The organism is Aeromonas sp. 11P (assembly GCF_051920165.1).
GTDB lineage: Bacteria > Pseudomonadota > Gammaproteobacteria > Enterobacterales > Aeromonadaceae > Aeromonas > Aeromonas veronii.
Map to the genome: position 1 here is coordinate 2,725,001 of NZ_JBQBDJ010000004.1, position 42,500 is coordinate 2,767,500.

41 protein-coding genes, 1 tRNA gene, 2 rRNA genes and 1 pseudogene (2 of these 45 running past the window's edge) are annotated in these 42,500 nt (G+C 60.7%); 17 read left to right on the forward strand and 28 right to left on the reverse strand.

The window, feature by feature from the left end; all coding sequences use genetic code 11:
- A protein-coding gene (polA, locus tag ACTG1P_RS12555) for a DNA polymerase I (protein ID WP_440001403.1) crosses the window boundary here: on the reverse strand, positions 1-2,520 show its 5' portion. 246 nt of this gene lie to the left of the window's left edge; the window shows 2,520 of its 2,766 coding nt (coding positions 1-2,520); it begins with the start codon at positions 2,518-2,520; its stop codon lies off the left edge, out of view.
- A gap of 400 nt (positions 2,521-2,920) precedes the next feature.
- Between polA and elbB the strand changes: the two genes are divergently transcribed.
- Positions 2,921-3,571, forward strand: a complete 651-nt coding sequence (gene elbB, locus ACTG1P_RS12560; RefSeq protein WP_440001404.1) for an isoprenoid biosynthesis glyoxalase ElbB — start codon at positions 2,921-2,923, stop codon at positions 3,569-3,571.
- A gap of 72 nt (positions 3,572-3,643) precedes the next feature.
- On the opposite strand, the gene ACTG1P_RS12565 is transcribed toward elbB, so the two are convergent.
- The 4 genes from ACTG1P_RS12565 to fieF all read right to left on the reverse strand — a co-directional run bounded on the left by ACTG1P_RS12565 (position 3,644) and on the right by fieF (position 7,100).
- Entirely contained in the window at positions 3,644-3,853 is a 210-nt protein-coding gene (locus ACTG1P_RS12565; RefSeq protein WP_005339554.1) for a cell division protein ZapB, read from the reverse strand.
- A gap of 246 nt (positions 3,854-4,099) precedes the next feature.
- Positions 4,100-5,380 (reverse strand): hypothetical protein, encoded by a 1,281-nt coding sequence (locus ACTG1P_RS12570; RefSeq protein ID WP_440001405.1) that lies wholly within the window; start codon positions 5,378-5,380, stop codon positions 4,100-4,102.
- Positions 5,381-5,400: 20 nt separating this feature from the next.
- Positions 5,401-6,180: a serine O-acetyltransferase gene (gene cysE / locus ACTG1P_RS12575; protein ID WP_005339552.1), complete on the reverse strand. Its 780-nt coding sequence runs from the start codon at positions 6,178-6,180 to the stop codon at positions 5,401-5,403.
- An 8-nt stretch (positions 6,181-6,188) separates the two neighbouring features.
- Entirely contained in the window at positions 6,189-7,100 is a 912-nt protein-coding gene (fieF, locus tag ACTG1P_RS12580; protein WP_005339551.1) for a cation efflux pump FieF, read from the reverse strand.
- Positions 7,101-7,185: 85 nt separating this feature from the next.
- Here fieF and ACTG1P_RS12585 point away from each other — a divergent pair, with 85 nt between their 5' ends.
- The 3 genes from ACTG1P_RS12585 to trmL all read left to right on the forward strand — a co-directional run bounded on the left by ACTG1P_RS12585 (position 7,186) and on the right by trmL (position 9,772).
- Entirely contained in the window at positions 7,186-7,881 is a 696-nt protein-coding gene (locus tag ACTG1P_RS12585; protein WP_042061153.1) for a response regulator, read from the forward strand.
- Entirely contained in the window at positions 7,863-9,233 is a 1,371-nt protein-coding gene (locus tag ACTG1P_RS12590; RefSeq protein WP_440001406.1) for an ATP-binding protein, read from the forward strand. The genes ACTG1P_RS12585 and ACTG1P_RS12590 overlap by 19 nt, the downstream gene beginning before the upstream one ends.
- 74 nt (positions 9,234-9,307) lie before the next feature.
- On the forward strand, positions 9,308-9,772 hold the full coding sequence (trmL, locus tag ACTG1P_RS12595; protein WP_005339545.1) for a tRNA (uridine(34)/cytosine(34)/5-carboxymethylaminomethyluridine(34)-2'-O)-methyltransferase TrmL: 465 nt from the start codon (positions 9,308-9,310) through the stop codon (positions 9,770-9,772).
- Between the two features lie 13 nt (positions 9,773-9,785).
- Here trmL and ACTG1P_RS12600 read toward each other — a convergent pair whose 3' ends face one another.
- The 4 genes from ACTG1P_RS12600 to lexA all read right to left on the reverse strand — a co-directional run bounded on the left by ACTG1P_RS12600 (position 9,786) and on the right by lexA (position 13,311).
- The gene (locus ACTG1P_RS12600; protein WP_440002304.1) at positions 9,786-11,075 is read right to left on the reverse strand and encodes an MATE family efflux transporter; all 1,290 of its coding nucleotides are present in this window, start codon (positions 11,073-11,075) and stop codon (positions 9,786-9,788) included.
- A gap of 74 nt (positions 11,076-11,149) precedes the next feature.
- Positions 11,150-11,776, reverse strand: a complete 627-nt coding sequence (locus ACTG1P_RS12605; RefSeq protein ID WP_005339543.1) for an SCO family protein — start codon at positions 11,774-11,776, stop codon at positions 11,150-11,152.
- 210 nt (positions 11,777-11,986) lie between these two features.
- Positions 11,987-12,202 carry a hypothetical protein gene (locus tag ACTG1P_RS12610; RefSeq protein WP_019446524.1) on the reverse strand — a complete coding sequence of 72 codons (216 nt, stop codon included), beginning with the start codon at positions 12,200-12,202 and terminating at the stop codon, positions 11,987-11,989.
- Positions 12,203-12,687: 485 nt separating this feature from the next.
- Positions 12,688-13,311, reverse strand: coding sequence for a transcriptional repressor LexA (lexA, locus tag ACTG1P_RS12615; protein ID WP_005339540.1), 624 nt, complete (start codon positions 13,309-13,311; stop codon positions 12,688-12,690).
- A 204-nt stretch (positions 13,312-13,515) separates the two neighbouring features.
- Here lexA and plsB point away from each other — a divergent pair, with 204 nt between their 5' ends.
- On the forward strand, positions 13,516-15,939 hold the full coding sequence (plsB, locus tag ACTG1P_RS12620; protein ID WP_440001407.1) for a glycerol-3-phosphate 1-O-acyltransferase PlsB: 2,424 nt from the start codon (positions 13,516-13,518) through the stop codon (positions 15,937-15,939).
- A 69-nt stretch (positions 15,940-16,008) separates the two neighbouring features.
- Here plsB and ubiA read toward each other — a convergent pair whose 3' ends face one another.
- Together ubiA and ACTG1P_RS12630 are read right to left on the reverse strand one after the other, a co-directional pair.
- Positions 16,009-16,878, reverse strand: a complete 870-nt coding sequence (gene ubiA / locus ACTG1P_RS12625; RefSeq protein WP_440001408.1) for a 4-hydroxybenzoate octaprenyltransferase — start codon at positions 16,876-16,878, stop codon at positions 16,009-16,011.
- The gene (locus tag ACTG1P_RS12630) at positions 16,875-17,411 is read right to left on the reverse strand and encodes a chorismate--pyruvate lyase family protein (protein WP_278170307.1); all 537 of its coding nucleotides are present in this window, start codon (positions 17,409-17,411) and stop codon (positions 16,875-16,877) included. Before ACTG1P_RS12630 ends, ubiA begins: the two co-directional genes overlap by 4 nt.
- A gap of 145 nt (positions 17,412-17,556) precedes the next feature.
- Here ACTG1P_RS12630 and ACTG1P_RS12635 point away from each other — a divergent pair, with 145 nt between their 5' ends.
- Positions 17,557-17,991: a flagellar basal body-associated protein FliL gene (locus tag ACTG1P_RS12635; RefSeq protein WP_040069400.1), complete on the forward strand. Its 435-nt coding sequence runs from the start codon at positions 17,557-17,559 to the stop codon at positions 17,989-17,991.
- Positions 17,992-18,103: 112 nt separating this feature from the next.
- Positions 18,104-18,268 carry a hypothetical protein gene (locus ACTG1P_RS12640; RefSeq protein WP_005339525.1) on the forward strand — a complete coding sequence of 55 codons (165 nt, stop codon included), beginning with the start codon at positions 18,104-18,106 and terminating at the stop codon, positions 18,266-18,268.
- A gap of 18 nt (positions 18,269-18,286) precedes the next feature.
- Here ACTG1P_RS12640 and ACTG1P_RS12645 read toward each other — a convergent pair whose 3' ends face one another.
- The 5 genes from ACTG1P_RS12645 to waaF all read right to left on the reverse strand — a co-directional run bounded on the left by ACTG1P_RS12645 (position 18,287) and on the right by waaF (position 22,332).
- Positions 18,287-18,619 (reverse strand): DUF2799 domain-containing protein, encoded by a 333-nt coding sequence (locus ACTG1P_RS12645; protein WP_005339523.1) that lies wholly within the window; start codon positions 18,617-18,619, stop codon positions 18,287-18,289.
- Between the two features lie 137 nt (positions 18,620-18,756).
- Positions 18,757-18,882, reverse strand: a complete 126-nt coding sequence (locus ACTG1P_RS12650) for a hypothetical protein (protein WP_005339521.1) — start codon at positions 18,880-18,882, stop codon at positions 18,757-18,759.
- Positions 18,883-18,956: 74 nt separating this feature from the next.
- Entirely contained in the window at positions 18,957-19,937 is a 981-nt protein-coding gene (gene acuI / locus ACTG1P_RS12655; protein ID WP_440001409.1) for an acrylyl-CoA reductase (NADPH), read from the reverse strand.
- 93 nt (positions 19,938-20,030) lie between these two features.
- A complete protein-coding gene (waaA, locus tag ACTG1P_RS12660) occupies positions 20,031-21,296 on the reverse strand; it encodes a lipid IV(A) 3-deoxy-D-manno-octulosonic acid transferase (protein ID WP_440001410.1) in 1,266 nt (421 codons plus the stop codon).
- Position 21,297: 1 nt separating this feature from the next.
- Positions 21,298-22,332 carry a lipopolysaccharide heptosyltransferase II gene (gene waaF, locus ACTG1P_RS12665; protein WP_309508266.1) on the reverse strand — a complete coding sequence of 345 codons (1,035 nt, stop codon included), beginning with the start codon at positions 22,330-22,332 and terminating at the stop codon, positions 21,298-21,300.
- A 276-nt stretch (positions 22,333-22,608) separates the two neighbouring features.
- Between waaF and ACTG1P_RS12670 the strand changes: the two genes are divergently transcribed.
- Positions 22,609-23,385, forward strand: a complete 777-nt coding sequence (locus ACTG1P_RS12670) for a glycosyltransferase family 2 protein (RefSeq protein ID WP_033136376.1) — start codon at positions 22,609-22,611, stop codon at positions 23,383-23,385.
- Positions 23,386-23,436: 51 nt separating this feature from the next.
- Here the strand turns inward: ACTG1P_RS12670 and ACTG1P_RS12675 are convergent, their stop codons facing one another.
- A complete protein-coding gene (locus ACTG1P_RS12675; RefSeq protein WP_440001411.1) occupies positions 23,437-24,474 on the reverse strand; it encodes a glycosyltransferase family 9 protein in 1,038 nt (345 codons plus the stop codon).
- A gap of 134 nt (positions 24,475-24,608) precedes the next feature.
- Here ACTG1P_RS12675 and coaD point away from each other — a divergent pair, with 134 nt between their 5' ends.
- A complete protein-coding gene (gene coaD / locus ACTG1P_RS12680; protein ID WP_005356008.1) occupies positions 24,609-25,091 on the forward strand; it encodes a pantetheine-phosphate adenylyltransferase in 483 nt (160 codons plus the stop codon).
- A gap of 106 nt (positions 25,092-25,197) precedes the next feature.
- On the opposite strand, the gene ACTG1P_RS12685 is transcribed toward coaD, so the two are convergent.
- The 6 genes and pseudogenes from ACTG1P_RS12685 to radC all read right to left on the reverse strand — a co-directional run bounded on the left by ACTG1P_RS12685 (position 25,198) and on the right by radC (position 28,859).
- Complete coding sequence (locus ACTG1P_RS12685) at positions 25,198-26,133, reverse strand: VirK/YbjX family protein (protein WP_440001412.1); 936 nt, start codon at positions 26,131-26,133, stop codon at positions 25,198-25,200.
- 114 nt (positions 26,134-26,247) lie between these two features.
- Positions 26,248-27,059 (reverse strand): annotated as a pseudogene (gene mutM / locus ACTG1P_RS12690) (bifunctional DNA-formamidopyrimidine glycosylase/DNA-(apurinic or apyrimidinic site) lyase).
- A gap of 24 nt (positions 27,060-27,083) precedes the next feature.
- Positions 27,084-27,539: a hypothetical protein gene (locus ACTG1P_RS12695; protein ID WP_440001413.1), complete on the reverse strand. Its 456-nt coding sequence runs from the start codon at positions 27,537-27,539 to the stop codon at positions 27,084-27,086.
- 93 nt (positions 27,540-27,632) lie between these two features.
- Entirely contained in the window at positions 27,633-27,800 is a 168-nt protein-coding gene (rpmG, locus tag ACTG1P_RS12700; RefSeq protein ID WP_005307500.1) for a 50S ribosomal protein L33, read from the reverse strand.
- Positions 27,801-27,811: 11 nt separating this feature from the next.
- Positions 27,812-28,048, reverse strand: coding sequence for a 50S ribosomal protein L28 (gene rpmB, locus ACTG1P_RS12705; protein WP_005307492.1), 237 nt, complete (start codon positions 28,046-28,048; stop codon positions 27,812-27,814).
- Between the two features lie 136 nt (positions 28,049-28,184).
- Positions 28,185-28,859, reverse strand: a complete 675-nt coding sequence (gene radC / locus ACTG1P_RS12710; RefSeq protein ID WP_440001414.1) for a RadC family protein — start codon at positions 28,857-28,859, stop codon at positions 28,185-28,187.
- Between the two features lie 147 nt (positions 28,860-29,006).
- Here radC and coaBC point away from each other — a divergent pair, with 147 nt between their 5' ends.
- The 5 genes from coaBC to pgi all read left to right on the forward strand — a co-directional run bounded on the left by coaBC (position 29,007) and on the right by pgi (position 34,451).
- Positions 29,007-30,209, forward strand: a complete 1,203-nt coding sequence (gene coaBC / locus ACTG1P_RS12715) for a bifunctional phosphopantothenoylcysteine decarboxylase/phosphopantothenate--cysteine ligase CoaBC (protein ID WP_005357385.1) — start codon at positions 29,007-29,009, stop codon at positions 30,207-30,209.
- A gap of 80 nt (positions 30,210-30,289) precedes the next feature.
- On the forward strand, positions 30,290-30,748 hold the full coding sequence (dut, locus tag ACTG1P_RS12720; RefSeq protein WP_005355985.1) for a dUTP diphosphatase: 459 nt from the start codon (positions 30,290-30,292) through the stop codon (positions 30,746-30,748).
- Between the two features lie 68 nt (positions 30,749-30,816).
- Positions 30,817-31,413: a nucleoid occlusion factor SlmA gene (slmA, locus tag ACTG1P_RS12725; protein WP_005339495.1), complete on the forward strand. Its 597-nt coding sequence runs from the start codon at positions 30,817-30,819 to the stop codon at positions 31,411-31,413.
- Between the two features lie 165 nt (positions 31,414-31,578).
- Positions 31,579-32,415, forward strand: a complete 837-nt coding sequence (locus tag ACTG1P_RS12730; protein WP_440001415.1) for a mechanosensitive ion channel domain-containing protein — start codon at positions 31,579-31,581, stop codon at positions 32,413-32,415.
- Positions 32,416-32,762: 347 nt separating this feature from the next.
- Entirely contained in the window at positions 32,763-34,451 is a 1,689-nt protein-coding gene (gene pgi, locus ACTG1P_RS12735; RefSeq protein ID WP_440001416.1) for a glucose-6-phosphate isomerase, read from the forward strand.
- Between the two features lie 129 nt (positions 34,452-34,580).
- Here pgi and ilvC read toward each other — a convergent pair whose 3' ends face one another.
- The gene (ilvC, locus tag ACTG1P_RS12740; RefSeq protein ID WP_236563705.1) at positions 34,581-36,062 is read right to left on the reverse strand and encodes a ketol-acid reductoisomerase; all 1,482 of its coding nucleotides are present in this window, start codon (positions 36,060-36,062) and stop codon (positions 34,581-34,583) included.
- 221 nt (positions 36,063-36,283) lie between these two features.
- Between ilvC and ilvY the strand changes: the two genes are divergently transcribed.
- Positions 36,284-37,177, forward strand: a complete 894-nt coding sequence (gene ilvY / locus ACTG1P_RS12745) for an HTH-type transcriptional activator IlvY (RefSeq protein WP_005339488.1) — start codon at positions 36,284-36,286, stop codon at positions 37,175-37,177.
- On the opposite strand, the gene ACTG1P_RS12750 is transcribed toward ilvY, so the two are convergent.
- Positions 37,166-38,032, reverse strand: coding sequence for a hypothetical protein (locus tag ACTG1P_RS12750; RefSeq protein WP_421220440.1), 867 nt, complete (start codon positions 38,030-38,032; stop codon positions 37,166-37,168). The genes ilvY and ACTG1P_RS12750 overlap by 12 nt on opposite strands.
- A 191-nt stretch (positions 38,033-38,223) precedes the next feature.
- Here ACTG1P_RS12750 and ACTG1P_RS12755 point away from each other — a divergent pair, with 191 nt between their 5' ends.
- Both ACTG1P_RS12755 and ACTG1P_RS12760 read left to right on the forward strand, forming a co-directional pair.
- Positions 38,224-38,415: a hypothetical protein gene (locus ACTG1P_RS12755; protein ID WP_019446537.1), complete on the forward strand. Its 192-nt coding sequence runs from the start codon at positions 38,224-38,226 to the stop codon at positions 38,413-38,415.
- 73 nt (positions 38,416-38,488) lie between these two features.
- Entirely contained in the window at positions 38,489-41,065 is a 2,577-nt protein-coding gene (locus tag ACTG1P_RS12760) for a bifunctional acetate--CoA ligase family protein/GNAT family N-acetyltransferase (RefSeq protein WP_440001417.1), read from the forward strand.
- Positions 41,066-41,337: 272 nt separating this feature from the next.
- Here the strand turns inward: ACTG1P_RS12760 and ACTG1P_RS12765 are convergent.
- The 3 genes from ACTG1P_RS12765 to ACTG1P_RS12775 form a co-directional block, all read right to left on the reverse strand.
- Positions 41,338-41,414 (reverse strand) — tRNA-Asp (locus ACTG1P_RS12765).
- A gap of 29 nt (positions 41,415-41,443) precedes the next feature.
- Positions 41,444-41,558, reverse strand: a 5S ribosomal RNA gene (gene rrf, locus ACTG1P_RS12770).
- Between the two features lie 82 nt (positions 41,559-41,640).
- Positions 41,641-42,500, reverse strand: a 23S ribosomal RNA gene (locus tag ACTG1P_RS12775); it runs 2,030 nt beyond the window's last position.

Here is a 42,500-nt window from a genome sequence, read left to right on the forward strand (position 1 = left end):
CATGGGGGCGTTGATGGCGGCCCGCTCAGCTGCCTTGCGCAGACCGGCGTTGCGGGACTTGATATCCGGCAGATAGAGGCGACGGCCAAACAGGGTCTCGACATACCCCTGGGCTTCCGCCTGCTGACGGGTGCGCTCCATATACTCCAGCACGCCCGGGTAGCGTTCGAAGTAGAGATCCATGTACTTCTGTGCTTCGGCGCGGCCGATCCCCAGCTGCTTGGCCAGACCGAAGGCACTCATGCCGTAGATAAGGCCGAAGTTGATCGCCTTAGCGCTGCGGCGCATGTCGGTGGTGACCGCATCGAGCGCTACACCGAATACCTCGGCGGCGGTCGCCTTGTGGATGTCCTTGCCCTCGGCAAAGGCAGTCAGCAACCCCTTGTCACCGGAGAGGTGCGCCATGATGCGCAACTCGATCTGGGAGTAGTCCGCCGCCACCAGCTTGTAGCCAGCGCTAGGAATGAAGGCCTGACGGATCCGGCGCCCCTGCTCGTTGCGCACCGGGATGTTCTGCAGGTTGGGATCAGATGATGACAAACGGCCCGTAGCCGCCACCGCCTGATGATAGGAGGTGTGTACCCGCCCGGTCCGGGGCTTGATCATCAGCGGCAGCTTGTCGGTGTAGGTGGACTTGAGTTTGGCCAGCCCACGATGCTCCATCAGCAGTTGCGGCAGCTCATAGGTCTCCGCCAGCTCGGCCAGCACCTCTTCTGCGGTAGACGGCGCACCCTTCGGAGTCTTTTTGATGATCGGCAGGCCCAGCTTGGTGAAGAGGATCTCCCCCAGCTGCTTGGGCGAGGAGAGGTTGAACTCCTGTCCAGCCAGCTCGTGAGCCTGCTTCTCCAGCTCCGCCAAGCGCAGCTCGATCTCCTGACTCTGCTGGTGCAGCAACTTGGGATCGATGGTGGTGCCGAGCAACTCCATCCGCGCCAGCACTGGCAGCAAGGGCAGTTCGATCTCGCTGAATACCCTGGCAAGGCCCGGCACGGCCTCCAGCTGACCCCACAGCGCCTGATGAAGACGCAGGGTGATGTCGGCATCTTCTGCCGCATAGGGAGCGGCCTGCTCCAGCTCGATCTGGTTGAAGGTGAGCTGTTTCACCCCTTTGCCCGCGATATCTTCAAACGAGATGGTCTCGACTCCGAGATAACGCTTGGCCAGCGAATCCATATCGTGGCGGCTGGCGGTGGAATTGAGCACGTAGGACTCGAGCATGGTGTCGTAAGCGATGCCCTGCAGATCGATGTCGTGGTTGAGCAGCACGTTACGATCGTACTTGAGATTCTGCCCCACCTTGAGACGGGTCGGATCTTCCAGCAGCGGCTTGAGCTTGCCCAACACCACGGCCTCGCTCAGCTGTACCGGTGCCCCAAGATAGTCGTGGCCAAACGGCACATAAGCAGCCTTGCCCGGCTCAACCGCGAAGGAGACGCCAACAATCCGTGCCTCCATATAGTCGAGACTGGTGGTTTCGGTATCGAAGGCAAACAACGGTGCCGCTTTCAGCTGTTCCAGCCAACCGTCAAGCTCGGCTTCGTCCAGAATGCAACGGTAATCGGTTTCGATGGCGGCAACCGGAGCAGTGCTCTCATCGCCAGCTTCATCCTGTCCGGCGCTCTCGCTGCCCTCTTCACCACCGGACTCCAGCTCCTTGATCAGGTTGCGCAGCTCGTATTCGCGATAGACCGCCAGCAGGGACTCCCTGTCGACCGGCTTGAGCAACAGCTCTTCCAGACTCTGTTCCAGCTCGACATCGGTCTTGATGGTCGCCAGTCGATAGGAGAGACGAACCTGCTCCTCCTGCTCGCGGAACTTGTCGGCGAACGCCTTGGAGCCACGGAAGCCGAGCGCAGCTACCTTGTCGAGGTTGGCGGCAATCTCGTCGATACTGCCAATCCCCTGCAGCAGGGCCAGTGCAGTCTTTTCACCGACGCCGGTCATGCCGGGAATGTTGTCGACCTTGTCCCCCATCAGAGCCAGATAGTCGATGATGAGCTCGGGCGGTACGCCAAACTTCTCGATCACCCCTTCCCGATCGGTCTTCACATCTTTCATGGTGTCGATCAGGGTGACATGGTCGGAAACCAGCTGCGCCATATCCTTGTCACCGGTGCTGATCAGGACCGGCAGTTGCTTCTCGGTCGCCTGGCGGGCCAGGGTGCCGATCACATCGTCTGCCTCCACCCCCTCTACCATCAGGAAGGGGAAACCCATCGCCTTGATCATCTGGTGGATAGGGGCAACCTGGCTGCGCAGATCGTCCGGCATGCTGGCGCGGGTCGCCTTGTACTCGGGATAGATGTCATCGCGGAAGGTCTTGCCCTTGGCATCAAACACCACGGCCACATGACAGTCAGGATATTGCTTGCGCAGGCTGCGCATCATGTTGGCCATGACACGGACGGCGCCGCTCGGCAAACCGGTCGATGTGCGCAGATCAGCCTGCTGGGAGGCGAAGAAGGCGCGGTAAAGATAAGAGGAGCCGTCGACCAGAATAAGGGGGTTGCTAGGGGCCATGAAATCGTCCTGCCAGAGATAAACAGCCGCTAGGATGCCACAGGGCCCCCCTCACACCAAGGGGCGCAGCAACAGTACACAGCGCCTGATAAAGGGACTCAGTCTGTGGATAACTCTGTGTTCAAAAATGGGGCGCATCAGAGCACACAGTGATAAAACTGTGCATAAGAATACAAAAAGCCATTAAAAACAATGCATTGAGATCGTAAAAACCGATCGTGAGACAGTTAGAATGATCTCGATCAATGTGGAAAAAGATTTAAGGGAGTAGGTACGGCAGGATCCAAAACGAAACAATCCTAGCACAGCAAGATGACTTGACCAGCGGAGGGCGAGCGATAACCATACAAAAGTACAACAATCCATCCTGGCTCACATTTTCAACAACGAGGAGTTTGCCATGAAAAAAGTGGCCGTGATTTTGAGTGGCTGCGGTGTCTTTGACGGGGCCGAAATCCACGAGGCCGTCATCAGCCTGCTGGCGTTGGCCCGTCAGGGAGCCGCCGTCCAGTGCTTCGCCCCGAACGTGGCGCAGCTCCATGTCATCAACCACCTGACCGGTGAAGTGAGCGAGGGAGAGAGCCGCAACGTGTTGGTCGAAGCGGCCCGTATCTGCCGTGGCCAGATCAAGAATGTGGCCGAGCTGGATGCGGCCGATTACGACGCGCTGCTGGTGCCCGGCGGCTTTGGCGCGGCCAAGAACCTGTGTGACTTCGCTATCAAAGGGGCCGAGTGCCAGATCCAGCCCGATGTGCTGAAAGCGTGCCAGAGCTTTGCCAACGCCAACAAACCGGCCGCCTATATCTGCATCGCGCCCGCCATGATCCCGCAGATCTATGGTGCCGGGACGCTGGCGACCATCGGCCATGACGAAGGCACCGCCAACGCCATCGAGGCGATGGGTGGCAGCCATCTCAACTGCCCGGTCAACGAGTTTGTGGTGGATCAAGAGCGCAAGGTGATCTCCACCCCCGCCTACATGCTGGCCAACAATATTGTTGAGGCGGCGGACGGCATCGAGAAGACAGTCAAGCAGCTGCTGGCGCTATAATCCTCAGCCAGCCAAAAACAGACGGGCCGCTCATGGAGCGGCCCGTTTTCAATTCTGCCTGAAGGCGATGAATTAGATGGTTTCGCCCATCTGATCCATTTTGCCCAGCAGGGCACGCAGACGCTCCTGCCATGCAGTGTGCTCGTTGCGCAGCTGATGGTTCTCGTCTTGCAGCTTGCTGTTCTGCTCTTTCAGCTCGTCCAGCTCCATCTTCAGCAGGGAGATGTTGTCGACGGCGGATTGTACTTTGGATTCGAGTTGCTCAAGGACTTCTAGTGACATATGCATACCTGTTTGTTCAATTGCGATGCCCCACAGAGGGCGATTCAAGCGCGTGAAGCCAGCATACCCCGAGCGCATCGGCACAAACAAGCCAGTGCGCTGTAAAATGCGCCTTCCATAGATGTATTGTCTAAATATGCGTCTATTTTTCTCGCATCCTGCGCCCGAGCCGCGAGAACACACTGAAGCGTGCGTAAAAGGCCCCGCCACCCGCGCATCATTTGCACCCTTCCAACGGAACCGCCGTTATCCATGCAAGGCGATATAAGCCCCCAGCAACAGACAGGCGACGACATACATCAGCAGGCCATAAAGCAGGTTCCAGCGCAGGATCAGCCCGGCACTGAGGTTGTATCGGGAGGCCAGCGCCAGATTGGATCCGGAGAGCGGACTGGTGCCGGTGGCAAGCCCCCACCCCAGCAGGAAACACATGCCGAGCAGGCTGGGATCCGGCGCCAGCGGCCAGAGCAGCGGCGCCAGCCCGGAGATACTGATGAGCGGATGCACCCCGACGATGGCCACCAGCAGAATCAATAGCAGGGTGACGGATGCCTCAAGCCAGCCAAAGTGGTTGAACAGCGGCAGTCCGTGACCGGAGCCGAAATCGATTACCGACAGCGCACTGTTGATGCCCGCCGCCAGCAAACCGGCCCCCAGAAACAGCACCAGCTGACCGCCGATGGCGGGAAAGCGCTCCACCACCTGCCGCTTGAGGGCTGCCTTGCGCCCGGCCCTCGGCATAAAGAGCAGCGCCAGCAGCGGGGCCACCAGCGCAATCACCGCCAGAATGCCAAGCTGGGGCCAGATCTGCTTGATGAAGAGCACCAGCAGCGCCAGCGTGACCGGCAACCCCAGGGTCTGCAGCCGCAGCGGATAACCGGCAAAGTCAGCCACCCCGATCCGCTCCACCTGCCAGGCGGTCAGCCCCATCGCCAGCAAGGCGGCGAGGATCCCGAACGGCAGAATATGGGAGAGCTGCAAACCCGGCGCATAGGTGAGCGCCACCGCCATGGCGACAAAGAAGGGTGACCAGAAGGCGGCGGCGCAGAAGATCCGGCTCAGCACCATCACCTGACGCCGCTCCAGGGTGCCGTTGCGCTCCAGCCGATCGCCGATGATGAACAGCACCGAGAGGTTGATGACCGCCCCCAGCAGATTGAGGCTGGCCATGGTGCTCCACAGCCCTTTACGCCCGGTCCAGGAGGTGGTGCCGGTCAGCAAGCCGGAGGTGGCGAGGTTGAGAGTGCTCACCGCGGCAAACATGGTGAGCATATTGATGTTGGGCAGCAGCCAGTCACCGGCGGTGAGGGTCGCCCCCCGCCACCAGGAGAAGATCAGCAGCAACAGAGCGGCACCATAAAGAGCCAGCGCCTGCCGCTTGGCGGCACCCACCAGCCAGGGCCAGGTGAGCAGTGACGCCCCCCAGGCCGCCATGGCCGCTGGCCAGGGGGATAGTCCCAGATAGAGATGCAGCAAGTTGAGCAGCCACATCCCCAAAATCAGATAACCCGACCAGCGTTTGGCCATCGACTACTCCGGCCGGGAGATCAGAGACACTGATCCATATCCAGTGAAGGCTTGTCGCACTCCGGACGGCCGACGATCTTGGCGGGTACGCCAGCGACCGTGGTATGAGGCGGCACCGGGTTGATCACCACGCTGCCCGCGCCAATTTTGGCACCCACGCCCACTTCGATATTGCCGAGCACCTTGGCGCCCGCCCCTATCATCACCCCTTCGCGGATCTTGGGATGGCGATCGCCGCTCTCCTTGCCGGTACCACCGAGGGTCACGCTCTGCAGGATGGAGACATCATCTTCAATCACCGCCGTCTCGCCCACCACTATGCCGGTGGCGTGGTCGAACATGATCCCCTTGCCGATGCGGGCGGCCGGGTGCACATCCACCCCGAACACCACCGAGATCTGGTTTTGCAGATAAAGGGCCAGCGAGCGGCGCCCCTGACGCCACAGCCAGTTGGCGACCCGATAACCCTGCAGGGCATGGAACCCCTTGAGATAGAGCAGCGGGGTGGAGAAGAGATCGACCGCAGGATCGCGCTCCTGCACGGCGCAGATGTCGGCCGCCACTACCGTCAGCAGCTCGGGCTCGCTGCGCAGGGCCAGCTCGATCACCTCGCGCAGGGCGATGGCGGGCATGGTGGCGCTGTCGAGCTTGTTGGCCAGCTGGAAGCTGAGGGCCGAACGCAGATTCTTGTGATTGAGAATGGTGGAGTGGAAGAAGCTGGCCAGCATCGGCTCCTGGGCCGCCATGCACTCCGCTTCTTGCTGAATTTTGTGCCAGGTTTTGGCAACCAGTTCATCCATGTTGCAGCCTACTGTTGTTCTGGGTGAGGGCTCTGTTGTTCTTTTGTCAGCACCGAGATGGGGTCCATGTGGATGATGACATCCATCCGCTCGAATGCCTGGCGTACCGCCAGCTCGGCTTCATCGGCGATCTGATGGGCCTTGACCAGGGGGATCTGATCATCCAGTTCAAGATGCAACTGTACGAATCGGGTCGGCCCGGATTGACGGGTGCGCAGGTCATGTACGCCGTGTACACCTTCTACGGCACAGCAGAGCGCCATTATTCTCGCTTGTTCTTCCGCTGGCAACTGACGATCGAGCAGGGCCTGCACCGACTCGTAGCCGATGTGTCCCGCCCCCCACAGCAGGAATAGCCCGATCAGGATGGCAAACAGGCCGTCGGCCCAGTACCACCCCTGCCCCGCCAGCACCAGCGCCAACAAGACACCGGCATTGAGCAGCAGATCGGAACGGTAGTGCAGCATGTCAGCCTTGATGGCCACGCTGTTGGTCTTGCGAATAACGAAACTCTGGAAGCTGACCAGCAGCAGGGTCAGCACGATGGAGCCGCCACTGACCCAGAGACCCGCCTCCAGCCGCAGAATAGGCGCCTGATTGAGCAGGGATGAAATGCCGTGCATCACCAGCAGCAAGGCGGAGCCGGAGATAAAGGCCGACTGGATGAGGCCCGCCAGCGACTCCGCCTTGCCGTGACCGAAACGGTGCTCGTCATCGGCGGGGGCCAGCGCATAGCGAATGGCCAGCAGGTTGATGATGGAGGCACTCACATCCATGAAGGAGTCGGTAAGCGACGCCAGCAGGGTCGACGAGTCGGTCATCAGCCAGGCGATCAGTTTGCCGATGATCAGCAAGGTAGCGGTGGTGACCGCCGCTATGCTGGCAAAGGTCACCCAACGGGAATATTGTTGATGGCTCAAAACCGGCTTTCCTCTGGCGATGAAAAACTTATTATACCCTGACCCCGGCGTCAGTTTGGCGCGAAAATCTGCGGAATAACACCAGATGAACAGAATACTCCTGGTCGACGACGATCTTGAATTGACCCAACTGCTCACCGAAATTCTGACCCTGGAGGGATTTCAGGTCACGGTCGCCGAGGATGGTGAAGAGGGGCTGCAACGGCTGGCGGAGCAGAGCTTCGATCTGGTGTTGCTGGATGTGATGATGCCCAGGCTCAACGGCTTTGCCATGCTGACCAAGCTGCGCAAGACCCACGACACCCCGGTGCTGATGCTGACCGCGCGCGGTGACAGCCAGGATCGGGTCAACGGTCTGGAGGCTGGCGCCGACGACTATCTGGCCAAGCCGTTCGATGATCGGGAGCTGCTGGCCCGCGTGCGCGCCATCCTGCGCCGCACCCAGAGCGCCCCGCCCCAGCGCGGCAACTCCTCCGACGAAGTGCACTTCATGGATATCGTGCTGCAACCCGGCCTGCAGCAGGCCCGCTGCGGCGAACAACTGCTGGAGCTGACCGCCACCGAGTTTGGCCTGCTGGAGTGTCTGCTGCGTAATCCCGGCCAGATCGTCAGCAAGAGCCACCTTTCCGAGCAGGTGCTGGGCAAGAAGCTGGAACCCTTCGATCGGGCCATCGACATGCACCTGAGCAACCTGCGCAAGAAACTGCCGGATCGCACCGATGGCCAGCCCCGCTTCAAAACCGTACGGGGGCGCGGTTACCTGTGGCTAGAGCAAGAATAGAGCGCATCAGCTCCCTCAACGGGATCTCGACCCACATCTTCCTCTGGTTCTGGTTCATGCTGCTGGTGATGCTGGCCGCCGTGATCAGCCTGCCGACCCTGGATCCCCGCAACCAAATCCCGCTGCCGACCCACGAAGTGGCGCGGATGCAGAACAACGTGCGGGCCCTGCTCAACGCCGCCGAGCCGAATCAGGATTTCGATCTGGCCAAGGCGATGGACAAGATCGCCATGCTGCCGGTGGACAACGTCTACCTGCGCGACGAGAAGGGGCAGATCCAGTCCACCACCCATCCGCGCAAGTTCGTGGTGCGCTTTATGGTGGATGCTGACGACCCGGCCAATCCCATGCTGGGCAACGAGGATCGCAAGGCGATCGCCGGCCCCTTCCTGATGGAGCACCACGGCCATCGCTATCACGTCTATTTCGGCCTCAATGCCGAGAATCCCTACCTGTTCCTGTTCATTCAGGTACTGGATCACCCGATCCGCATTCTGGGCATCTCGATGCTGGTCAGCACCCCGCTCTGCCTGCTGCTCGCCTGGCGGCTGACCCGCCCCATCCTGCAACTGCAGAAGTCGGTCTCCCAGTTGGCGGCTGGCAATCTGGAGGTGCAGATCCCCAATCTGGGACGGGGCGACGAGATCGGCCAGCTGGCGGATAACGTCAGCCGCATGGTGGAGACGCTCAAGAGCATGATCCAGAAGCAGAAACAGCTGCTTTCCGATATCTCCCACGAGCTGCGCAGTCCTCTCACCCGGATGCAACTGGCGCAGGCGCTGATCCGCCGCAAGCAGGGTGACAGCGCCGAGCTGGCGCGGATCGAATCGGAGATTGGACGGCTGGACAAGCTGATCGGCGATCTGCTGGATCTGTCGCGGGTGCAGCAGCATGTGGAGGCGCCGGTGGTACATCCGCTGGCCGACCTGCTGGAACCCATCCTCGAAGATGCCATGTTCGAAGCGAATCAGAGCGGCAAACAGCTCAGACTGCCGCCGCTGCCCGCAGAGTCGATCCAGATGTGGCCCGAGCTGCTGGCCCGGGCCGTGGAGAACCCCCTGCGCAATGCCCTCAAATATGCCCGCGAGTTCATCAAGGTGGACTGGTATCGGGAGGGGCAGGAGTGGGTGATGACCATTCGGGATGACGGCCCCGGCGTGCCTGACGAGCAACAGGCGCTGCTGTTCCAGCCCTTCTTCCGGGTCGATGATGCCCGCAACGCCAAGACTGGCGGCACCGGGCTGGGGCTTGCCATCGCCTCGGAGGCAATACAGCGCCACGGCGGCACCATTGCGGCCAGCAACAATCACCCGACCGGGCTGACCATCACCATCCGCTTGCCCATCGCCTGATCCTTTCCATCCGGACGGGCGCTGGGTATGCTGGCGCCCCTTCTTGGCTTTACACCTCTTTGCAGGAGCTCGTCATGCTCGATATCGTCCTCTACCAGCCGGAAATTCCGCCCAACACCGGCAATATCATCCGGCTCTGCGCCAATACCGGTTACCGGCTCCATCTGATCGAGCCGCTGGGGTTTGAGTGGGATGACAAGCGGGTAAAGCGGGCGGGACTCGACTATCACGAATTTGCCGAGGTGAAGCGCTGGCCGAGCTATGAGGCTTTTCTGGCTGCCGTGGCACCCAAGCGGGTGTTTGCCTGCACCACCAAGGGGCGCACCGCGCACTCGGCAGCACAATATGCCCTTGGCGATGCCCTGCTGTTTGGCCCGGAGAGTCGCGGCCTGCCCATCGAGATCATCGAGAGCCTGCCATTCGAGCAGCGGCTGCGCATCCCTATGGTGCCCCAGAGCCGCAGCATGAACCTCTCCAACGCGGTGTCTGTCTTTGTCTACGAGAGCTGGCGCCAGCTCGGCTACGACGGTGCCATGTAAGCGCCACCGATGATCAGTGGCGGGCGTCGAGCAGATGCCCGCTGCGCTCCAGCCGCCAGCAAGTGACCCCCAGCGACAGACCGCGCCCCACCATCAGCGCCGCCATCGCCGCCCATAGCGCGGCCACGCCCCACGACTGACAGAGCCACCAGATCGGGAAGAAGCCGCCAAACGCGGCCAGCAACATGCTGTTGCGCATCTCCCGCGCCCGGGTCGCTCCGATGAACACACCATCCAGCAGAAAGCACCAGACCGCCAGCAAGGGCATGGCGATCAGCCAGGGAAGCTGACGATTTGCCTCCGCCACCACGGCCGGAATATCGGTGATCTGCCCCACCAGCCAACTGCCCAGCAGGGCAAACCCCAAGGTAAATGCGGTCGCAATCAGGGCGGCCCAGCCGAGATTGAGCACGATGGCCTCCCGCAGTGTCTGCCGATCCCGCTGACCGATGGCTCGTCCTACCATGGCCTCCACCGCATAGGCAAAACCATCGAGTCCGTAGGAGATGAGCATCAGGAAGTTGAGCAGCACCGCATTGGCGGCCACCGCCACATCCCCCAGCCGTGCCCCTTGCAGAGTCATGAAGGCGAAACAGAGCTGCAAACAGAGGGAGCGCAGGAAGATATCGCGGTTGAGGCCGAGCAACCGCACCATGGGCGCAAGCTGCCGCCAGCGCTGCCAGCCATCCTGCCACACCGTCGGCGCCAGTTGCCGCAGCTGACGGCGTACCAGCCAGATACCGACCGCCAGCGCGCAGTAGTCCGCCATGACCGAGGCCGCCGCCACACCCCGCACCTGCCAGCCGAGCCCGAGCACAAACAGGGCATCGAGCGCCATATTGACCAGATTGGTGAGGATCAGCATCACCATGGGGCTGCGGGCATCCTGCATCCCCAACAGCCAGCCCATGACCACCAGATTGCAAAGCGCCGCCGGGGCGCTCCAGATCCGCACCGCCACATATTGGCCCGCATAGAGCTGCACCTCGGGCGAGCCGCCACTTAGAGCGATCAGTCGTGGCAACAGAGGGAAAAGCAACAACAGCAGCGCTAGGCCAAGAGCAATGGCCAGCCCCAGCGCCCGCAGCAGAGTATCGAGCTGGGCACGACCGTCGGCGGCGCCGTGCGCCTGCGCCGTCAGGCCGGTGGTCGACATCCGCAAAAAGCCGAGCAGCCAGAAGATGAGGTTGATCAGGGTCGCGCCGACCGAAACGCCCCCCAGAAACCAGGCCTGACCGAGATGACCGATCACCCAGGTGTCCACCAGCCCCAGCAAGGGGGTGGTGATATTGGAGAAAACCATGGGCAGGGCGAGCGCAAAGACAGCGCGGTGGCGAGAGGGATCTCGCCACCAGGGGGCAACAGCTGGGGTCACGCTCAGTGGCCTGCCAGCTTCAGGATGCGGGCGAAGTCAGAGAGCATGGTGGCCATCTGCACCCGTGGTACCTGACCCGGCGCCACCTGCGGGCGGAATACCGCCTGTAGCTTGCCCTTGGGATTGATGAGCACGATGGAGGCGGAGTGATCGATCAGGTAATCCTTCTCCCCCTGATTGGCGATGGAGTAGATCAGCCCCAGATTGCGCACGAACGGGAACAGCTTGTCGTGGGGGGCGGTGGCCGCCTTGAACTCGGGATTGAAGAAGGCGGTATAGGTCTTGAGACGGGGAATATCGTCACGCTGGGGGTCCGCCGAGATAAACACTACCTGACTGTCGGGCGCCATCTTCTTCAGCTGGTCATAGACGGAGCGCATATCTGCCAGCGTGGTGGGGCAGATATCGGGGCAGAAGGTGTAACCGACAAACAGGAAAGTCCAGTGCCCCTTCAGGTTGGCAGGAGTGAACGGCTGGTTGTCCGCATCGGTAAAGGCGAAATCGTTGATGTCCCGCCCCGCCGGATAATAATCGGCCTGTTCCGGCTGCTCTGGCTGCGTGGCGTAGAACACCAGGATCAGGCAGGCTGTCAGCAGCAGAAAGAGCAGGGGATAGCGGAGCTTCATCATAACAAGAGACCCTTTCAGTTCGAGGCAGATGGCCAGCAGTGACCGGACAAGAGGGGGGCATTGTACCCCAGCGAGCCGCCAAGGTGGTTCAACCTTGTGCAACGCCCTGTCAGGAGTCGACCATTTGGCATAATTAATCGCCAGTTGCGGCCATAAAAAAACCGGCCCCCTTGGGTGCCGGTTATGGGTGGATTTGTTTGTCTCTTCTGCTCAGGGGCGAGCGTTACGCCCCTGCTGCAACATCTTGCCGATGGCCCGCACGCCGATGGGAATCACGGGGGCCAGCCAGCCCTCTTCCCCCTGGCGATCGCCATGGCCCCGCTTGAACAGCAACACCAGACGCACCACCTTCTCTTTCGGACATCCCAGCCAGAGCGTCCAGTGCGAACCACGATGGTGCAGCCAAAGACCGTAAAACCAGGTCATCCGGCTACCTTTGACGAAACGGGTGATTGACGATTCCGCTGGCGCAGCCCCAGCCTCTGAATCCCATGGCGATCTTGATGCCATACCAGTCCTCCTTGACCGACAGGTCATGTTGCTTCGTCGGCCTGAACTGGGAACAGGCCCGTCACGACTATCTGCAACGACTACAGAGTGGTCCCCTTTGCCTGACAAGGCTAGGGATCTCCCCACTCCCCCTTCATATCCCGTGAAGGTGTACTGCCCGATTCTCGTTGTTACCGGCCCTCCCGTACCGACGCATTGTGATGGTCAGAGGGAGGTGCCAAGCCCTGTCTCGGCGACAGGGCACTGATCTGAGCATATATCTGAAATGGATGATTGGTAGCCGGTCGCGCAGGACAAAAATGCCGCCACCGATGATCTGTTTGATATGACAGGGAAAGTGCGCCAGAAACAGCACGGCCTCCCGAAGGAGGCCGTGTGGCAAACGCCGTTGGCGGAGATGATTACATCCAGTCGGCGTTGCGGATCACCCCGACAGCCAGCCCCTCGATGGTGAGCTGCTGGCAGGAGAGGTCCACCTCGATGGGGGAGAGCTCTTCATTCTCCGGCAGCAGCCATACCTGGCTGCCCTTGCGCTGGAAGCGCTTGACGGTGACATCCTCATCGAGACGGGCGACCACTACCTGACCGTTGCGCACCTCCTGGGTCTTGTGCACTGCCAGCAGATCGCCATCCAGAATGCCGATGTTCTTCATGCTCATCCCCTGTACCCGCAGCAGAAAATCTGCGCGCGGATGGAACAGAGCGGGATCAACCTGATAGTGGCTCTCGATATGCTCCTGAGCCAGGATGGGTTCACCGGCGGCCACCTTGCCGATGAGCGGCAGGCCGCTCTCTTCCAGCACCTCTTCCTCTTCGAGCAACAGGCGAATGCCGCGGGACGTGCCCGGCATGATCTCGATGACCCCTTTTTTGGCCAGGGCCTTCAGATGTTCTTCGGCCGCATTGGCCGACTTGAAACCAAGCTTCTGGGCAATCTCGGCACGAGTCGGCGGCATACCGGTCTCGCTCATGTTCACCTTGATCAGCTCCAGCACTTCGGCCTGGCGGGGGGTAAGGGGTTTCATAGAATTGGCACCTGTTTTTTTATACAGCACACTGGCAGTATATACAGTGCAGTGGCCAAGGCAAGGCGCAGCTGACATTTGTCGCAACCAACCTCTCATTTACTGCTGTTTTGATCCTGCGCAGCCGACTCATCGTACCTCTCGGCGACAAGGGGCTGTCGATTTGCTATGCTCACGCCGCATTTTTTTGGAGAGCAGACGCACATGTCCCTAGGACAGAAGATTTCCAGAGCCATCTTGCAATGGCCGGTCAGCGGCTTGGTCAATCACAAGAGCCTGCCGGAAAATCCCATCACAGAACTCAATCTGGATCCGGCCAGACCCATCGTCTATGCCCTGAAAACCAGTTCGATCACCGACCTGATGACCCTGCAGCAGTGCTGCGAGGATCTCGGTCTGCCCGGTCCCTTCACGCCGCTGGAACTGAACGGCCAGCTGCTGCCGCGCTATGTCTGTCTGGATCGTCCGCCTCCCCTGTTTGGCAAACGCAGCAAACCGCTCCCCTTCCTGCAGGAGTTCCACCAGCTGCTGGATCTGCACAAGCAGGATTCCGCACTGGATATCCAGGTGGTGCCCGTCACCCTGTTCTGGGGTCGAGCTCCGGGTCGGGAAGGGGAAGAAGCCTCCGGCCTCAACATCATCAGCAGCCTGGCGCCGAACCGGCTGAAGAAGGCACTTATCGTGATCCTCAAGGGGCGCGAGAATCTGGTGCGCTTCTCGCCGCCGCTCTCCCTGCGCTACATGGCGGACAAACACGGCACCGACGAGGCGATCGCCCACAAGCTGGCGCGAGTGGCCCGTACCCACTTCAGCCGTCAGCAGCTGGCCGCCACCGGCCCGAAACTGCCGAACCGCAACCTGCTGTTCAAGCAGCTGCTCGACTCCGCGGTGATCCAGCAGGCGATTGAAGAAGAGGCCCAGCGTGAGGGGATCAGCCTCGAGAAGGCGCAAAAGCGCGCCCATAGCTACATGGACGAGATCGCCTCCAACTTCTCTTACCGGCTGATCCGCCTTGGCGAGAGCTTCCTCGGCTGGCTGTGGAACAAGCTCTACCGCGGTTTGTCGGTCAATGGCGCCGAGAAGGTACGCCAGCTGGCGCAGGAAGGACACGAGATCGTCTACGTTCCCTGCCACCGCAGCCACATGGACTACCTGCTGCTCTCCTACGTCATCTACCACCAGGGGATGGTGCCGCCCCATATCGCGGCAGGCATCAACCTCAACTTCTGGCCAGCGGGCCCGATTTTCCGCCACGGCGGCGCCTTCTTCATTCGCCGCACCTTCAAGGGCAACCCGCTCTACAGCACGGTATTCCGGGAATACCTCAACCTGCTGTTTGCCAAGGGGTACTCGGTAGAGTTCTTCACCGAGGGTGGTCGCTCCCGTACTGGTCGCCTGCTGCCGCCCAAGACCGGCATGCTGGCGATGACCCTGCAGGCGATGATGCGCGGACTGGACAGGCCGGTGACTCTGGTGCCGGTCTATCTGGGTTACGAGCACGTGATGGAGGTGAACACCTACCACAACGAGCTCAAGGGGAGCCGCAAGGAGAAGGAGAGCTTCCTGCAGGTGCTCGGCATCCTGCGCAAGCTGCGCAACTACGGCCGTGGTTTCGTCAACTTCGGCGAGCCGCTGACTCTCAACAGTTACCTGAGCGAGCATATCCCCGACTGGAAAAAGCACATCGGGGAAGAGGAGCGTCCGGAGTGGATGGCGGGCACTGTCAACAATCTGGCCGAACTGCTGATGACCCGCATCAACGGCGCGGCCGCGGTCAACGGCCTGACCCTGAGCGCGCTGGCGCTGCTGGCCGCCGAGCGCCACGCCCTGACCCGCGACGAGTTGCAGGCCCAGCTCAACACCTATCTGGATCTGCTCAAAGCGGTGCCTTACAGCCCGCAGAGCACCATTCCGGATGAAGATGCCAAGACCCTGCTGGATCAGGCGATGGAGCTCAACAAGTTCGAGGTGAGCGAGGACAAACTGGGGCAGATCATCAGTCTGGACCGCTATCAGGCGATCCTGCTGACCTACTACCGCAACAACATCCTCCACCTGTTCGCCATGCCCTCTCTGGTGGCGGCACTGATCGAACGGTGCGAGGGGATCTCCCGCAGCGAGATCATGGCCCGCTGCATCGACATCTATCCGCTGCTCAAGACCGAGCTGTTCCTGCGTTATGAAGAGGAGGAGCTGCCGGCGCTGGTCGACAGCCTGCTCGACGCGCTGCAGACCCAGCAGCTGATCGAGACCCGCGATGACGGCTACTGGGTCAATCCGGCCAACCAGATGCGCCTGCTGCTGCTGGCTGAGAGCATTCAGGAGACCCTGCAACGCTACGCCATCGTGCTGACCCGGGTGCTGGCCCAGCCCCATATCGAGGCGGAGCAGCTGGAGGCGGACGGCCTGATGATGGCAGAGCGCCTCGGCACCCTGCACGGCATCAACGCCCCCGAGTTCTTCGACCAGAAGCTGTTCAGCACCCTGATCCACACCTTGCGCAAGGAGGGTTACCTCTCTCCCGAGTGCAAGCCGGATCTCGGCCGCTTCCAGGCACTGGCCGACAACATAGTGCCGCTGCTGAGCAACAAGATCCGCCGCACCATTCAGGCAGGCAATCAGCTCTAATCTGCAACGCAAACAAAGAAGGCCGCATCATGCGGCCTTCTTTTTTATCGGAGTTTGCGCGGGAACAGGTCACACCAGCAGGTAATCGAGCACCAGACCGGCAAACACCAGCGCCCCCACATAGTTGTTGTTGAGAAACGCCTGGAAGCAGGCTTCCCGCTGCCGCTCGCGAATGAGCCGCTGCTGATAGACAAACAGCACCGCAGCTCCCAGCAATCCCCAGTAATACCAGCCCCCCAGCGTCATCAGCTGCCCGACCGCCAGCAGCAGCAGCAGCGTCGAGAGTTGCAGTACGCCGATGATCCGTTTGTCGTAACGACCAAACAGGATGGCGCTGGATTTGAGGCCGATCTTGAGGTCATCATCCCGATCCACCATGGCGTACTGGGTGTCGTAAGCCACCGTCCAGAGCAGGTTGGCGAAGAAGAGTAGCCAAGCCACCAGCGGCAGGGCATCCGCCTGGGCCGCATAGGCCATCGGGATCGACCAGGAGAAGGCCATCCCGAGCACCAGCTGGGGGTTGGAGATAAAGCGCTTCATGAAGGGGTAGCTCACCGCCAGCAGCAGGCCGACAAACGACAGACCGATGGTGAGCGGATTCATGGTCAGCACCAGACCAAACGAGATGAGCGCCAGCACGAAGAAGAGCGCCAGCACCTCCCACGGTTTGACTCTGCCCGTGGGCAAGGGGCGACCAGCGGTGCGTTTGACGTGGCCATCGAAGTTCCGATCCGCATAGTCGTTGATGACGCACCCGGCCGAGCGCATCAGAAAGACCCCGACCACAAATACGGTCAGCACCCAGAGATTGGGCAGGCCACCGGCGGCTAGCCAGAGCGCCCACAGGGTTGGCCACAGCAGCAGCAGAGTACCTATGGGTTTGTCGACGCGGGCCAACTGCATATAGGCAAGTCCCCGCTCCTTGGTTAACAGATTCACTCCAGCTCCTTGTCACAGACGAGAGAGGGCAGAAACAGCTCGTGCACCAGCAGTGGCCACTGCCCCAGAAACAGACGGGAACGACGCCCCCAGACAGTGGCGGCCGGGCAACGAGGATTGGCGGCAATATCGAAACGGGCCAACTGCAGATGATCGCGGCGGGCAGGCTCATGGCCAAATACCCGCTCACCCAACGGCTGCTCGCCAAGCTCGGCAATGCCGCTCCCTTGCAGTGCGTCATCGGCAAACAGAGTCCAGCCCAGCACGGCGGGCCCACGATCCCCATGCAGGATCACCTCGCGGCAGGTACCGGCCTGCGAGGCCGAATCCACCAGCCACTGCTCATCGGCAGTAAGGGCGACCGGGTGATTGCCCAGCCACTCCACCGAAAAGTGGCGATTGTGCTGACGCAGCCGCCGGGTCATGGAGCCGGGCTCCAGCAGCCAGGGGCGCAAGCTGGCGGGCAATTCGCAACATTCGGGGGCCAGCCACCCGCTTAACGGCGTGAGGGGAACAGTCAACTCGGACTTCACAGCTTCACCATCCAGAGATTTCCGTGTTCAGGTTAAAATCCGGTTTATTATCCGTAAATCAATAGCGAAATGTAAGAACATCCGTGCTTGACGGCCCCGATGGCAACATCAAAAATGGGTTATCTCTTGCTGATGAGCCATCTATATGAAGATCTTCAAAATTCTGCTGGTGTTGTTACTGAGCTGTGGCGCCCTGCAGCAGCAAGCTCTGGCTGAAGATGAGCCGCCCGCCGAGGGCACGGAGGGGGCTGCCAAGCCCGGTTTCTCCTACCACGCGCTCGATCCCGACATCATCACCAACTACCTGAGTGATAGCAAAACCCTCGGTTATATCCGGGTCACGGTAGAGCTGATGGCGGAAAACGAAGCCGACCTCAAACTGCTGGAGCAGCATGACCCGCTGATCCGCGATGCCATCATCCGCCTGATTGGCAGCAAAAATGCCGATCAAGTGAAGTCCCTGACCAACCGAGAAGAGCTGCGCAAGGAGTGCGAGACAACCGTCAACGAACTGCTGGTGAAAGAGACTGGCAAGAAAGCGGTGCGCGAGCTCATCTTCACCAAGTTCCTCTACCAGTAATCCCTCCCGAAACAATCGCTTATTGGCATATCGGCCAATAAGTGAGCTTTGCCGGTTTATTCGAAATGAAAATCGATTACAATACGGCCGTCAAGTCGTAGAGGTAGTCGTTATGGGCAGCAAAACCCTGTGTGAATGGCGCCGTCACGAGATCCCCACCGATCTCAAGGCGCTGAGAAAAATCGTGCGCAAACCCAAGTTTGTCTGCAGCAAGTGCGCCCGCAGTGCCAATGACAAGGGTTACCTCTGCCAACCGCTGCGCTTGAAAGAGGAGTAGCCCCTCCCTGTCAGGGCGTTATTGATCGGTCCACCCCTGACGCCCCTGCTCGAACAATCTGCGCGCCTGGGTATCATTCGGGCAGACACCGCGATACTCCTCGCCTGAGCGGCCAGCCAGATAGAGATGCTCGGGGCGGCAATACCATGCCAATCCCTTCTGATGTCCCTGCTTCCACAGTTCGGCATCTACCTTCTTGCCACATTGGCCCTGATGGAACTCGATCCGCTCGGTGGTGAAGCCCAGCTTGCCATCCGCCTCCCCCACCTCACTCCACACCTTCTCGCAGGGATCATCGTTGGAGACACAGCCACCCAGCAGGGCAGCCAACAATATGATGGTGAGTCGCATAGTCATCCTTGAGCGTCATTTGGGCAGTCCATTCTACCCAGCGCCCCGCCCCTGACCAAGGGCGAACACTCAGCCATGTGAGCGCGGCAAAAAAATCAGGCGGGCCCAAAGCCCGCCTGTTCGTTCAATACCGTGGTTCACTGGTCATCGAAAGTGTCATCATCTTGCCAGCTTTCATCTTCCCACTGATCCAGCTCTTCTTCCCAGGAATCCGGCTCCCAATCATCATCAGAGGAGTCGTAATCCGGCTTGTGTCCACCCATCTTCACTCTCCTTGGATAGTTCACCCGCACTCCAATTTTATCCGGAATTGTCGGGCTCGCCAGTCAGAGAGAGTTCAAAGTTTGACCAGAGTCCGGCCGGCGATCTGGCCTTGCGTGATGGCCTCGGCGGCCTCCACTACCTGCTCCAGCCCAATCTCGGTGACCGCCTGCTCAAAGAAGCTGGCGGGAAGATCCCGTGCCAGTCGCTGCCACGCCAGTTGACGACGTTCAAACGGGCACATCACCGAATCGACCCCCTGCAACCGCACGTTGCGCAGGATGAAGGGCATCACACTGGTAGGAAGATCAAAGCCGCCCGCCAACCCGCAGGCCGCCACAGCGCCGCCATAGTTCATCTGAGCCAGCAGCTTGGCCAGCACCTGACTGCCGACGGTATCGATGGCAGCGGCCCACAGCTGCTTCTCCAGCGGCTTGGCAGGCACTAGCAGCTCGCTGCGCGGCACGATGCGGCTGGCCCCCAGTGCGGTCAGCATGGCGCCCTGCTCTTCGGGGCGACCGGTCAGCGCCGCCACCTGATAGCCAAAGGCCGCCAGCAGAGCGACTGAGATGGAGCCCACGCCGCCTGCCGCGCCGGTGACCAGCACCTCGCCGCTTTCGGGAGTAATGCCCGCCTCTTCCAGCGCCAGCACGCAGAGCATGGCGGTGAGACCGGCGGTACCGATGCACATGGCCTGCCGCTCATCCAGCCCGGCGGGCAACGGCACCAGCCAGTCCCCCTTGACCCGCGCCTGTTCGGCCATGCCGCCCCAGTGCCCTTCGCCCACACCCCAACCGGTCAGCACCACCTTGTCGCCGGGCTGATAGCGGCTGTCGGCAGATTCGAGCACGGTACCGGCGAAGTCGATGCCGGGCACCAGCGGCCACTGACGCACAATCTTGCCCTTGCCGGTGATGGCCAGCCCGTCCTTGTAGTTGATGGAGCTGTAGGCAACGGCCACCCGAACCTCACCTTCCGGCAACTGGCTCTCGGTCAGTCGGGTCAGGGTTGGAACAGTCTTGCCGTCTTGGTTTTCCAGTAACAGAGCCTTGAACATGGTTGCCTCTTTGATGACGTGTGGAACGGGGATCAGCTGCTTTGGCGCTTTTGCAGTTGAAAATCGAGGGCCAGCGCGGTGCCCATCATGGGTTCAGTCGTTCTCCAGCGCAGTGAGGCAGTGCGAGAGGGTGTGCGCCAGCGCCCCCTGATTGCGCAGCACCACGGCGCGGGCCTGCTCCCCCATCTCGCGGCGGGCGTTGCCGTCGGCAAACAGCTGGCTCACCTGCTCGCCCAGCTCGGCGGCATCGGCCACGATGGCGGCGCCCCCCTGAGCCACCAGCTGACGAGTGATATCGCTGAAGTTGAAGTAGGCGGGCCCCGTCAGGCAGGGCTTGCCGAGGGCTGCCGGCTCCAGCAGGTTGTGACCGCCAATCTTCACCAGACTGCCGCCAACGAAGGCCACATCGGCCGCCGCCAGCATCAGCGGCAGCTCGCCCATGGTATCGCCGAGATAGACCTTATCCTCCGCACGCACCACAGCACCATTAGTGCGCCGCACGCAGCCATAAGGGGCACACAGCTCGGCCACCCGGTCGAACCGCTCGGGGTGGCGCGGTACCAGAATGAGCAGCGCGTCGGGATGGCGTTTGAGCAGCAGATCGAAAGCGGCCAGCACCTGCTCGTCCTCACCCAGATGGGTGCTGGCGGCGATCCAGACCGGCCGATCCGCCCCCAGCTGCTGACGCAGGGCGCGCCCCTTGGCCTGCACCTCGTCACCAAACTGGATATCGAACTTGATGGAGCCGGTCACCGCCAGCCGCGAACGATCGATGCCGAGGCGGGCGAAGCGGTCTGCGTCATCCTGATGCTGACAGAGCAGATGGGTCAACGGCCGGCTCAGGGCGTCGAAAGCGCCGTGGAAGCGGGCATAACGCTGGCAGGATCGCTCGGAAAGGCGGGCATTGATGATGGTCACCGGCAGATGGCGCGCCTCGCAGGCGGCCAGCCAGTTCGGCCACAGCTCGGTCTCCATCACCCAGAGCGCGCGCGGCTTGAAGTTGTCGAGAAAGGCGGCAATGGCCCAGGGGTAGTCGAGCGGCGCGTAGCGATGGATCACCAGATCCCCCAGCCTGGCAGCCTGATCGGCGCCGGTGCGGGTGGTAGTGGTGAGCAGGATCGGCAGATCGGGTCGCTCCGCCTTGAGGGCACGAATGAGCGGCGTGATGGCCAGCGTCTCTCCCACGCTCACCGCATGGATCCAGAGCGGCGCCTCCTGTCCGGTGGCGGGTAGCCGCCCGAGATGCTCGGCCCAGCGCTTGCCAAAGCCGGGTTTGCCTTTCTTAGGCTTGTAGAGGGCCAGCAGCGCCAGCGGCAATCCCAGATGGATCAGCAGGTTGTAGAGCAGACGGTAGGGCATCTTACTGACTCTGCTCCAGCTTCTTGCAGGCATCGACCACCTGCTCCGGCGCCAGGTCGATCAGACACTTGAGATGGCCGAACTTGCAGGTGCGCTTGAAGCAGGGGCGGCACTCGATGTCGGTGTGAACGATCTCGACCCGATCCGCCAGCGGCGGGGTATAGAGCGGCGAAGTGGAGCCATAGACGCCCACCAGCGGCCGGTTGAGAGCGGCGGCGATGTGCATCAGGCCGGAGTCGTTGGAGATGACCCGGCTGGCCAGCGCCATCAGGTCGATCGCCTCGTGCAGGCTGGTTTTGCCCGCCAGCACGTGGCAGTTGGGGCGAGTCAGCAGATTGACCCGATCCCGGATGGTATTGGCCACCGGCACATCCTTGTTGGAACCGAAGATCCACACCTGCCACCCCTCGTCCAGATGCTGTTGGGCCACCACGGCGTAGTGCCCCTCCGGCCAGCGCTTGGCCGGGCCAAACTCGGCACCGGGACAGAGCACCAGCACCGGGCGGGCGCGATCCAGTCCCAGCCGCTCCAGCGCCTTGCTCTGGTTGACCAGATCGACGTGCAGAGAGGGGTGGGGAATGGTCGGAATATCGGCCCGGCTCTTCATCTGCTCCTTGGAATAGGCGAGCGCCAGATAGCCCTCCACCATCAGTGGGAAGGCGGACTTGTTGCTGCGCATATCGTTGAGCAGGCCGAAGCGGTGCTCCCCCTTCCAGCCGGTACGCACCGGAATGCGGGCAAACCAGGGGATCAGCGCCGATTTCATGGAGTTGGGCTGGACGATGGCCTGATCGTACTTCTCGGCTGCCAGCTGCTTGCCGAGGCGGCGGCGCGCCACCAGCTTGAAGTCACCGTGGCCAAGGGGCATGGTGATCGCCTTGTCCACCTCCGGCATCCGCTCCAGCAGGGCGCAGCACCAAGCGGGGGCCATCACGTGCAGCTCGCACTCGGGATGGTTGGCCTTGATCGCCTTGTAGAGACTCTGGGACATCACCATATCGCCGACCCAGGAGGGGCCGATCACCAATATTTTCATTACGCGTCTTCTCTCGGGTCTGGCCCGGCGGTTAATCATCACTGGGCGAGATTATGCCCCAAGAATGAGTGGATAAATAACAGAAGATCCTCGCGCATCCCCCCATCCGCCTCATTTTTCCAGCGGTGACCCTCTTCCAACCGGGCGAGACGAGACAGGCAACCAGCAGGGAGAAACGAGCAATGGCGGCTCTCTCTTTGGCCCGTTTTTCCGTTAGAATGGCCCATCAATACGCATTCGCCCCGCCAGACGGGCAACAACCGAGAGCCCCATTTCGTGAAAAAACCGACTCTGGCTGCCGTTCTGATCGTCAAGAATGAAGCCGACAACCTGCGTAAGTGCCTCGCCTCCCTCGACGGACTGGTGGACGAGATCGTCATTCTGGACTCAGGCAGTCAGGACGAGACCCCGGCCATCGCCGCCGAATTTGGGGCCCGTTTCTTCGTCAACGCCAAGTGGCCGGGCTTTGGCAAACAGCGCCGACTGGCCCAGTCCCACGTGCAATCCGACTGGGTGTTGTGGCTGGATGCCGACGAGCGGCTCACCCCCGAGCTGAAAACCGCCATCGCCAACGTGATGGCCAATCCGGCCAGCGACACCATCTACTCGCTGCCGCGCCTCTCCTGGGTCTTTGGCCGCTTTATCCGCCACAGCGGCTGGTATCCGGATCGGGTGCTGCGCCTCTATCCCAAGGCACTCACCAGCTACAACGAGGCGCTGGTGCACGAAAAGGTGGAAGTGCGCGCCAACATGAAGATCGTCAATATTCATGGCGACCTGCTCCACTTCACCTATCGGGATCTGGAGCACTATCTGGTCAAATCCGCCGGTTATGCCCGCGCCTGGGCCGATCAGCGCACCGCTCGCGGCAAGAAGGGCTCCCTCAGTCAGGGGCTGATCCATGCTGTTGGCTGCTTCCTCAAGATGTACCTGCTCAAAGCGGGCTTCCTCGATGGCAAGCAGGGGTTGCTGCTGGCGATCCTCTCCGCCCACTCCACCTTCGTCAAATACGCCGACCTCTGGGTGCGCCAGCAGCCGCAGCAGCCGGAATAACCGTCATACGAAACAGGGCCCCACGGGGCCCTGTTTGCATTGCTGCATACGTTACTTGCGCCAGAAAGGCGCCGCCCAGCGGGCCATCACCGGCACCATGGTCTTGGGATCGAGCTGGCTCATATCCTCCGGGTGGTCGCTATCCTCCGGCGGGCTGAAGGCGAGGTGACGCCCTTCGCTGTTGAGGGGCTTCCAGCGCAGCGGAGTGGCGGAGCGGCGCATCGGGAAGAAGCCGATGGTCGGCACATCGAGCGCGCCAGCGATATGGAGCGGGCCAGTACTGCCTGCAACGAACAGGGCTGCGTTGGCCAGCACCTGACAGAACATCGGCAGACCATCGCTGGAGCGATAGATCCAGCCATTGCCACCGTGGGCCAGCAACTCGGCCGCCAGCTGTTCGGCCATCTTCTCCTCGCCCGGGCCTGCGGTCAGCACGCACTGCAGCTCGGGGCAGGCCTGATTGAGCTTGATGATGATGCGGGCATACTGCTCGATGGAGAGGTTGTTGGCAGACCCACCGCTACCGGCATGCACCATCAGCCAGGGGCGGCTGGCATCGAGCTTGAGCTTGAGTGCCAGCTGCTCGCGCACCTGTAGCAGGGTCTCGTCATCGAACTGCAGGAAGGGGGTCTTGGGCTCCACCACGGCCACCTGCTGATCGGCCAGGAAGCGGCGGATCAGCTCCAGGTTGTACTCGGACTCCGGCTTCTGGGAGCGGGAGCGACGCTGCACCAGTCGCTGGTTGTAGAGCACCTGCGCCAGCTTGGTCGCCGGGGCCAGCCGGTAAGGGATGTGCGCCTTCCACACCAGCATGGCGTTGCGGGAGTTGGAGAAGAGGCAGATGGACGCGTCGAACGCCGCCGCCTTGATCCGCGCCAGCAGCGCTCGCTGTTGCTCCTTGTCGGCCCGCACGCCCGGATCGATGATCACATCGTCAATCCAGGGGCAGAGCCGGGCCAGCGGCGCCGTGTAGGCCGGAACCAGGGCAGTCACATGACACTCCATGGAGCCTTTGAGCATGGCGAAGCTAGGCCACGCCAGCATGAAGTCACCAATCTTGTCATTGCGAACGACCAGAATACGTTTCATAAAAAATCCCTTTGCTCCCTGTCACCAATGCAAGGAGGCTTGATGCGCGATGGCGTATTCTTGCCTGATGCACTGCTATTCTCAAGCGACGACCTTATAATGCGACCAAATTTCCAGGTTGCAGGACCGCAAAGATGACTACCAGGGTAATTTATCCCGGGACTTTTGATCCCGTTACCAATGGCCACGCCGATCTGATCGGCCGCGCCGCCAAGCTGTTTGACGAGGTGGTGGTCGGGGTCGCCAACAGCCCGAGCAAGCGCCCGCTGTTCGATCTGGCAGAACGTGTCCAGCTTGTCCAGCAAGTGACCAGCCAGCTTCCCAACGTCAAGGTGGTGGGCTTCTCCGGCCTGCTGGTCGATTTCGCCAAAGAGCATCAGGCCAACGTGCTGATCCGCGGCCTGCGCGCCGTCTCCGACTTCGAGTACGAGTTCCAGCTGGCCAATATGAACCGCCGCCTGATGCCGGAGCTGGAAAGCGTCTTCCTCACCCCGGCGGAGGAGAACTCCTTTATCTCCTCCACTCTGGTGAAAGAGGTAGCGCTGCACGGTGGCGATATCCGCCAGTTTGTCGACCCGGTAGTGGCCCAGGCCATCGCAGCCAAACAGAAAGGGTGATCCCCTTCCACACTCGCCATTCCCAACGGCAACTACGAACAAGGGCTACCCGCGGGTAGCCCTTGTTGTATCTGTCTCGCTATGGAGAGGTCAGCCTGCTTGCCGGTTACTGACGGGCAAACCGCTCGCTCATCTCCTGCACCAGCAGATCGAGCCACTCGTAGCGGCGCCGGTACATGGCCCGCTTCTTGGAGGCGATCTCCTCCAGCGGCTTGCGCGGCTGGGCTTGCAGAGCGACGAAGTTGGCATCCACATCCCGGGCGTCGAACTCCTGCCACAGCTCGTCATAATCAGCCTGCAAATTGGCTTTCTGCTTGCTGCTGTAACGCTTGGCCTGAAACACGTGGGCCCGCTTGCGCACCGCCAGCACCTCCGCCGCCCCCATGCTCTGCGCCAGTTGCAGCACCAGTTGCACCAACAGGGATTTGGGCCGCAGGCCGTGTCCCTCTTTGGTCAGCTCGCGCACCCGATCCTGAGCATTGTCGACCGCAGGCTCCGGCCCCTGCATGGAGCCGATCATCAGAATCAAACGATCGACGCTACCCGCCAGCGAAAAGGCGCAGCTGTAGAGGCGCTGTCCCTCGCCGTTGACGATGGAGAGCGCCAGCTCGGCCTCGCGGCGGAAGGTGCCATCGTGACGCAACAGAATGCGGCTGCCGCTCTTGGGATAGTGCCCAAGTTCGATCCCCTCGCCCAGATAGAGGGGGTCGATCAGCTGCGGGTAGCACTCCAGCAGCAAACGGTAGTGATTTTCCAGCATCTCGGCCCGCTCACGGGCGCTGGCACAGGCGAAGCGATAGGGGCGCATCGGCTTGTCGAGCAACTCGGGATAGACCGCTGGCAGCGCCTTGAGCGAGTCGCACTGAAACAGGCTGAAGACCTGGCTCAGCGACTTGCGATAGAGCAGGCTGCGCAGCACAAACTTGCCGCGATTGAAGGTTTTCCGGTCACATCCCTCGGGGTAGAGGAAGCAGGCCATGGATTTTGCGCAATAGCGCTCCTGCCGGGATAAATATTCCCAGTCTATTGATTTAACTGTCATTTCTATATTCTCAAACCGCCTGAACGGTCGGGATACTAGTGACAGCTGTGCAAATCTTCAACAGAGTGGAAATACGCTGTTACAACTTCCCCCGGATCGGGGCAAAAAGTGCGCTCAGCGCTGGCAATGACTGCAAAAAACCGTGGTGCGCTGGCCCATTCTTGTCTCGGTCAGCAGGGTGTGACAGTGGAAACAGGGCTGACCGCCACGGCCGTAAACCTGCAGCTGCTGCACGAAATAGCCCGGCTTGCCATCGGCACTGGTGAAATCCTTGAGAGTGGTGCCGCCCTGGCGAATCGCCTCGGCCAACACGCGCTTGATCTCGGCCACCAGGGTTCCCAGCCGCTCGGCGCTGATATTGCCTGCCGCCCGCTTGGGGTGAATGCCGGCGGCATAGAGCGCCTCGTTGGCGTAGATGTTGCCCACCCCGACCACCACCTGATTGTCCATCAGGAACTGTTTGATGGCGGTGCTGCGACCCTTGGCACGCTCGCGTAGGTAATCAGCACTGAAGGCATCGGTGAGCGGCTCGGGCCCCAGCTTGGCGAGCAGCGCGTGGGCTTCGGCCGGTTCCCGAGTCCAGAGCAGGGCGCCGAAGCGGCGCGGATCGTTGAGCCGCAGCAACTTGCCATTCTCCAGCTCGATATCCACGTGGTCGTGCTTCTCGGCCGGGGTGCCGATATCCAGCACCCGCAGGCTGCCGGACATCCCCAGATGAAGGATGGCGGTGCCGAAATCGGTCTCCAGCAGCAGGTATTTGGCACGGCGACGCACCCGATGGATGGTGAGATCCACCAGCTCCTGAATTTCACCGGGGATCGGCCAGCGCAGGCGGCCATCCCGCACCACCACACGCGTCACCTTGATACCGGTGAGCCAGGGGAGATCCCCTGACGACTGACTTCAACTTCTGGTAATTCAGGCATGGGCACCTCGCAAGGAAAAGGAACTCAGGGGGCAGGACGCAGCATATCGCGATACTGCTCGGCAGTGAGGGTGAGCCAGAGACCGGAGGGCAGCTGAGCGCCATATTGGCCGCTGTTCTGATAGAGGCCGATCTCGACCGGATCGCTCTGGCCGGCAATCCACACCTTGATGGTCACCGGGGTGCCGCGCACCACCTCGCCGGGGGGCAGCAACCAGCCTTGCCAGCGCGCCAGACGAGCATCCAGCTGCGCCGTGTCGAGCCCCAGATCCGGCACGCTGCGCCAGCCCTGACCAATCCGCTCAATCTGCCAGCTCGGCCCCTGCCAGGTGAGCACCACGGCTGCATCCGGCAACAAGGGGCGAGCCCGCTTGGCGCTGTTCTCCTGCTGGGCAGTCTCCATACGATGCAACAGGGTGATCACGATCAGCACCACCACGATGATCACGTTATTCCAGCCTTTGCGGCTCAATTTGAACATGGCATGCCTCCCTTTGAACCGGCAGTGTACTGAATTCGGCGCATAAAAAAACCCGGCACGAAGCCGGGTTTTTGGGAATGCAGCATCAAGTAATTACTTGATTTTGCCTTCCTTGTAGATCACATGCTGACGAACAACGGGATCAAACTTTTTGATCTCCATTTTTTCGGGCATGGTGCGCTTGTTTTTGGTAGTGGTATAGAAGTGACCAGTACCGGCGCTGGAGTTCAGGCGAATTTTCTCGCGAATACCTTTAGCCATGATCTAATTCCTTATACCTTAACACCGCTGGCGCGCAGTTCAGCCAGAACCACTTCAACGCCACGCTTGTCGATGATACGCATGCCTTTTGCGGATACGCGCAGGCTTACGAAGCGTTTTTCACTCTCAACCCAGAAACGGTGAGTGTGCAGGTTCGGCAGGAAACGACGCTTGGTGGCGTTGTTAGCGTGCGAACGGTTGTTACCAACTGCCGGGCGCTTGCCGGTTACTTGGCATACTCTAGACATGTCAGTCTCTCCAAATCTTACTTCATTGCTCGAGCAAATATCTGCCCCGCTGGCCTTCGATTGCGGGGCAAACAGAAGGCGGCATTTTATACAGCATCCGTGATCAAAGATCAACTAATACGGTGCCAGAGCACAGTTATAGCCAACCGCGCTCGGCAAAAGAAACCGTGATGCCATCACCGATCACCAAGTGATCCAGCACTCTGATATCGATCAGGGCCAAAGCGGCCGTGATCCGATCCGTGATCTGGCGGTCGGCCCTACTGGGCTCGGCGACGCCGGACGGGTGATTATGCGCCAGAATCACCGCGGCTGCATTATGTTTGAGCGCGATCTGCACGATTTCTCTTGGCCAGACGCTTGCCGAATCGATGGTGCCGAAAAAAAGCTCAACAAATTGAATGACTCTGTGCTGATTATCGAGCAACAGCAGGGCAAACACTTCCCTCGGTCGATCCCGCAGCTGAGCCTGCAGGTAGTCCCGGGTCAACTGGGGCGAGGTGAGCGCATCGCCCCGGTGCAGCTGCTCGGCCAGATGGCGTCTGGCCATCTCCAGCACCGCCTGCAACTGGGCATATTTGGCCGGGCCAAGGCCGTGCGCCTCGCAGAATGCCCGTTGATCCGCCCCCAGCAAACTGCGTAAAGAGCCGAATTGATTCAATAGATTACGTGAAAGATCCACTGCACTCAGGCCATTGACGCCAGTGCGCAGAAAGATGGCGAGCAACTCGGCATCGGAGAGCGCCGCGGGCCCCTGACGCAGCAGCTTCTCTCTGGGGCGTTCATCTTCCGGCCACTCTTTGATGCTCATTTGTCTCTCCATCATCCCTGTTGAGAAAAAACATAGCAAAAAATTGCGCGCGCCTGACCACACCCCTTGATGCCAACCCCTGTCGTCATCCATTGCCTGTGGTATCTTAGCCGACCAGTCAGAATGAGCCGGATAGAGAAACAGCAGATGAGATTGGCCGATAAACGCATCCTGTTGGGTGTCAGTGGCGGGATCGCCGCCTACAAGAGTGCCGAGCTGGTACGCCGCCTGAAAGATCAGGGCGCCGAAGTGCGGGTGGTGATGACCCGCTCCGCCAAGGAGTTCATCACCCCGCTGACCCTGCAGGCGGTCTCCGGTCATCCGGTGGCCTACAGCCTGCTGGATCCCTCTGCCGAAGCGGGCATGGGCCATATCGAGCTGGCCAAGTGGGCCGATCTGGTACTGATCGCCCCCGCCAGCGCCAACCTGATGGCGCGGATGGCCGCCGGCATGGCCGACGAACTGCTCACCACCCTCTGTCTGGCCACTCCGGCGCCCATCGCGCTGGCGCCCGCCATGAACCAGCAGATGTATCTCAACGCTGCGACTCAGGCCAACCTCAAGACCCTGGCCAGCCGCGGCATTCTGCTGTGGGGGCCGGATGCCGGCAGCCAGGCCTGTGGCGATGTGGGCCCGGGCCGGATGTTGGATCCCCTCGAACTGGTGGATCGCTGCTGCCAGCAGCTGGCCGCCGAGCCCTTGCTGGCAGGCGTCAAGCTGCTGCTCACCGCAGGGCCAACCCGCGAGGCGCTCGATCCGGTGCGCTACATCAGCAACCACAGCTCCGGCAAGATGGGCTATGCCATCGCCCGCGCTGCCCGCGAAGCGGGCGCCGAAGTGACGCTGGTGAGCGGCCCGGTGACGCTGGCTACGCCTGCTGGCGTGACCCGTGTCGATGTGGAGAGCGCGGAGCAGATGCATCAGGCTGTGATGAGCCGGGTCGGCGAGTGCGACCTCTTCATCGGCTGCGCGGCGGTGGCCGACTACCGTCCTGAGCAGGTAGCCAGCCAGAAGATCAAGAAGACCGGCGACAACGACCAGATGGTGGTGAAGCTGGTGAAAAACCCCGACATCATCGCGGCCGTCGGTGCCCTTTCAGACAAACCCTTCACCGTCGGATTTGCCGCCGAAACCGTGGATGTGGAACAATACGCCCTCGACAAGTTGCAGCGTAAGCGGCTGGACATGATCGCCGCCAACGATGTGTCCCGCGAGGGGCAAGGCTTCAACGCCGATGACAACGCCCTGACCGTGTTCTGGCAAGGGGGCCAGGCCCCGCTGCCGCTGGCCGACAAGCTGACGCTGGCCCGTCACCTGATCGCCCTGATTGCACGCCACTACCGGCACTGAGCGTCCCGAAAGAACAAGACTCACGGCGCCCCGCCTGCCAAGAGGGGCGCCAATACAAGATCCAACTGAAAAAGCGATTCATGACTACACAAATTGAACTGAAGATTCTGGATGCCCGTATCGGTACCGAGTTCCCGCTGCCCGCCTACGCCACACCGGGCTCTGCCGGTATGGATCTGCGTGCCCTGCTGGATGCGCCGCTGACTCTGGCTCCGGGTGATACCACCCTGGTGCCGACCGGTCTGGCCATTCACATCCAGGATCCGGGTCTGTGTGCCACCATCCTGCCCCGCTCCGGCCTCGGCCATAAGCACGGCATCGTGCTGGGCAACCTGGTCGGTCTGATCGATTCCGATTACCAGGGTCAGCTGATGGTTTCGGTCTGGAACCGCGGCAAAGATGAGTTCACCATGCAACCCGGCGAGCGCATCGCCCAGCTGGTGATCATGCCGGTAGTTCAGGCCAGCTTCCAACTGGTCGATGAGTTCAATCAGAGCGAACGGGGTGAAGGCGGTTTTGGTTCTTCTGGTCGCCAATAACAGACCACACCAGCCCGATGGGCGGTGCTTAATAACAGAATCAAGCCATTGTTTTTTTAGGGGAATCCATGGCAAGCAGTAATCAGAAACAGAGTCGGCGCGATCAGATCCTGCAAGCGCTCGCCCATATGCTGGAAACCAGTCCGGGTCAGCGCATCACCACGGCCCGTCTGGCGGCCGAGGTCGGCGTCTCTGAAGCAGCCCTCTATCGACACTTTCCCAGCAAGGCGCGGATGTTCGAGGGGCTGATCGACTTTATCGAGGATTCCCTGCTGTCACGGGTCAATCTGATCATGGCGGAAGAGAAGGACACCATGGCGCGCTGCCACCACATCCTGCAGCTGCTGCTGGTGTTCGCCGAGCGCAATCCCGGCATCACCCGCATCCTCAACGGCGACGCCCTGCTGGGTGAGCACGATCGGCTGCGGGATCGCATCAGCATCCTGTTCGACAAGCTGGAGACCCAGATCAAACAGGTGCTGCGCGAGAAGCGGCTGCGCGAAGGTCAGGGCTTCCAGCTCGACGAGACCATGCTGGCCAATCTGCTGCTGGCCTACACCGAGGGCCGCATCAGCCAGTTCGTGCGTTCCGAGTTCAAGCTCAAGCCGACCGCCGGTTTCGAAGATCAGTGGCAATTTATCCGCAGCCAACTACTGCAGAGCTGATGGTTTTTTCGCATCATTCAGCAAAAAGAAGGGAGGCTTTGGCCTCCCTTCTTTTTTGTGTCAGGTTTTTATGGCAGAAAAGAAGTACCAGATGCGACCCGTACTGTCGCGCTGCGGTGTTAGATTTATCCACCATGAACCTTTTAGAACCTGACAGGACATCCTATGGAACCCGAAATCATTACCGAAGCGCAGACTTGGCTGGTCAATAACCAAGGCCTGCTGATCGAATATGGCGTCAATATCGCCGCCGCCCTGCTGACCCTGCTGGTCGGCTATATCGCCGCCAACCTCATCAGCGGTGGCGTGGTCAAGGTGATGCAGGCCCGCAAGCTGGACATCACCGTCACTCACTTCATCGGTAGCATTCTCAAATACGCCATTCTGGTGTTCGTGGTAATCGCCGCGCTGGGCCGGGTCGGCGTGCAGACCGCCTCCTTCGTCGCCATTATCGGTGCCGCCGGTCTGGCCATCGGTCTGGCGCTGCAAGGCTCGCTCTCCAACTTCGCAGCCGGCTTCCTGCTGATCATCTTCCGCCCCATCAAGGCGGGCGAGTTTATCGAAGTAGCGGGCACCAACGGCGTGGTGCAATCCGTTCAGCTCTTTACCACCACCCTCACCTCCGTTGACAACAAGATGGTGGTAGTCCCGAACTCCGCCATCCTCAACGGCACCATCGTCAACTACTCGCGCATGGATACCCGCCGCGTCGATATGACCTTTGGCATCGGCTACGGCTCTGACCTGCGCAAGGCCAAGCAGATCCTCGAGCGTCTGGTGAGCGAAGAGCAGCGCATCCTCAAGGATCCAGCAGCCACCATCGCCGTTGCCGCGCTGGCCGACTCCTCGGTCAATATCGTGGTGCGCCCGTGGGTGAAAACCGCTGACTACTGGGGTGTCTGGTTCGACTTCCACGAGAAGGTGAAACTCACCTTTGATGCCGAAGGGATCGAAATTCCCTTCCCGCAGATGGTGATGCACATGCAAAAACCGCAGGCGTGATCGCGGTTCTGCTGCAACAAACAATGCCAGCCTTCGGGCTGGCATTGTCGTTTCTGGCCCCAGCCCATGGCAATGTCGATGCATAACCACGCCAACCGGATGAAAACAATTTCAGGCCATCGGGGTGGCCCCAATCATGAGCAAGCGCAAGATCCGCCTTGCTTTCGTGACACATAATCCCAATGTTCTGGTTGTATGCTCCCGACAGTGACCCATTGCGGTAAAAGACAATCGGTAAAAATCTGTTACACGGGCCGCCCGATCGGCTCGCTATAATGCTCGGATAATAAGGTTTGGCGGGACCTTGCCTGCAAGGTTCAAACACAACTTGGCATTTCAGGAATCCTATGAAAAACATCAATCCAACCCAAACCCAGGCCTGGCAGGCACTGGAAGCCCACTTTGCAGCAAACAAAGAGACCCGACTCAAGGATCTGTTCGCGCAGGACCCGAAGCGCTTTGACAAGTTTTCCCTTACCTTCGGCGGCGACATCCTGGTTGATTACTCGAAGAACCTGATCACCGAAGAAACCCTCAAGTTGCTGGTTGATCTGGCCAAAGAGACCGATCTTCGCAGCGCGATCGATGCCATGTTCAATGGCGACAAGATCAACATGACCGAAGGGCGCTCCGTACTGCACGTGGCCCTGCGCAACCGCTCCGACCGCCCCATCGAGTGCGACGGCAAGGATGTGATGCCGGAAGTGAACGCCGTACTGGCCAAGATGAAGGGCTTCTGCGAGAAGATCATCTCCGGCGAGTGGAAAGGCTACACCGGTAAAGCGATCCAGCACGTGGTCAACATCGGTATCGGTGGCTCAGATCTGGGCCCGGTGATGATCACCGAGGCACTGCGACCCTACAAAAACCACCTGCAGATGCACTTCGTCTCCAACGTCGATGGCACCCACATCGCCGAAACCCTGAAGAAGATCGATCCGGAAACCACCCTGTTCCTGGTGGCCTCCAAGACCTTCACCACCCAGGAGACAATGACCAACGCCCTGACCGCTCGCGACTGGTTCATCAACATCGCCGGTGACAAGGCCCACGTTGCCAAACACTTCGCTGCCCTCTCCACCAACGGCAAGGCCGTGGCCGAGTTCGGTATCGATACCAACAACATGTTCGAGTTCTGGGACTGGGTTGGCGGCCGCTACTCCTCCTGGTCAGCCATCGGCATGCCCATCGCCCTCTCTGTCGGTTTCGAGAACTTCGAAGCGCTGCTGCAAGGCGCCTTCGAGATGGACATGCACTTCGCCACTGCCTCCTATGAGCAGAACGTGCCGGTGCTACTGGCCCTGATTGGCCTGTGGTACAACAACTTCTACGGTGCCGAGTCCGAAGCCATTCTGCCGTACGACCAGTACATGCACCGCTTCCCAGCCTACTTCCAGCAGGGCAACATGGAGTCCAACGGCAAGTACGTGGATCGCAACGGCAAGCCGGTTGACTACCAGACTGGCCCCATCATCTGGGGTGAGCCGGGCACCAACGGCCAGCACGCCTTCTACCAGCTGATCCATCAGGGCACCAAGCTGATCCCCTGTGACTTCCTGGCGCCGGCCATCAGCCACAACCCGATCGGTGACCACCATCCGAAACTGCTGGCCAACTTCTTCGCCCAGACCGAGGCACTGGCCTTCGGCAAGAGCAAGGAAGAGGTCGAAGCCGAGTTCCTGGCTGCAGGCAAAACCCTGGAGCAGGTCAAGGATCTGGTGCCGTTCAAGGTGTTCGAAGGCAACCGCCCGACCAACTCCATCCTGTTCAAGAGCCTGACCCCGAAAACCCTGGGTGCCCTGATCGCCATGTACGAGCACAAGATCTTCGTACAGGGCGCAATCTGGAACATCTTCTCCTTCGACCAGTGGGGCGTGGAGCTGGGCAAACAGCTGGCCAACAAGATCCTGCCTGAGCTGGGCAACAACGAGGCTGTCACCAGCCACGACTGCTCCACCAACGGTCTGATCAACACCTGGAAAGCGTGGAAAGCCGATTTATCCGGCCTTTCTGAATGCAAAAGCCCCGCTCGATGAGCGGGGCTTTTTTATGACCATCTTTTATGACTGTCAGGCTGATTTTTCTGGCTGGCCGATCGGGTGTCCAGTCCGACCGGCGACGGAGATCGTCATCCCCGCCCCTTCATCATCCAGCCCGATGCAGGCTTAACCGCCAACGGCGATGCGTTTCATGTCTTTCATGTAGCCACGCAGTACCTGACCGATCTTCTCGATCGGGTGGTTGCGGGTCGCTTCGTTGGCCGCCAGCAGCGCTTGGTTGTCGACGCTCTGCCCTTCCGCCTTGCTGGCCCCCAGATCGCCCGCTTTCAGGGTCGGCATGAAGTGCTCACGCAGCAGCGGCACGGCGGCGTTGGCGAACAGGTAATTGCCGTACTCGGCGGTGTCGGAAATAACCACGTTCATCTCGTACAGACGCTTGCGAGCAACGGTGTTGGCGATCAGCGGCAGCTCGTGCAGGGATTCGTAGTAGGCGGACTCCTCGTAGATACCGGAAGCCACCATGGTCTCGAACGCAAGCTCGACACCCGCCTTGACCATGGCCACCATCACCACGCCATTGTCGAAGTACTCCTGCTCGGCAATCTTGCCTGCAAACGCCGGGGCGTTTTCGAAGGCGGACTTGCCGGTCTCTTCGCGCCAGGTAAACAGTTTGACGTCATCCTCGGCCCAGTCGGCCATCATGCCGCGGGAGAACTCACCGGCGATGATGTCGTCCATGTGCTTCTCGAACAGCGGGCGCATCAGGGTCTTGAGCTGCTCGGAGAGCTCGAAGGCGCGCAGCTTGGCCGGGTTGGACAAGCGGTCCATCATCAGACTGATGCCACCCTGTTTCAGGGCTTCGGTGATGGTCTCCCAGCCGAACTGGATCAGCTTGCCGGCGTAGGCCGGGTCTGTGCCTTCGGCAACCAGCTTGTCGTAGCAGAGCAGGGAACCGGCTTGCAGCATGCCGCAGAGGATGGTCTGCTCGCCCATCAGGTCGGATTTCACTTCTGCCACGAAGGAGGACTCCAGCACCCCGGCACGGTCGCCGCCGGTGGCAGAGGCCCACGCCTTGGCGATGGCCATGCCTTCGCCTTTCGGGTCATTTTCAGGGTGAACGGCGATCAGGGTCGGTACGCCGAAGCCGCGCTTGTACTCTTCACGCACCTCGGTGCCCGGGCACTTGGGCGCAACCATCACGACGGTGATGTCGGAGCGGATCTGCTGACCCTCTTCCACCACGTTGAAGCCGTGGGAGTAACCCAGCGCGGCGCCCTGCTTCATCAGCGGCATCACGGTTTTCACGACGTCGGAGTGCTGTTTGTCCGGAGTCAGGTTCAGCACCAGATCGGCGGTCGGGATCAGCTCTTCATAGGTGCCGACCGCGAAGCCGTTGTCGGTGGCTTTCTGCCAGGAGGCGCGCTTCTCGGTGATGGCGGCCTTGCGCAGGGCGTAGGAGATATCCAGCCCGGAGTCGCGCATGTTCAGGCCCTGGTTCAGACCCTGGGCACCACAGCCCACAATCACCACCTTCTTGCCCTTCAGCACGTTGCAGCCGTCCGCGAACTCTTCGCGCTGCATGAAACGACACTTGCCCAGCTGGGCCAACTGCTGACGCAGGTTCAAGGTGTTGAAATAGTTAGCCATGGTGATTGCTCCGTTCGATTGATTCCATGCCGGATAGCGGCGTTGTCTGAACCACTATAGCGCGGGACACTTATTGCCTGAACTGATATATTCGAAACAGTACGTTGCAATAACTGAAACGTTAGCCCTTCATAATTGCCTGCTGAATGTACCGCGAGATGGCAGAAACAAGCCGTCAACCGCTGGATATCGGGCACACATGCCGCGCCAGGAGCTGAAAGATGGACCTTCGCAATCTCGAGCTGTTTCTCCACCTCGCCGACTCCCTCCACTTCGGCAAGAGCGCCGATGCCATGGCGGTCAGCCCCTCCACCCTGAGTCGCGCCATCCAGCGACTGGAGCAGGAGACCGGCTGCATCCTGTTCGAGCGGGACAACCGCTCGGTGCGGCTCACCCCAGCGGGCGAGAAGCTGCGGGAGTTTGGTGGCGGCCTGTTGCAGGAGTGGCGTCAGCTCAAACAGGAGCTCAAACGCAGCGATGAACCGCTACAGGGGCGGCTGCGGGTCTTCTGTTCGGTCACCGCCAGTTACTTTCTGCTGCCCGAGGTACTGGAGCGCTTTCGCCGCCGCTACCCCCAGCTGGAGATCAAGCTGGAGACTGGCGACCCGGCGCTGGCGGTGGACAAGATCCTGGCCGACGAGGCCGATCTCGCCATCGCAGCCCGCCCCGACGCCCTGCCCGCCAAGCTGGAGTTCGCCAGCCTGCAGTTGGTCCCGCTGGTCTTTATCGCGCCGCGCAACGCCCCGCAACTGAACCAGTGGTTCCGTCAGGGAGAACCTGATTGGGAGCAACTGCCGGTCATCCTCTCCGAGCAGGGGCTGGCCCGCAAACGCAGCGATCAGTGGTTTCGCAACAAGGGGATAGCACCCAACATCTATGCCGAAGTGGCGGGTAACGAGGGGATCGTCGCCATGGTGGCGCTCGGCTGTGGCGTGGGGCTGGTGCCGGCGGCGGTGATCGACCACAGCCCGCTCGGCGACAAGGTGCGGATCATCGACCTCAAGCCAGCCTTCAAGCCATTTGATGTGGGGATCGGGGTGCTCAAGAAGCGACTGGAAGAGCCGCTGATCCGCGCATTCTGGGATACGGCACAGAACCAGAACTCACTGCGCTGAGACGGGCTGGTAGATGAGCGTCGGGTCGGCCATCATCTTGCGACTCGACAACGGCAGATCAGGATTGTTCAGCTCGAGGCGCTGCCGCTGGTCGAGCTGCAAACGGCGGATGGTGCTGCCAAACCCCTCCTCGAAGATCCGGTCAAAATCCCCGGTTTGCCGCGCCCGCTGCAGGCCAAGCTCGATGCGCTGCGCCAGCTCCGGATATTTGGGCGAAACGAAGAAGAGCAGCGCCAGCGGATAGCGAAACACCAGATGGGGCTCGATGGCCAGATCCGGGTGCTGTTTCAGCTCATCCTCGACCTCGATGACGGAGCGCAAAAAGCAGTCGAAACGCTGCTTGCGCAACATATTGAACAGCGCTTCGTAGAGGTTGCCCGCCATCACGTTAAGGCCATTAGCCCTCAGCAACTGGGTGTCAGGCCAGGATCTGTGCTGGCCGATGATGAGCCCGGAGCGGCGCCAGTCGGCCAACGAGTGAATAGTGGCAAAGCGCCCCTCATCCCCCTGCCTGATCAGGCAAACCCGCCAGCCGAGCAGCCCCTTGGCCAATGGAATATGTACCGCCAGCAGATCCCTTTCCCGCTCCTCATCAGGGGCAAACACTCCGACCTGAACCAGCTCGCCGCTGTGCAGCTCTTTCACCGTCCGCCCCTGTTCCATCGGCGGGCTGGAGACCAGCTGGTAGGGGCCATATTCAGGCACCGTCAGATCAAGGGAGAGCCGCAATAACTGCACCACTGCCGGGTTGGGATGCTCCAGCAGCAGATTCCAGGCGCGGATCGACTGCGCGGCAGCCGACGCATCCGCCGCCCACAGCCACAACACCATGCACCACAATCCGACTCGCTTCATTCCCTGCACCATCCAAGCGCCATGCTTCTGGTCATACTATAACGCCAGCCAAGGGCCTGATGCGGCGTTCGCTGCCAGATGTGTGAACCTTCTCCTGTCCCGTCTCATGTCAGAAGTGACAATAGGCAAACCGGGCAAGGGATCGCAGACTGAATATTCACCATCATCGAACTACATCAGGGAGGAGCGCCATGAAACAGCATCTGGTCGAGATCAAGGGATCAACCCTGTTTGAGGAGTATTTGCAGAGCATGGGTCTGCCCAGCACCTTGCTGGACAGGGAGCAGGAGATCTATCTGCAGGAGCGTCACCTCGGTGCCATCCGCCGGGTACAGGGGGAGCTGCGCTTTTACCTGCGCGCCAACGCCCTCAACAAACGGTGATCGGGAGCCGGTCACAGAACCTGCAACAAAGAGGTATTAGACTGGTATCTTCCCCCTTTCGACGGGAGTGCCCATGAACGCAAGCGGTCTGGATCGGCTGTTCAAACCCCAATCAATCGCCATCATCGGCGCCTCGACCGATCCGCACAAAGCGGGCCATGTCATCGTCCGCCACCTGCTGGCGGGCCACTTCAAAGGGCCCATCCTGCCGGTCACCCCGCGCAGCAAGGCAGTGGCTGGCGTGCTGGCCTATCCCGACATTGCCAGCCTGCCGCTGGCTCCGGATCTCGCCATCATCTGTACTCGCCGGGAGCGGGTCATCCCCCTGCTGGAGGCGCTTGGCCAGAAGGGAACAGGCGCAGCCATCATCCTCGCCGCCGATTTTTCACAAGATGAGCGGCAGGAGCTGAAACGGCTCTGCAAGCAATACGGCATTCGCCTGCTCGGCCCCAACAGCATGGGGATGCTGCTGCCCGGTCAGGGGCTCAATGCCAGCTTTTCACCGATTGCCGCCAAGCCCGGGCAGGTCGCCTTTCTCTCCCAGTCTGCCGCGGTCAGTACCACCATTCTCGACTGGGCCAAGCAGCATGAGCTGGGATTCTCTGCCTTTATCTCCCTTGGCGATCACTGCGACATCGACTTCGGCCAGCTGCTGGACCAGCTCTCCCGCGACAGCGTGACCCGCGCCATCCTGCTCTATATGGACAAGCTGCACGATGCCCGCCATTTTCTCTCGGCAGCGCGAGCCGCCTCGCGCAACAAACCGATCCTGGTGCTGAAAAGCGGACGCCACGATCCGGCTCACGGCCTCGACAACGTCTATGACGCCGCCATCCGCCGCGCCGGCATGTTGCGGGTACGGGATACCCACGAGCTGTTTGCCGCAGTGGAAACCCTCAGCCACTCCATGACCCTCAAGGGGGAGCGGCTCGCCATCATCTCCAATGGCCGCGGGCTGGCCAATATGGCAGTGGATGTGCTGCTGGAACGGGGCGGTAAACTGGCTCGCCCACCGCTCGATATCGGCAGCGATGCCACCATCACCACCTATCAGGAGGCGCTGGACAACCTGCTCGGGGAAGAGGGGATCGATGCCATCCTGATCATTCATGCCCCCTCGCTCACAGCCCCCAGTGCACCACTGGCCAGCCATCTTATCGCCCACCTGAAACAGCACCCAAGAGCACGCCGTTTCAATATTCTTACCAACTGGGCGGGCGAGTACTCGGCACAGGAGGGGCGCAAACTCTTTACCGAAGCGGGCATCCCGACCTACCGTACCCCGGAAAGCGCCATGGCCGCCTTCATGCATATGGTGGAGTACCGCCGCAACCAGAAGCAGCTGATGGAGACCCCCGCCTCCCTGCACGGCAACCAGCTCAATATCGAGCTCTGTCAGCAGCTGATCCGCCAAGCGCAGGAGCGCAAACAGCTGAGGCTGGATACCCATCTCGCCCACCCCATCTTGCAGGCAGCCGGGCTCGCAACATTGCCCACCTGGATCGTCACCGACGCCATCGAGGCAACCCTGACAGCCGAGCAGATCGGCTACCCGGTGGCAGTCAAACTCCGTTCGCCCGATATCCTGCACAAATCTGCTGTGCACGGTGTGGTACTCAATCTGCGTACCTCGGCCGAAGTGGCACAAGCCGCAGATGCCATTCTGGACAGGGTGAAACAGCACGATCCCGGCGCCCGCATTGAAGGGTTGCTGGTACAGCGCATGGCGCGGCGCAGTGGCGGTCTGGAGTTGCGGGTTCGTATCCAGCAAGATGCCATCTTTGGCCCCGTCATCCTGCTCGGTGAATCGGGCACGGAGCCACAGGAGATGGTTGCAGCGTTACCGCCGCTCAATCAGGCGCTGGCCCGTTACCAGATCATCGGTGCGCTCAAGAGTCGCAAGATCCGTGAACATGCCACGCCGGATCGGCTGGATATCGATGCCCTCGGTCAGGTGCTCTGCCAGCTCTCCGAACTGCTGCTCGCCTTCCCACAAATTCAGGAGCTGGATCTTCATCCGCTGCAGGCCTGTGGTGCCGAGATGGTGGTGCTGGATGCCAGCGTCACGCTGGCCGACCCAGCGCTTCCACCCGCCAGTCGGCTGGCTATCCGCCCCTACCCGACCGAACTGGAGGAGGGGGCTTGGCTCAAGGATCAGAGTCATGTTCTGCTGCGCCCCATTCGCCCGGAAGATGAGCCGGCCCACAAACAGTTCGTGCTGCGGGTTTCCGATGAAGACAGGTACAAACGCTTCTTCGCCGACGTGGGTGAGCTGGGTCACGAAGAGTTGGCCCGCATGACCCAGATCGATTACGACCGCGAAATGGCCTTTGTCGCCGTAGGGCAGGATGGGGAGCGCAAAGACCAGATTCTAGGGGTCGTGCGCGCCATCTCGACGCCGGATCTCAGCGATGCCGAATTTGCCATTCTGGTTCGTTCCGACCTGAAAGGACTGGGTCTCGGCAAACTGATGATGGAGAAGATCATCCGCTACGCTAGCGAGCAGGGCATTGGCCAGCTCTCCGGCATGACCATGCCCAGCAATCGCGGCATGGTGACCCTCGCCAAGCGACTCGGCTTTACCATTGATGTTCAGATGGAGGAGGGGGTGGTCAATATGGCCCTTCTCTGTGGGGCTGGAGTCCGGTGATGGGGATGGGTGGAAGCGAGTAATCCAGTACCAATGGTTGTGAATTATCCAAAAATGACTGTGATTACACACCAAAAGGAGGGAATAGCGGGCCTGCCAGCGCCCCTCCCTCAGGCAAGAGCCACGTTCAGTGGCTTCTGGATGCTGAAAACACCAAAGCCCGGTCATCAGACCGGGCTTTGGTGTCTATTCTGGCGTGGACGCGGCTGTGGTCAACGGGTAAATCGCCCATAGCAAAAAGGCCTTCCCAATCGGGAAGGCCTTCTATTTAGTGGCGGAGCGGACGGGACTCGAACCCGCGACCCCCGGCGTGACAGGCCGGTATTCTAACCGACTGAACTACCGCTCCGCATTCGGCTAGCTTATTGCTAATTAGGTGCCTGGCAGTGTCCTACTCTCGCATGGCGAATGCCACACTACCATCGGCGCTACCGCGTTTCACTTCTGAGTTCGGCATGGGATCAGGTGGTTCCACGGCGCTATTGCCGCCAGGCAAAAATCTTCAATCTGAGAAAGCTGACGTAAGTAGTTCGCTTAGGTTTGCTACAAGCCTTAGAACACTTCTTGGGTGTTGTATGGTTAAGCCTCACGGGTAATTAGTACGGGTTAGCTCAATGCATCGCTGCACTTACACACCCCGCCTATCAACGTTGTGGTCTCCAACGGCCCTTTAGGACCCTCAAGGGGTCAGGGATGACTCATCTCAGGGCTCGCTTCCCGCTTAGATGCTTTCAGCGGTTATCGATTCCGAACTTAGCTACCGGGCAGTGCCACTGGCGTGACAACCCGAACACCAGAGGTTCGTTCACTCCGGTCCTCTCGTACTAGGAGCAACTCCCTTCAATCATCCAACGCCCACGGCAGATAGGGACCGAACTGTCTCACGACGTTCTGAACCCAGCTCGCGTACCACTTTAAATGGCGAACAGCCATACCCTTGGGACCGACTTCAGCCCCAGGATGTGATGAGCCGACATCGAGGTGCCAAACACCGCCGTCGATATGAACTCTTGGGCGGTATCAGCCTGTTATCCCCGGAGTACCTTTTATCCGTTGAGCGATGGCCCTTCCATTCAGAACCACCGGATCACTATGACCTACTTTCGTACCTGCTCGACCTGTCCGTCTCGCAGTTAAGCTGGCTTATGCCATTGCACTAACCTCCTGATGTCCGACCAGGATTAGCCAACCTTCGTGCTCCTCCGTTACTCTTTGGGAGGAGACCGCCCCAGTCAAACTACCCACCAGGCACTGTCCGCGGCCCAGATTCATGGGCCTGCGTTAGAACATCAAACATACAAGGGTGGTATTTCAAGGACGGCTCCAGCGCAACTGGCGTCACGCCTTCAAAGCCTCCCACCTATCCTACACATGTAGGTTCAATGTTCAGTGCCAAGCTGTAGTAAAGGTTCACGGGGTCTTTCCGTCTAGCCGC

Excerpts from the sequence above, each read along its gene's own strand:
- elbB (WP_440001404.1), top strand. The coding sequence starts at position 2,921 with ATGAAAAAAGTGGCCGTGATTTTGAGTGGCTGCGGTGTCTTTGACGGG.
- ACTG1P_RS12565 (WP_005339554.1), bottom strand. The coding sequence starts at position 3,853 with ATGTCACTAGAAGTCCTTGAGCAACTCGAATCCAAAGTACAATCCGCC.
- ACTG1P_RS12570 (WP_440001405.1), bottom strand. The coding sequence starts at position 5,380 with ATGGCCAAACGCTGGTCGGGTTATCTGATTTTGGGGATGTGGCTGCTC.
- cysE (WP_005339552.1), bottom strand. The coding sequence starts at position 6,180 with ATGGATGAACTGGTTGCCAAAACCTGGCACAAAATTCAGCAAGAAGCG.
- ACTG1P_RS12585 (WP_042061153.1), top strand. The coding sequence starts at position 7,186 with ATGAACAGAATACTCCTGGTCGACGACGATCTTGAATTGACCCAACTG.
- trmL (WP_005339545.1), top strand. The coding sequence starts at position 9,308 with ATGCTCGATATCGTCCTCTACCAGCCGGAAATTCCGCCCAACACCGGC.
- ACTG1P_RS12600 (WP_440002304.1), bottom strand. The coding sequence starts at position 11,075 with ATGGTTTTCTCCAATATCACCACCCCCTTGCTGGGGCTGGTGGACACC.
- ACTG1P_RS12605 (WP_005339543.1), bottom strand. The coding sequence starts at position 11,776 with ATGATGAAGCTCCGCTATCCCCTGCTCTTTCTGCTGCTGACAGCCTGC.
- ACTG1P_RS12610 (WP_019446524.1), bottom strand. The coding sequence starts at position 12,202 with ATGACCTGGTTTTACGGTCTTTGGCTGCACCATCGTGGTTCGCACTGG.
- lexA (WP_005339540.1), bottom strand. The coding sequence starts at position 13,311 with ATGAAACCCCTTACCCCCCGCCAGGCCGAAGTGCTGGAGCTGATCAAG.
- plsB (WP_440001407.1), top strand. The coding sequence starts at position 13,516 with ATGTCCCTAGGACAGAAGATTTCCAGAGCCATCTTGCAATGGCCGGTC.
- ACTG1P_RS12635 (WP_040069400.1), top strand. The coding sequence starts at position 17,557 with ATGAAGATCTTCAAAATTCTGCTGGTGTTGTTACTGAGCTGTGGCGCC.
- ACTG1P_RS12640 (WP_005339525.1), top strand. The coding sequence starts at position 18,104 with ATGGGCAGCAAAACCCTGTGTGAATGGCGCCGTCACGAGATCCCCACC.
- ACTG1P_RS12645 (WP_005339523.1), bottom strand. The coding sequence starts at position 18,619 with ATGCGACTCACCATCATATTGTTGGCTGCCCTGCTGGGTGGCTGTGTC.
- ACTG1P_RS12650 (WP_005339521.1), bottom strand. The coding sequence starts at position 18,882 with ATGGGTGGACACAAGCCGGATTACGACTCCTCTGATGATGATTGGGAG.
- acuI (WP_440001409.1), bottom strand. The coding sequence starts at position 19,937 with ATGTTCAAGGCTCTGTTACTGGAAAACCAAGACGGCAAGACTGTTCCA.
- waaA (WP_440001410.1), bottom strand. The coding sequence starts at position 21,296 with ATGCCCTACCGTCTGCTCTACAACCTGCTGATCCATCTGGGATTGCCG.
- waaF (WP_309508266.1), bottom strand. The coding sequence starts at position 22,332 with ATGAAAATATTGGTGATCGGCCCCTCCTGGGTCGGCGATATGGTGATG.
- ACTG1P_RS12675 (WP_440001411.1), bottom strand. The coding sequence starts at position 24,474 with ATGAAACGTATTCTGGTCGTTCGCAATGACAAGATTGGTGACTTCATG.
- coaD (WP_005356008.1), top strand. The coding sequence starts at position 24,609 with ATGACTACCAGGGTAATTTATCCCGGGACTTTTGATCCCGTTACCAAT.
- ACTG1P_RS12685 (WP_440001412.1), bottom strand. The coding sequence starts at position 26,133 with ATGACAGTTAAATCAATAGACTGGGAATATTTATCCCGGCAGGAGCGC.
- ACTG1P_RS12695 (WP_440001413.1), bottom strand. The coding sequence starts at position 27,539 with ATGTTCAAATTGAGCCGCAAAGGCTGGAATAACGTGATCATCGTGGTG.
- rpmG (WP_005307500.1), bottom strand. The coding sequence starts at position 27,800 with ATGGCTAAAGGTATTCGCGAGAAAATTCGCCTGAACTCCAGCGCCGGT.
- rpmB (WP_005307492.1), bottom strand. The coding sequence starts at position 28,048 with ATGTCTAGAGTATGCCAAGTAACCGGCAAGCGCCCGGCAGTTGGTAAC.
- radC (WP_440001414.1), bottom strand. The coding sequence starts at position 28,859 with ATGAGCATCAAAGAGTGGCCGGAAGATGAACGCCCCAGAGAGAAGCTG.
- coaBC (WP_005357385.1), top strand. The coding sequence starts at position 29,007 with ATGAGATTGGCCGATAAACGCATCCTGTTGGGTGTCAGTGGCGGGATC.
- dut (WP_005355985.1), top strand. The coding sequence starts at position 30,290 with ATGACTACACAAATTGAACTGAAGATTCTGGATGCCCGTATCGGTACC.
- slmA (WP_005339495.1), top strand. The coding sequence starts at position 30,817 with ATGGCAAGCAGTAATCAGAAACAGAGTCGGCGCGATCAGATCCTGCAA.
- ACTG1P_RS12730 (WP_440001415.1), top strand. The coding sequence starts at position 31,579 with ATGGAACCCGAAATCATTACCGAAGCGCAGACTTGGCTGGTCAATAAC.
- pgi (WP_440001416.1), top strand. The coding sequence starts at position 32,763 with ATGAAAAACATCAATCCAACCCAAACCCAGGCCTGGCAGGCACTGGAA.
- ilvC (WP_236563705.1), bottom strand. The coding sequence starts at position 36,062 with ATGGCTAACTATTTCAACACCTTGAACCTGCGTCAGCAGTTGGCCCAG.
- ilvY (WP_005339488.1), top strand. The coding sequence starts at position 36,284 with ATGGACCTTCGCAATCTCGAGCTGTTTCTCCACCTCGCCGACTCCCTC.
- ACTG1P_RS12750 (WP_421220440.1), bottom strand. The coding sequence starts at position 38,032 with ATGAAGCGAGTCGGATTGTGGTGCATGGTGTTGTGGCTGTGGGCGGCG.
- ACTG1P_RS12755 (WP_019446537.1), top strand. The coding sequence starts at position 38,224 with ATGAAACAGCATCTGGTCGAGATCAAGGGATCAACCCTGTTTGAGGAG.
- ACTG1P_RS12760 (WP_440001417.1), top strand. The coding sequence starts at position 38,489 with ATGAACGCAAGCGGTCTGGATCGGCTGTTCAAACCCCAATCAATCGCC.